Consider the following 57,428-nt stretch of genomic DNA (forward strand, 5'->3'; position numbering starts at 1 on the left):
GATCATCGCGATCACCCTCGGCGGTGCCTGCGCCACTGGCGAAGCCGCCGATTTTCCCGCGAACCGGAGCGTGTCCGACGTGCGCCTGGACCGTATCCGTGGCGGGTTCGATCTCGGTGACAACTTGCGTGCGTCGTTCGCGCTACAGCGAACCGTGCTGATCAACGGCATGGAAACGATGCGCACGACCATCACCGTTCCCGACATCGCGAACATCACCCGGGAACAGGCGGCTGCCCTGCAGGATGCGTTGCGAACCACCGTCGTCACCAACGGGGCCGGGGGCATGGCGGGCACGGTGCCGGCATCCTCGGTGCAGGGCACGAGCGCTTCCACGCCGGCGTCCGACGGTGCGACGACGACCCTGGCGACCGTCTCGGCCGCGCTGCCGAATTCAGCGCTGCCAGGCCTCATCGTGCAGAACTCGCTCGACAACCAGGCCATCACGGCCACCACCACCATCGACGCGTCGGTCAACAGTGCGCGGATGCTCGAAAACGTCCGCATGGCGGAGTCGGTCCAAGACGCGGTGATCCAGTTCCGGGGGAATTGACGCATGTATCGCAATGGCAGGGTGATGCAGGCTAAGACGTGCGCGGGTGCCCTGGCATTCGCGGTGCTTCCGATGTGGATCGGCGCCTGTCTCGCGCAGGAGGCCACCATCGATCCGGTCTTGCGCGAGAAGATAGACGCGCAAGGCAGGCGCATCGATGCGATGCGTAGCCGCATGGCGGAACAGCTCGCCGAACTCGAGCAGATGAAGCGCGAGCTGGCCGTGCAGGAAATGAACTACAACGACCTGCGCAAGGCGGTCGGCCTCAACGCGCTGGAAGAGGCGCGCGGCGGTTCCGCCGCGCTTGCCGACCCGCGCGCGCAGGCCACGCCGGGGCAGGAGGTCCCGGGCGCGCCACCGCCCGGCGCGCCTCCGGCGGGAAGTTCCGGGCAGGTGGTCGCCACGCAGCCCGTGGGACGCCGGCCGGAAACGGATGAACGTCCGCCCGAGGTCGCCCCGATCTTCGACCAGCCCGGCGTGCTCACGCCCAAGGGCAAGCTGATCGTCGAACCTTCCTATCAGTACGGTTATTCGTCGAGTGACCGCGTGGCCCTGGTCGGCTACACGGTGATTCCCGCGATCCTGATCGGCCTGGTCGACGTGCGCCAGGTGAAGACCACCACGCAGACAGGCGCGGTGGCGTTCCGCTACGGCCTCACCAATCGCATGGAGGTCGAAGTACGCATTCCATACGTCGACATACACACAGACACGATCAGCCGCGAGATCTTCACCGGTACGGCACAGGATCGCCTCTTCACCACGAGCGGCAAGGGCCTCGGCGACATCGAGGCCACGTTGCGTTACCAGATCAACGACGGTGGTGCGGACAAGCCGTATTACGTCGGCTGGTTCCGCGCCAAGTCGCGAACGGGCCGCGATCCCTTCGAAGTCACCAGCGACTGCGTGACGCGCTGCGTGGAGAACTTCACCGGCACGGGGCTGCCATTGCGCAACCCGACGGGGTCGGGCTTCTACTCGGCACAGCTGGGCGTTACCTGGCTGTACCCATCCGATCCGGTGGTGTTCTTCGGCAACCTCAGTTACCTGCATAATTTCGAGCGGAAGAACGTCAGCCGTAACGTACTTCTTGCCGGCAAGCAGTTCCTCGGCGACGTGAAGGCAGGCGACATCGCCGACATCAGCATCGGCATGGGCTTGTCCTTGAACGAGAAGGCGTCGATCAGCATCGGCTACGACCAGGCGTTCGTCGGCCGCACCACGCAGAACGACCATGCTTTGCCCGGCTCCGCGCGGGTGACCCTCGGCTCGCTGCTGGTCGGTGGCTCCTACCGCTTCAACGACAAGGAAACGTTGAACGTGACGCTCGGCGTGGGCGTGACCGGCGATACACCGGATACGACGATCACGGTGCGCGTCCCCATTACGTTGTAGGTTCACATCCGTTTCACCCACTCCACCTGAACGCGTTTCGAACACGCGCGGGTTCCCGTGCACGCGATGCACACATCATGGATCGTTAAGATTTCGCGGGGGTTAGAACACACAAACTTTGCAGGGAGTTCTACATGCACGCACGTCCACATCGTTACGCCAAGGCCACCGCGGGCCTCGCCATCGCTTCGCTAGCCGTCCTGGGAGCCGCAGCGCATGCGCAGGACAGCAACAAGAAATCCCAGTCGCCGGCGCTGGACAACGTCAGCGTGTGGGTGGGCGGCTACTACACCAGCAACGACACGACGATCGGTGCGAACACGGGCATCTTCAACACCAGCGGTGACGTGAACCTCGAGGACGACCTCGACTTCAAGAAGCACAAGACCGTGCCTCGTGTCCGCCTGGACTTCCTGATCGGCGAGCACCAGGGTTTCGCCTTCGACTACTACGAGGTCGACCGCTCGCACTCCAAGACGCTGTCCGAGCAGATCAACTTCCTCGGTAATCCCATCGCCGCGAGCGCGCGCGTGAAGGGCGATCTCAAGTTCACCTTCGGCAGCGCAGCGTACAAATGGTGGTTCGGTACGGGCGACGATGTATTCGGCGTGGGCCTGGGCGCGGCGTACTACAAGGTCAAGGCGAGCATCTATGGCACGGCCACGGTGGCCGGCCAGACCTTCCAGGACGGATCGGCCACCGACACCAATGCATGGGCGCCCAACTTGCAGCTTGGCTGGCGGCATGCGTTCAACGACCAGTGGCGCATGTATTTCAACGCGTCCGGGGTGAAGAAGAACGGCGGCTCGCTCAATGGCCACATATGGGATGCGGCGCTCGGCGTGGAGTGGTTCCCGTGGCAGAACGTCGGCTTTGGCGCGGAGTACGCGTACACGAAGATCAAGCTGCACCAGGACAAGCGCAATTACGACCTCGATCTCGACATGAAGCTCAACGGGCCTGCCGCGTACGTCCGTTTCCGCTTCTGACCGTCCGGATGGCGAACCGGCTCCGTGCCGGCCGCCTCGCCGGGGGGAATCCCAAGGCCGCCGCGAGGCGGCCTGTCTTCTGGTGGGAGCCGACCTGTCGGCGATCCCGCGGCAGCGGGCCGGAGGGAGGCAAGCACCCATCGCCGACAGCGTCGGCTCCCACCAGGGCGCTTCTTGCCCCGTGGCGATTTTTCAGTACTTGCTCAGGCGAGCGCCCTGCGCTGGGCGCGGCGCGCCCAAAGCCAACCGCCGCCGCAGATACCGGCTACCAGGATCACGTCGAGCAGCCACGGGGCCCAGGCGCGGGCGTCGAACCACGGTGCCACCAGGTGGTCGTGGGCGATCATGCGGGCGGCTGTCCAGGCGATGGCGCCCGCGCCGATGTAGACGACGATCGGAAAGCGCTCGATCAGCTTCAGGATCAGCGTGGAGCCCCAGACCACCAGCGGCACGCTGATGGCCAGGCCGAGCACCACCAGGCCCATGTGGCCCTTGGCGGCGCCGGCGATCGCCAGCACGTTGTCCAGGCCCATCAGGGCATCGGCGACGACGATGGTGCGTATGGCCGCCCAGAAGCTGGAAGCGGCGGTGATGTTCGGATCGTGCTCCTCGTGCTTGAGCAGTTTCCAGGCGATGGGCAACAGCAGTATGCCGCCCGCCAGCATCAGGCCCGGGAGCTTCAGCAGCCAGATCACCGCGAAGGTAAGGACGATGCGCAAGGCGATGGCGCCGAACGTGCCCCAGAACACGGCTTTCTTTTGCAGGTGGCGGGGAAGGTTGCGAGCGGCCAGCGCGATCACGATCGCGTTGTCGCCGGCCAATACCAGGTCGAGCAGGATGATGGCGGCGAGGCCGGAAAAGAATTCAGGAGTAAGGAAATCCATGCGGTGAGACCCTTCGCGCGCTGTGTGGACCAATGCGGCAGCGACGGGTACGCGCGCCCGTCGTCACCGCAAAAGTCTCGTTCCCGGCGCGAAGCCGCCGCGATGACCGGGGCGCGTGGGGCGCCCGTACTGACGATCGTCGCGCACGGGAGCCATGATGCTCCCGCGGAACTACTCCCCTTTGGGTTGTAATAGGCCGCATTGTGGCTGTTGGGATGCAGCGCGGCAAGACATGCATGGGGGCTCACCGGTTAAAATCGCCGGCTACCCCAACCTTTCGCGAGTGAAGTCCATGAGCGCACACGATATCCGTTCCGCCACGCGTCCCGATCCGGACCAGCCGCTGGTGGACATCGCCAACTACGTGGCCGACTACAAGGTCGACTCGCAGGAGGCCTACGACACCGCGCGCTACATGCTTCTGGACTCGCTGGCCTGTTCGGCGCTGGCGATGAAGTTCCCGGACTGCGTCAAGCACCTGGGGCCGGTCGTTCCGGGCGCCGTCCTGCCCGGCGGCACGCGTGTGCCGTTCACCTCGCACGAACTGGACCCGGTCCAGGCGGCCTTCGCCATCGGTACCCAGATCCGCTACCTGGATTTCAACGACACCTGGCTGGCGGCGGAATGGGGCCATCCGTCGGACAACCTCGGCGCGATCCTGGCCGTCGCCGACTACCTTTCGCGCAAGGCGGTGAAGGAGGGTGGCAAGCCGCTCACCGTGCGCGACGTGCTCGGCTATGCGATCAAGGCCCATGAAATCCAGGGTTGCTATGCGCTCAAGAACAGCTTCAACCGCGTCGGCCAGGACCACGTGATCCTGGTCCGCCTTGCCTCCACGGCAGTCGCCACGGCGATGCTGGGTGGCGACAAGGAGCAGATCACCACGGCCGTCTCGCACAGCTGGATCGACAACGGCGCCTTGCGCACCTACCGCCACGCGCCCAACACCGGCCCGCGCAAGAGCTGGGCCGCCGGCGACGCCTGCCGCCGCGCCGTCACCCATGCCATCAACGCCGTCTACCGGAACGTGGTGGGCTATCCCTCGGCGCTCACGGCGAAGACCTGGGGCTTCTACGATGTGGCCTTCAAGGGTAATGCCTTCGAGTTCGAGCGCCCCTTCGGCAGCTACGTGATGGAGAACGTGCTGTTCAAGATCAGCTTTCCAGCCGAGTTCCATGCGCAGACCGCCGTGGAATGCGCCATGGCCCTGCACACCCAGGTGGCCGGCCGTCTCGACGAGGTCGAGAAGGTGGTCATCGAGACCCAGGAGGCTGGCTGCCGGATCATCGACAAGACCGGGCCGCTGGCCAACTACGCCGACCGCGACCATTGCATCCAGTACATGGTGGCCGTACCGCTCATTTTCGGCCGTCTCACCGCCGACGATTACAACGATTCCGTAGCCGCCGATCCGCGTATCGATGCCCTGCGCGACAAAATGACCGTGGTGGAAAATCCGCAATTCACCAGGGATTACTTCGACCCCGAAAAGCGTTACATCGGCAATTCGGTCCAGGTGTTCTTCAAGGATGGCTCGCATACCGAAAAAGTCTCCATCGATTTCCCGATCGGGCACCGCAAGCGGCGGGCCGAGGGCATCCCCGTTCTGCTGAAGAAGTTCGAGGCAGCCCTGCGGGCCGAGCTTCCCGCGGAGCGCGTCGAGAAGGTCCTGGCGGTCACCCATTCGGCCGAAACACTCGACTCCATGCCCATTCACGAGTTCATGACACTCTTCACGGCTTGATAATGGCCGTGACTCAAGTATGAACGGCGGTTTTTGGCAGGTGCTCAATTGTTTGATTTTTGCTAAACTGCCGCCGCCCGTTGAAGGGGTATCAAAGCGAGGGACGGCCGAAGTCCCCGGATTCGACAAGAGTTCTACGCGCGATTTCCGTCTGGGGTGGAGCGCGGACGCGAATACCAATAATGAGGAGACACCGATGAAACGTAAGGGCTTGTTTTTGCTGATCGGCTTGGCCCTGGGCGGCGTGGGTGCCGTTCACGCGCAGGAATCCGCCGACACGGCGGGTAACGGCTATGACGGCCGCTGGTACATCGCCCCGACGGTTGGCGGTTACTACAACGACACCGATCGCAACACCAACAGCCGCCAGGTTTACTACGGCCTGGGCTTCGGCAAGTTCATCTCGAACAACGCGTCGATCGACATCTTCGCCGATCGCACCAAACGCGATAACGATGGCGTTGGCCATTGGTCGAACAACAGCTACGGCGTTGCCGCCCGCTTCTACGCTGGTGCGTGGGACAGCTGGCGTCCGTACCTGCTGGCCGGCGTGATGGGCTCGTACCACCACAACCCGTCGGACAACGGCTGGTCCCCGGCCGCCGAACTTGGTGTCGGCGTGTCCAAGACCATCACCGACAGCTCCGACTTCCGCGTGGAAGCCGGCTATCGCTACGACTGGGACGACAAGACCACCGACAGCGAGAACGGCTACGGTGACTGGTTCCTCGGCTTCTCGATCGTCTCGCGCTTCGGCGAGCCGCCGGCTGCCCCGGCTCCCGCCGCTGCTCCGGCTCCGGCCGCTCCGGATTGCTCGACCCTCGACAGCGATGGCGACGGTGTGAACGATTGCGACGACAAGTGCCCGGCCACTCCGGCTGGCACGATCGTCGGTCCGGATGGTTGCCCGCAGAAGGTCGTCATCGACCTGCGCGGCGTCAACTTCAAGTTCGATCGTCCGAAGAAGGGCGAGACGAACATCGGGCCGACCCTGCAGGAGCCGACCAGCGAATCGCTGGGCGTCCTCGACCAGGCTGTCGACACCCTGCAGCGTTACCCGCAGGTCAAGGTCACGGTTGCCGGTTACACGGATAGCGTCGGTAAGGATGCGTACAACCAGGGCCTGTCCGAGCGTCGCGCGAAGATCGTGTTCGACTACCTGACCTCGCACGGCATCGGTGCGGATCGTCTGGAAGGCCCGATCGGCCACGGCGAGAACAACCCGATCGACACGAACGACACGGCCGAAGGCCGCGCTCGCAACCGTCGCACGGAACTGCAGGTTCAGCAGTAATCCTTGCAAGATCGGTAGTAGCTGTAAAAAAAGGAGCCCGGCGAAAGCCGGGCTCTTTTTTTGTGCGCCTGGTGGGAGCCGACCCTGTCGGCGATGGGTGCTTGCCACAACCTGGCCCGTTGCCGCGGGATCGCCGACAAGGTCGGCTCCCACAACGGGGTTTTCGATTCGCCCTCCGTGGCTCAGCGAAAACGGCCGGCCGTCCAGGCCGGCCCCCTGACGGGCCTTGTCGCCCGGCGCTCCTCGGTTCCACACGTCGCGCCGAGGGTGGCACCCGGCAGCTCCCCCGCCACGCACACGACGAACGCGAGGGCGAAGCCGAGCCCGCGCCGCCCCATTTGTTGCGTTGCGGTGTACGCTGTGCCGACAGCTGGACGCCTGGCCGTATGGACGTCCGTTCGATGTCATTCCTAGGGGTTCACATGAAGTTGCTTGCCGGTTTGTTCCTGGCCGCCTCGTTGCTCGCATCGGCGGGTTGCGCCACGTCCATGGGGCCGAATGCGGGCGGCGCCACGCTCAGTGGCGATGCGGCACATCCGGGAAGCGCGCAGGGATGGGTGCGTACCGAGCTATATTTCGGCCTCGGGCCGGCAGGCGGCCACGACGGCGTGGACGAAGCAGCCTGGCGCGCCTTTCTCGACAACGAGGTGACGCCGCGCTTTCCGAGTGGATTGACCGTCATCGACGCCTACGGACAGTGGCAGGGTGCGAACCAGTCGCGGCCGGAACGCCTGCGGTCGAAGCTCGTCGTCCTCCTCTACGCCGATGCCCCCGCGCAACGCGCCGCCGTGGATGCGATCCGCGCCGCCTGGAAAGCGAAGACCGGCGACCAATCGGTGCTGCGCGTGACCCAGCCCGCGGACGTGTCGTTCTGATGGCCGCGCCCATGGCTTCGCGGCGCCGCTTCGGCGCTGGCGACCTCAACGGTGTCCTCGGCCTGGTCGTCGACAACCTCTCCTTGTTGGCATTCATGGCCACGGCGCTTATCGGCATCTTCGGCATGCCGGCGGACCTCGTCTTCCGCCGGATGTTTCCGGGCACGGCGCTGGGCGTGCTGCTCGGCAACCTGGCCTACACGTGGATGGCGCATCGTCTGGCCGCGCGCACGGGCCGGCAGGATGTCACCGCCATGCCGCTAGGTATCGACGCGCCCACCACGATCGGCATGGCCCTGCTCGTGCTGGGCCCGGCGTTCGTCGGCTATCGGCAGGCGGGCATGGATGCCATGGCGGCGGGTGAGGCCACCTGGCGCCTGGGCATGGCCTCGCTGGTCGTGATGGGCGTGCTCAAGTTCGTGCTCTCGTTCTTCGGTGCCTGGGTCCAGCGCACGGTGCCAAGGGCCGGCTTGCTCGGATCGATCGCCGGTATCGCCCTGGTGCTGATGGGCTTCCTGCCGTTGGTGGAGATCCTGCGCGTGCCGGTGGTGGGTTTCGCCGGCCTGGGCATCGTGCTCTATGCCCTGGTCGCGAAACGGCGGTTGCCGTTCGGCATGCCCGGTGTGCTGGGCGCATTCCTGGTTGGCGTGATCCTTTACTACGGGCTTGGCCCGGCAGGGTTGCTCGGAACCGGCTACCACGCGCCGGCCGGGTGGCAATGGCGCCTGGGCTTCCCGTGGCCGAGCCTGGGCTTCGTGCAGGGCCTGCCGGCGACGCTTCCGTACCTGCCGTTGATCCTGCCGTTCGGTCTCTTGATGGTGGTCGGTGGCATCAATGTCACCGAAAGCGCCCGCGCGGCGGGGGAAGACTATCCGACGCGCGACATCCTGCTGGTCGAGGCGTTGGCCACGCTGGTGGCGGGTATCTGCGGCGGCGTGGCGCAAACCACGCCCTACATCGGCCAGCCGGCGTACAAGGCGATGGGCGCACGCACGGGATACACCCTGGTCACAGGCTTGGTCATCGGGTTGGGCGGGGTATTCGGATACCTCTCCAATCTCGTCGAGTTGCTGCCGGTGGCCGTGCTGGCGCCGATCCTCGTCTTCGTCTCCATCGGCATCACCACGCAGGCTTTCGAAGCGACGCCGTTGCGTTATGCCGGCGCCGTGGTCTTCAGCTTCTTTCCGGCGATCGCACGGATGGTCGCGATCAAGCTCGGCGATCCTTCGATCGTCGATCCGGCGCATTTCGCTGCCTTGTATGCCGACGGCACCCACGGGGTGTCGGCCATGGCGGTGATCGTGATCCTCGGCAATGGCTTCATCATCACCTCGATGATCTGGGCCAGCTTCGTGGTGGCGATGATCGACGGCCATGTGCGCAAGGCGGCGGGCATCGTGGCGCTGGGTGGCCTGTTTACCGCATGCGGATTGATCCATTCGGTGCAGCCGATCGGGTCGGTCTACCTGCCCTGGGCGCTGGATGTGGCCTCGCAATCCCTCGTATGGCAGTTCGTCGCGGCCTACGCGGCGCTCGCGGCGGTGCTGCTTTTGCTCTCGCTGGACCGCTGGAACGTGCGGCGCGCCTGACACCGTCCGCCCCGCCGCTTGAATTGCGGCGCCGGCGCAGCCACCCTTGGGTCTTGTCCCAAGGAATCGCCCCATGCCGCTCTCCGACCTCACGTCGCTCCCCGGCGTCACCGCCACACCCGATGCGGCGACCCGTGGCTATGTCTTCAACCATACGATGATCCGTGTGCGCGACCTCGACGTGTCGCTGGATTTCTACACGCGCGTGCTGGGGTTCACGCCCGTGTACAAGAGCGTGTTCGCGGAGGCGGCCTTCACCATCGTCTATCTCGTGCTGGTCGGCGACCAGGGGGTGATCCCCGATGACGACGATGCGCGAAAGGAGTGGGTGCTGCGGCAGCCGGGCGTGCTCGAGCTGACGCACAACCATGGCACGGAAAACGACCCGTCCTTCGCGTACCACAATGGAAACAGCGAGCCGCGCGGATTCGGCCACCTCTGTGTGAGCGTGCCCGACGTCGAAGCCGCGTGCGCGCGCTTCGAGGCGCTCGGCGTCACCTTCCAGAAGCGGCTGAGCGACGGGCGCATGCGCCATATCGCCTTCATCCGCGATCCCGACCAGTACTGGATCGAGATTCTCCAACCCACGCCGTTCGCCGCCTGACGCCGCGCCGATGCCGAGCAACCTGCCTCCGGTGACCCGGAACCTGCTGATCGCGAACGTGCTGGTGTTCGCCCTGCAGTACCTCTTGCAAGACCAGGACACCCTGGCGCTGACGCGCTGGTTCGCCTTGTGGCCGTTCGGTCACGACATCGCCGTCGATCTCGGCGCGGGGGGCGTGGCGGGCATCGGTTTCCGTCCATGGCAGCTCATCACCTATGGCTTCATGCATGGCAATGTGATGCACATCGTGTTGAACATGTACGCCTTGTACATGTTCGGCGGCCTGATCGAGCGGGTGATGGGCACGCGGCGCTTCACGATCTATTACTTCGTATGCCTGGTTGCCGCCGCGGTGGCACAACTGGCGGTGGTGTACCTGTTCGAGCCCGACCGCATGTACCCGACGGTAGGTGCGTCCGGTGCCGTGTTCGGCTTGCTCGGCGCTTTCGCGATGCTGTTCCCGCGCGAGAAGCTGATGTTGATCCCGATCCCGATCGGCATCCCGGCCTGGCTCTTCGTCACCCTTTATGGCGTCGCCGAACTGGTCTTCGGCGTCACCGGCACGTTGTCCGGTGTCGCCCACTTCGCCCACCTGGGTGGCCTCGCCGCCGGGCTCGTGCTGCTCTGGGCGTGGGGCGTCAGGCCGCCGCCACGCCAGCGGTTCTAGGTTCAGCGCAAGGCGAGGAAATCCGGGCTGACGACGAAGCGTACCGCGTCCAGGCGCAACCTCGCTTCGGGTATGGCGGCGAGCAGGGCGTCGCGTTCGGCGGCGATGGCGTCGACCTCTTCGTCCTTGATCGACGGGTTCACGGCATGCAGTGCGACCAGGCGGGCGTGTTCCGCATCCAGTTCGTGCCGTGAGGCCTCGAGCGCCTCGGCCTTGAGCACTTCCGCACGCGCCTCCGCCAGGTCCTGCGCGCGCTCGAGCATCGGCGGGACGAGTTTGGACAGGAACTTGCGATAGCGCGGCACTTCGATGTTCCGGTCCGAGGCGCGTCGCAGCGCGACGTCGCTCGGACGGAATGGCGCGCGTTCACTCAACTTGGTGTCCACGGTGAGCATGAGCGGTGTCGCCGGCAGGAAGCGCCCGGCGTCGAGCGTGCGCTCGGCGACGATCTCCAGCACGAACACCGTTTGCAGCAACGCGGTTCGCACGGGCAGCGCATCGTCGACAAGGAAGGCGGCGTTGCCGTCCTCGCCGGAAACGAGCAGGTCGACCGCCGCCAGCACCATCGGGTGATCGAGGCGCAGCAGGGGCAATTCCTCGCGTGCCAGCGCCAGTTCTCGTGAGAAGGTCACAGAGACCGGACCCTCGGCGAAGCCTGGAAGACCGTCGGTGGAAAGGTATTGCGGATCGAGCAGCACGATGTCGGGCGCCAGTTCCTCGGCGTGTACGCCGTAGGTTTCGAACAGGCGCTGGATGAACGCGTCGCGCGCCGGGTCCTTGTCTTCGGCGGCGAAGCTCGTCGAGAGATCATCGGCGTGCGGGTCGCGGCTGGCGGCGAGTTCGAGCAGGTGGTCGCGCCCGGCGTGGATCAAGGCGGACAGTTCTTCGTGCGCACCGCGCGTCTCGGCGATCAGCGCATCCAGTTCCTGATCGCGGTCGTCGTCTTCGCGGGCGTGTTCGTCGGCGAGCGTCGCCAGCAGGTGGCCGAAACGGCGGAGCAGTTCGCGACCGTCGGCGGGGCTGCTGCGGAACGCGTCGAGGCCTTCGTCGTACCAGCGCGCGAGCACATGCTGCGCGCTCTGTTCCACCAAGGGGACGTGGATGACGATGTCGTGCTTCTGGCCGATGCGGTCGAGGCGGCCGATGCGTTGCTCGAGCAGGTCCGGATCCAGCGGCAGGTCCCACATGACCAGGCGATGAGCGAACTGGAAATTGCGCCCTTCCGAACCGATCTCCGAGCAGAGCAGCAGGCGGGCGCCATCGGGCTGGGCGAAGAAGGCGGCATTGCGGTCGCGCTGGACGATACCCAGGCCCTCGTGGAACCGGGCCACGCCGACGCCACTCCGGGTGCGCAACGCGTCCTCGATCGCCATCACCTTGGCCTGACTGCGGCAGATGAGCAGGAACTTGTCGGCCGGATGCGACTCGAGCAAGCCGATCAGTGCCGCAAGGCGCGGGTCGTCGGCGTAGTCGAATTCCAGCGCCGCGGGCGGTTGCTGGATATCCGAGCGGAATTCCGCCAGCAGGGCATCGCGACGCCCCGCGTCGAGCGTATCCGGATCGATGACCAGCAGCTCGGGCGTGCGTCGGGGGAAGCCGCCAATGCCGGCTCGCCGGTTGCGGAACATCGCACGACCGGTGCCATGGCGGTCGATCAGGGCGGCGAGAAGCTCGCCGGTTGCGTCGGCGCGGTCGAGCAGGGCAAGCAGTTCGCGGTCGCCCTTGAATCGGCCGGCGAGCAACGCGCGCTGTTCGTCGTTCAACGGGTTGCCTTCCGCGAGCGCACTGGCCGCATCGGACAAGGGACCATAACCCGCCGACTCGGCGAGGTAGGCCTCGAGGTTGGCGTAGCGCTGCGGATCGAGCAGGCGCAAACGGGCGAAATGACCGGCGCGGCCCAGCTGTTCCGGCGTGGCGGTGAGCAGGATCACTCCCGGCGTCGCCGAGGCCAGTTCTTCCACCAGGCGATAGCGCGGGCTGGCGCCTTCCGGCGTCCATTCGAGGTGGTGCGCCTCGTCGACCACGATGAGGTCCCATCCCGCTTCCACGAGTTGGGCGGCACGGCGCGGGGACGATTCCAGGAAGGCGAAATCGGAAATGACCAACTGTTCGTCTTCGAACGGATTGCGACCGTCGCTGGCCTGCTCGATGGCTTCGCAGCGTTCTTCGTCGAAGATGGAGAACGACAGGTTGAATCGGCGCAGCAGCTCCACGAACCACTGGTAGACCAGGGTTTCCGGCAACAGGACGAGCACGCGCCCGGCGCGTCCGGCGGCGAGTTGCCGGGCCAGGATCATGCCGGCCTCGATCGTCTTGCCCAGGCCTACCTCATCGGCTAGCAGGACGCGGGGCGGACGTCGCGCGGAGGCGATGCCGGCCACGCGCAACTGATGCGGAACCAGGCCGATACGGGCGGACTCCAGGCCCCATGCGGCGGAACGGCGCGCATCGGCGCGCCTGCGCAAGGCCTCCAGACGCAGGTCGAAGCGGTCGTTGGGATCGGTGCGGCCGCCGATCAGGCGGTCATCGGCCTGGGACAATGCTTGTTCGTCGTCGAGCTGGCCTTCCTCCAGTTCGCGGCCTTCGCCACGATAGACGAACAGGCCCTCGCGTTCCTCGATGCGCTCCACGAGGAAGGCGATGCCCTTGCCGGATACGCGTTGACCGGCCCGGAACTCCGCGCGGATCAGGGGAGCGCTGTCCGCCGCATAAGGACGCAGGACGCCCGACTTGGCGAAGAGCACCTGCACGCTGCGTCCTTCGACGCGGAGAATGGTGCCGAGTCCGAGCTCAGGCTCGGCGGTGGATATCCAGCGTTGACCGGGTTGGAACATGCGTTTGGGAAGCCGAGACATCGAGGGGGCGCCAATTATCCGCCCGCGAGGCTCCCGTGCCTACCGTGTCGTGAAACCGGGGCTCAGGTCTCCGCCCAGCGCCGCAACAGGTTGTGGTAAACGCCCGTCAATTGCAGGATCGCCGCCTGGTCGGCACCGCTGGCTGAAAGCGTGCGGATGGCCGTGTCCATCTCCAGCAGGAGGCGCCGTGCCCCATCGTCGCGCACCATGCTCTGCACCCAGAAGAACGAGGCGATGCGTGCGCCGCGGGTCACCGGGGTGACCCGATGCAGGCTGGAGGATGGGTAGACGATGGCATCGCCGGCCGGAAGCTTCACCTCGTGCTCGCCGTAGGTGTCGCTGACGATCAACTCACCGCCGTCGTATTCCTCCGGCTCGCTGAGGAAGAGCGTGCAGGAGATATCGCTGCGGACATGCGTGTCGCCGAGACCGGTCGACATGACGGCGCCATCGATATGGAAGCCGTATTCGCCGCCACCTTCGTAGCGGTTGAAACGCGGCGACAGCGTGCGCAGCGGCAGCGCGGCGGCATGGTAGAGCGGATGGCGATTCAGTGCGGCCACCACCCTGTCGCCCAGCTCGCGCCGTAACGGCGACGCGTCGGGCAGTTGCAGGTTGCGCTTGACCTTCGCACCTTGGGGACCGACGGTCTGCCGCCCGTCGGTCCACTCGGCGCTCCCCAGTGCCGCACGTATCCCGGCGACCTGTTCCTTGTCCAGGACGTCGGGGATGTGCATCAGCATGGTGGCTTTCCTCCGGTCGATCAGAAACGCACGTTGGCGGTCAGCATGGCCGATCGCGGCGTACCCGGAGTGTAGCGGTAGCCGCTCTTGTTGATGGCGGCGACGTATTCCTTGTCGAACAGGTTGTAGATGTTGAGCTGGATGTCCAGGTGCCGATTCACCGGGTAGCTCGCCATCGCGTCGAACACCCAATAGGCCTTGGTGTACGCCGGCGTGCCGATCGCGCCATCGGTGCCGCGCTGCAATTCGCCGGAATAACGCGCGCCGCCGCCGATGGTGAGGTCGAAGGGCAGGTGGTACGTGGTCCAGGCGGTGAATGCCTTCTTCGGCGTATATGCCAGGTCGTCGGAACCGTTGGCCGTGACGCCCGTACCCTTTTCCACCGTGGCATCCATCGTGGTGAAGCCGGCGCTGACCGCCCAGTTTTCGCTGAGCTTGCCCAGGGCCGAGATTTCGATGCCCTGTACGCGCTTCTTGCCGACCTGGTAGTAGAGGAGGTCGGTCGGGTCCTGGGTCAACTCGTTGGTGACCGTCGTGCGGTACAGCGCGGCGGTAAGGAGCAGCTTCTCGCCGAGCAGGTCCCATTTCGTGCCGATCTCGGCGGTACGTGCCTTCTGCGGATCGAAGTTCGGGTTGTCCGCGCTATTGGCGGAGGACGACAGGGTGAGCGTGTTGCCGCCCGGCGGCTCCTGCGACTGCGCGAAGTTGACGTAGATGCTGCCGTTCGCCGCCGGCTTGTACAGCACGCCGATCTTGTAGTTGACCAGGTTGTCGCTGATGCTCGTATCGACGCCGGGAACGATGCTTCCGGCGGGAAGGCGTCCGCACGCGGGGCCGTTGCGGGCGCCGCAGACCACGAGGCTATTGAAGTCGGTCTTGTAATGGTCGAGGCGGATGCCGGCATTCACCTGCCAATGCTCGCCGAACTTCAGCGTGTCGAAGAAATAGGCCGCGGCGGTGTTGGTCTTGCCTTCGCTCCTGGCGCCCGTCTCGCCATAACGCAGGCCGCCGACGTCGGAGTACGGACGATAAAGATTGGCGGCCGGCCAGGTGCTGCCACCGAGGGCGCCCAGGCCGATCGTACGCGCCTGCTCCTGCGTCAACTCGATGCCGGTGCTGATGTTCTGCGTGACCGCCCCGGACTCGATCGTCGCCGTGAGGTTGGTCTGGTTGGTGGCGATGCGGTTGGACTGGTGCTTGAACGTCGGCGTGCTGCGCGCGATGGTCCACGTCGAGGGATCGGCGGGATCGGGCGTGCGCAGGTTCGCGGCGGAGCCCATGAAGGACGTGAGCAGGTAATCCTGCGTGGTGCGGCCCCAGCGCGCGGTGTTGTGCAGCGCCAGGTTCTCGTTGAAGTCGTGCTCGACGATGACCGTGAACATGTCCTGGGTGACATGGTCGTGGTCCTGGCTGGTGCCGTAGAAGTTGTCGGGATCGACCTTGCCGGCGTCGTTGAGGAAGGAGCGGGCATCGGGGCTGCTATAGCCGGGAAGGCCGATGGTGGGCACGCCGCCATCGGGCACGTTGTTCTGCTTGATGTGCAGGTAATTCAGGTACACCCGGGTCGGCGTGCCCAGGCCGAAGGCCAGCGAGGGCGCGACGCCCCAGCGGTTGGTCTCGACCTGGTCGCGGCCGTAGACGCCGCTGTCCTGGCCCATCACGTTGAGGCGGAACGCGGCGTCGTTGCCCATCGACTGGTTCCAGTCGGCGGTGGCGCGGCGGCGCTGACCGCTGCCGACCTGCACCGACCCGGAAACACCGTTGCCCAGCAGCGGCTGCTTGGTCACCAGGTTCACGGCGCCGGTGGGCGCGGTGCGGCCGTATTCGGTGCCGTCCGGACCCTTGGTCACTTCCACCTGCTCGATGTTGAACACGTCGCGTGAGACGGTGCCGATATCGCGCACGCCGTCGACGAAGATGCTGCCGGATGTATCGAAGCCGCGCATGTAGATCGAATCGCCGGTGTTGGTCGAGCCGTTCTCGCCGACGAAGAAGGTGCCCACGCCCGGACTGTTGCGCAGCGCTTCGGTAAGCGTGGTGGCGCCTTGCTGCTGGATGAGTTCCTTGCCGATGACCTGGATGGTCTGCGTGGTGTCGAGCAGGGATTGGGTGAATTTCGGCGAGGAGACCTTGTCGACGCGGTAGTCGCTTCCGCGGTCGGCATCCACCTGCATGCCGGGCAGGGCCTGCGCATCGTTGACCTTGGCCTGTTGGGGCGGCGCCGCGATATCGGCAGGTACGTCGCTTGCGGCGGCGCCGTGGGCGAGGCTGAGCAGGACGGCGGCACCGACGGTACGCACCGCGGGAGCGGCGTGCTTTCGGCTCTTGATGAAGGCCATGGAGATTCCCTTGCGTGTCTGAAGACGAATGAGGAACGGCCTTCGTTCGCGCACGCGCCAACGTCGCGCGGCCTTTCTTTCAGGACGCACCGGGCTGGGTTCTTGTCGTTCCCTGGAACGAGACGCACGCGGGTACGGGACCCGTCTGGATGCATATCGTAAGTTTAATGAGAACGATTTGCAATTGTATTGATGACTCCCGCCAAAGAAAAGGCGCCGCACTTTCGTGCGGCGCCTCTGGACCATCAGCGATGGTGTGTCGCTGTTACCAGATCTTCACTTGCTTGTCGGCCGCACGGACCATCTTCGCGTCGGGCTTGCACTGGAACGCCGAGGCGAAGGCTTCCATGTTCGACGGTGCGCCGATGGCGCGCAGCGAAGCGGGAGCATGCGGGTCGACGTTCAGGTAGAGCATCGCCTGCTTCTCGCGGACGTTGCTGCGCCACACACGCGCCCAGTTGAGGAAGAAGCGCTGGTCCTGCGTGTAGCCGTCGATCTTCTCCTGGGCTTCCTGCGGATTCTTCTTCAGGGCTTCCTGGAGCGCGTCGTACGCCACGTTCAGGCCACCCAGGTCGGCGATGTTCTCGCCCAGGGTGAGCTTGCCGTTGACGTGCAGGTCCGGGTGGTCCTTGATCGGTGCGTACTCGTTGAACTGGGCCACCAGCTTGCCGGTCCGCTCGTCGAACTTCGCACGGTCTTCCTTGGTCCACCAGTTCTTGTTGTTGCCTTCACCGTCGAACTGGCTGCCCTCGTCGTCGAAGCCGTGGCTGGCCTCGTGGCCGATCACCGCGCCGATGCCGCCGTAGTTGATCGCGTCGTCGCCATGGGCGTCGAAGAACGGCGGCTGCAGGATGGCGGCCGGGAAGTTGATCGTGTTGTCGGTCGGGTTGTAGTACGCGTTGACCGTCTGCGGGGTCATGCCCCACTCGAGGCGGTCGGTCGGCTGGCCGATCTTGGCGATATCGTAGTGGTAGTTGAACTTGCTCGCGGCCTCCACGTTGCCGTAGTAGTTCTCACCGTTGACGTCGAGGCCCGACCAGTCGCGCCACTTGTCCGGATAGCCGATCTTGGGCAGGAAGGTGTTCCACTTCTGGATCGCCTTCTGCTTGGTCTCGTCGCTCATCCAGTCGAGCTTCTCGATGCGTGCCTTGAGCGCGTTGCGCACGTTGTCGACCAGCTCGTTCGCACGCTGCTTGGCTTCCGGCTGGAACACCTTGGCCACGTAGAGCTGGCCCAGTGCCTCGCCCATCGACGAGTTGACCGTGCCCAGCACGCGCTTCCAGCGCGGCTTCTGCTGCGGCTGGCCGGAGAGGGTCTTGCCGTAGAAATCGAACTTGTTGTCCTGGAACGCCTTGGACAGGTACGGCGATGCGCTGTCGATGGCGTGGAAGCGCAGGTAGGCCTGCCAGGTCGACACCGGCGTGGTGGCCAGCATCTTGTCGAACTCCTTGAAGAACTTCGGCTGCGACAGCGAGAAGCCCTTGTCGACATGGACACCCTGGGCGGCGAAGAACTTCTGCCAGTCGAAGTGCGGCGTGGCCTTGTCGGCTTCGGCGACCGTGACGAAGTGGTACTGGTTCTCCGGGGCGCGCAGTTCCACCGGCGCGAGCGACGCGGCGGCGAGCTGGGTCTCGAACTTCATGACCTCGTCGGCTTGCTTCTTCGCCTGGTCTTCCGGCACGCCGGCGAGGGTCAGGGTCTTGGCGATGTACGCGACGTAGGCCTTGCGGTTCTCTGCCTGCTTCGGGTCGGTGTAGTAGTCCTTGGTGGGCAGGCCGAGACCATCCTGCTGGGCATAGCCGATCTGGATCTTCGCGTTCTGGAAGTCGGCGCCCGAGCCGAAGCCGAACACGTAGCCATTGCCGTCGTTGAAGCTGGTGTCGAGGAAATCGACGATGTCCTGCGAGGTCTTGAGGGCGTCGATCTTGGCCAGTTCAGGCTTCAGCGGTTCGACGCCGGCTTTCTCGATGGCGTCTTCATTCATGCCCGAGCGGTAGAGCAGGCCGATCTTCTGTTCGATCGATCCGGCCTTGGCGCTGGTCGCACCCTTGTCCATGGCATCGACGATGTCGTGCTGCGTGTTGAGGCTGTTCTCGGCCAGCTGGTCGAAGGCGCCCCAGCGGGTGCGGTCTTCGGGAATCGGATTGGCCGCGACCCACTTGGCGTTGACGAAGCCGTTGAAGTCGCTGCACGCGTCGATGCCGGTGTCCAGGTCGGCGATATTGAACGTCGGACCGGCAGGCTTGGCCGCCGCGGCCGTGCCGGAGGCGGCAGGGGCCGCGCTGCTGGGCGAGGCGGGCTGGTTGCCACCGGGCACCGCCGTGTCGGCATCGTTGTGCTTGCTGCACGCCGTGCCGGCGAGCGCGACGGCCAGCGCCAACGCCAGTGGCTTCAGATACTGCTTGGTCATGGATTTCCCTCTTTCATGGTGTCGATGACGGTGCCCCCGGCGCCGTTGCTCCCCAGCATATCCGCTGCGACCCCCATGCAGGGCCGACTGTGACGAAAGTCATGGTTCCTCGTATTTCGCAATAACTCGCGGCGAATGTCCCCGGATTGTCATACCGGCTTCCTACGCTGCGGCGACCGCATGGCAGGGGATGCGGCCCACGGCAATCGGTCGATCCACCTCCGAGGAGCATCTGTCATGCGCAAGTTACTGGCCGCGGGCATAGCCTGCGTGCTCACCCTTTCCGCTGCGTCGATCGTCGCGGCACGGCAGGCCGTCAACGCGCCCGCCGAGGCCGCGTCCAGCGCCCTTGGCTTCGGTCATGGCGGTCACGGCAACAAGGATCCGCGTACCGCCACGCCGATCAAGCACCTGGTGGTGATCTTCCAGGAGAACGTCTCCTTCGATCACTACTTCGGTACCTATCCCTTCGCAGCCAATCCCAGCGGCGAACCGGCCTTCTACGCGCGGCCCTTCACGCCGCCGGTGAACGGCCTCACGCATGCCCTGCTTACCGCCAACCCAAATGCCGGAAACACCGGCAACGGCGACGCCGCGATCAACCCATTCCGCCTCGCCCGCACGCAAGCCGCCACCGCCGACCAGGATCACGGCTACACCTCCGAACAACGCGCCTTCGACGGCGGCAAGATGGACCTCTTCCCGCTGTACACGGGTCGCGGCGAAGCCCTGCCGGGCGGCGATGCCACGCAGGAAGGCAAGGGCCAGGTGATGGGCTACTACGACGGCAACACCGTGACCGCGCTGTGGAACTACGCGCAGAACTTCGCCATGAGCGACAACAGCTATGGCACGGGCTTCGGTCCGTCCACGCCGGGAGCGCTCAACCTGATCGCCGGCCAGACCGCCGGCGTCGTCGCCACGCTCAACGGCACCGGTGCCGAGACCGACGACGGCAACGGCGGACTCACGATGATCGGTGACCCTGATCCGCTCGGCGACGTCTGCTCCTCGCCGACGGCCAACCAGGCGACCATGGGCGGCCGTAACATCGGCGACCTGCTCAACGAGCGCAACATCACCTGGGGCTGGTTCCAGGGCGGTTTCGACCTCACCCGCACCAATCCCGACGGCAGCACCGGCTGCACGCGCCGCACGTTGTCGATGGTGACCAAGTCCAGCTCCAACGATTACAGCCCGCACCATGCGCCGTTCCAGTACTACCCCTCGACGGCCAACCTGACGCACGAGCGTCCTTCCTCCATCGCGGCCATCGGCAAGACCGACCAGGCCAACCACCAGTACGACATCGAGGACTTCTACGACGCCCTCGACGCGGGCAACCTGCCGGCGGTGAGCTTCCTCAAGGCGCCCGCCTACCAGGATGGTCACGCGGGTTACTCCAATCCGATCGACGAGCAGGCCTTCCTCGTCCACGTGATGAATGCCCTTCAGCAAAGCGGCGACTGGCGCGATACGGCGGTCGTCATTGCGTACGACGATTCGGACGGCTGGTACGACCACCAGCCGCCGCCGCGCATGAACGGCTCGAAGGGCAGCACCGACGCGCTCGATGGCGCGGGCGTGTGCAATGGCCGCGGCACCTTGCCCGGTCTCGATGGCAAGACGCCGGCGCAGGGCCGTTGCGGCTTCGGCCCGCGCCTGCCGCTGGTCGTGGTCTCCCCATGGGCACGCGAGAACATGGTCGACCATTCGGTGACCGACCAGAGCTCGATCACCCGTTTCATCGAGGACAACTGGCTCGATAGCCAGCGCATCGGTGGCGGCTCGACCGACGCGCAGGCCGGCCGTCTCGACAGCATGTTCGACTTCTTCCTGCCGCACCTGTTCGAACGCAAGCTGATCCTCGACGAATCGACCGGTCAGCCGAAGCATCCGGGTGGCTGGCCTTTCTGGCCGTTCGGGAACGGTGGGCATGGTTGATCGCCGTCGTTTCCTGACGACGGCGGGATGGATGGCCGCGGCGGGGTGGATCCCGTCGCGGCTGTTCGCGCACGACATGCACGCGATGCAGGCCGCGGCGGGGCAGGTGGGCAACAGCCTGTGCATGCACGCCATGGGCGATGCCACCCGCATGCCGGGCCTGGTCGATCCCTCCCGGCTCGCACCCTTTGTCGACGTATTGCCGATCCCTCCCGTGTTGCGTCCGACCCCCGGCAAGCCGCTGCGGGTGCGCATGGCCGAGACCACGCAGGCGCTGCATCGCGACCTGCCGCCGACGACGTTGTGGACCTATGGAGGGCACTATCCCGGGCCCACCATCGAAGCACGCGGTGGGCAGGCTTTCGACGTGGTGTGGGAGAACGCGCTACCCGCGCGTCACTTCCTCCCGGTGGATCATGCCATCTGCGGCGCGGAGGCGGACAAGCCCGAAGTACGCGCCATCGTGCATCTTCATGGCGCGAAGGTACCGCGCAAGGACGATGGCTATCCGGAAGACTGGTACGTGCCCGGGAAGTCGCGCCGGCACCATTACCCCAACGCGCAGGACGCGGCCACGCTCTGGTATCACGACCATGCGATGGGCATCAACCGGCTCAACATGTATGCCGGATTGATGGGCTTGTACCTGTTGCGCGACGAGCACGAGCTCTCGCTGGGATTGCCATCGGGTGAACAGGAGTTGCCGCTGGTGATCGCGGATCGCCTGCTGCGCACCGACGGCCGTCTCTACTACCCCGATTCCGGCGATGCGAAGGCCCCGTGGGTGCCTGAAGTATTCGGCAACCTTACGCTGGTCAACGGCGCCATCCTGCCTCGCGCGGATGTGCAACCGCGCCGTTATCGCCTGCGCGTGCTGAATGCGGCGAACGGGCGCTTCTATCACCTCCGCTTCCGCGATGGACGTCCGTTCCAGGTCATCGGTTCCGACCAGGGCCTGCTCGCCGCGCCGGCGACCATGACATCGGTCTTCATGGCACCCGGGGAGCGCCTGGATGTGGTCGTGGATTTCTCGGCGCTGCGCGGTGGCGCGGTGGAACTGATGAACGATGCCCTGCCGCTGATGCGCTTCACCGTGGGACAAGGGCAGGTGCGTGACGACAGCCGCGTTCCCGACGTACTCCGCGATTTGCCACGCGTGACCGGAGCGTCCGCGTCGAAATCCCGCGAACTCACGCTGGACGAATACAGCGATTGCGTGGCCACCCCGATGCTGATGTTGCTCAACGGCAAGCGGTGGCACGACCCGGTGACGGAGTCGGTGAAGCTGGGTGCGACGGAGTCGTGGAACCTGGTGAACCTCACCGAGGACACCCATCCGATCCACCTGCACATGGTGCGCTTCCAGATCCTCGATCGCCGGCCCTTCGACGTGGACGAATATGTGGCGAAGAAGACCATACGCTACGTGGGCCCGGCGCAGGAGCCACCCCTGCACGAGCGCGGGTGGAAGGACGTGGCGCAGGTCTATCCGGGCATGATCACCCGCATCGTCGCTACCTTCGATGGATACGCCGGCCGTTACGCGTGGCATTGCCATCTCGCCGAGCACGAGGCCAACGAGATGATGCGGCCCTTCGAGGTGGTCGCCTGACCGAGGCTGTTCGCGGAGGTGCTAGGTTCCCGCCTTCGCCGGAGCGGTGGCATCCAGCGTCTTCAACGTCGTGTCATCGAGGCGCAGCACGGGATACGCCCCAACCTTCTGCGCGGTGTACCAGGGGCTGCGCTCGAAGAAGAAGGCGAGGCGCGCGCGCGGGCTCGCCGCGAAGGCCGGGTCGCTCTCGAGCCTGGCTTCGAAGGCCGTCTTCAGTGACGGGTCTTCCGCGATCATCTTTCGCGCCAGCGCTTCCACGACACGTGGCTCGCCGTATTCCTTCGGTTCGAAGATCGCATTGAGGTAACCCCAGCGCAGCATGGAATCGGGTGCGCGGGCGTCGAGCAGGTTGAGCGAGAGCACCGCGTCGGCATTGTCGGAGCGGACGATGACGGTGCCTGCGGGCAGTTCGATCTCTTCCTTCACGGTGGAGATAGCGGCATCGCGGAGCATGTGATGGCCCTCGAACGGCTTGTCCGCCCACGTCGGCTGCGAGAGTTGGTCGGCGTCGACGCTCACGCGGATGGCCGTTGCGGTGCGGGTGTAGGGGATGCCATGGGCGTCCAGGCGTTCGATCACGTTGGTCCACTGGGCGGGAATCGCCCATGCGGCGGGTAGCGGCGCGGCCACGTCGGGCAGGAGGTCGTTCCAGCTCTGGATGGCGTAGTTCTTCGTCGTCGCCGGGTCGTATCGCACCCAGAGATCGCCGGAGATATCGCTCCTGGTCTGCGTGAAGGCATAGCCCTTCAGCGTGAACGGCTTCGGGGTCGGATCTTCCTTGAAGGTCACCGGCAGCGTCGCGCCGGGTTTCGCCGAAAGCGATGCCGCCCAGCTGTCGGCTTCCCTCGAAGCCTTGAGTAAGGCGGCGGGATCCTTGTTTACCTGATCGAGCACGCTGCGCACGACATCGTAAACGGCGCGGACACGCACCTCGTAGGACTTCAACATGTGCGTCTCGATCAACAACCCGGCGCGATTGCGGATCGCGGCATAGCCGGTGGAGAAGCGCGGACCGGAGCCGAAATTCCCGATGCCCTTGGTGATGTCGCGGCCATCGCGGAATTCGAGGTATGGCGCGGCGAGGTGGCCGAGCCGTTCGTAGGCGGGGATGGCGCCTTCTTGGTAGGCGGCCTTCTGCCACGCGGCGACCGACGGCGGGAGCTTGTGCGGGTCCTCGGCGTACCAGGTGAGGTCGTACTGGTAGTCGGCACCGTCGGTGGTGTGGATATCGATCAGCAGGTCGGGCCGCCAGGTATTCCACAAGGCAAGCCAGGCGCGCGTTTCGGGGGCGTCGGCCTTGACGTAGTCGCGGTTGAGGTTGAGGTATTGCGACTGGCCGCGGAAGCCCATCTCGGCGGGGCCGTTCTGGTTGATGCGGAAGTAAGGCCCGGAATTCTCGTGGCCGTCCACGCTGTACACGGGGATGTAGACCAGCACCGAGTGGTCGAGCAGGTGAGGCAGGCGGTTCATCCTGGCGAAGTCGCGCAGCAGCATCAGGCCGGCGTCCTTGCCCTCGATCTCACCGGGGTGGATGCCCGCCTGGAGCAGCACGATGGGCTTGCCCGCCGCGCGCGCCCGCTCCGGCGTGAGGTCGCCATCCCTGGCCGCGATCACCACCGTCATCGGCCGGCCTTCAGGCGTCGTGCCGAAGGTCTCGATCCGGATGGTGTCCGGGGCGGCCCGGGCTAGCCGGCGCAGGAAGGCCTGGGTCTCCGCGTAGGACGGCGTGGTGCGGAACGCTGAGGCTTCGGCGGGCGTGGTCCAGGTGTCTTTCGCGTGGATCGTCATCGGGGTCACCGCGATCAGGGCGAGGAGGAGGCGTGCGGGCATCGCGAGCATGGAACCGTCCGGCGGGGGAATTCCCCATTGTGTGGTCTTTTCGCTTCCTCACGGAAGGTCTGCCCTGGGGGCGGCTCCCACCACGGGTCTCGGCTCCCGCCAAGGGTCTTGTCGACGTTTCCAGCGGCGATGCCTAAGGAGCCGCTAAGCTCGGCGAAAGGATAATCGGCACCTATCGGACACTGGGGCTTCGCCTTGCACATCATCCTTGTCGAAGACGACGTCCAGCTTGGCGAAGCGATCCGCCGGGCCCTGGAGCGGCTGGCTTACTCGGTCAGCTGGTTCCGTGACGGCAACGAGGCGCTGCGGGCCTTGCAGGACCATGACGCCGACCTGGTCCTGCTCGACCTGGGCCTGCCCGGCAAGGACGGCATGGACGTGCTGACCGAGGCGCGCCGCCTGCGGGTGAAGACGCCGGTCATCGTGATGTCCGCCCGGGACGCGCTGGATTCTCGCATCCGCGTGCTCGACGCCGGGGCCGACGACTACCTGATCAAGCCGTTCCACCTGGACGAGCTGGCCGCGCGCATCCGCTCGTTGGCGCGCCGCGTGCGTGGCGAGGCGGTTAACCGCCTCGAGGCCGGCGCGCTCAGTCTCGACCTGGGCACCTTCGACGTGACCTGGCATGGCGAGCGCGTGGATCTCACCCGGCGTGAGTTCGCCCTGCTGCAAGCCTTGATGGAGCGAGCTGGGCGGATCGTCCGCCGCGAATCGCTGGAGAACTCGCTCTACGGACCGGACAACGTGATGAGCACCAGCGCACTCGAAGTGCTGGTGCATTCGTTGCGCCGCAAATTGAGCCATGGCGCGATCCAGACGGTGCGCGGTTTCGGCTACATGGTGCCGCGGGAGCCGCAATGACCCTGGCCAGCCTGCGTTCGCGCCTGCTGGTGTTGATCGTGCTCGTGCTGGCGGCGGTCTTGTTGCCGTTGGGTATCCTCAGCGCGAAGCGCACGCTCGAAGAAGTGAACGAATTGTCGGACGGCCGGCTTGCCCAGGCCGCGCGCACGCTGGAAGTCCTGGTCGGCCGCATCGGCGTCGAGCAGTTGCGTGAATACCGTTCGGCCCGCCTGCTCGTGCCCAGCGTGTCCAACCACCCGCAGGAACTGACCGTGCAGGGGCGCACCTTCGAGTCGGAGGTGGGTTTCCAGGTGTTCGACCGGGACGGCACATTGCTGCTCGCCACGGAAAACCTGGCGGTCGTGCCGAACACCCATGCATCCGATGGCGCATTCGAGGACGTGCACAAGGGCAAATACAAATGGCGCATGTTCACCCTGATCATGGAACAGGACGGGGTGATCATCCGGGCGGGTGAGCGCTACGACAGCCGGAATGAGATAACGCGTGCGCTGTGGCTCGAACATGGCCTGCCGACCCTTCTCGGCCTGCCCTTGCTGGCACTCCTGGTCGGCTGGGCGATCCGCCGCGGCCTGGGGCCGCTGGAGTCACTGGCCGGAGCGCTGACCCGTCGCGAGCCGGGCAGCCGCGAACCGATCCACCTGCCGGACGCGCCCCTCGAACTGAGGCCCGTGCTGACGGCGTTGAACGATCAGATCGAACGGCTGGAAGGGGCGTTGGAGCGCGAACGGCAGTTCAGCGCGGACGTGGCCCATGAGCTGCGCACCCCCTTGGCCTCGACCATGATCAACCTCGAAGACGCGATGGCCTCGGCGCAACCGGACGAGGCACAGGCTGCGCTGGAAGCGGCTCGCGAATGCCTGGTCTCCCTGGCACGGCGCACCGAGCAATTGCTGGCGCTGGCCCGGCTCGAAGCCGGTGCGGCCTCGGGGCCGCGAAGCCGCGTGGATCTCAGGGAAATCGCGCTGGAAGTGGTCGAGGAAATGTCGCCCGTGATCGGCACCGGTGGCGTGGAGTTGAGCATCGAGTTGCCCGTTCACCTCTTCGTGAACGGATATGGCGTCGCCCTCGGCGCGATGATCCGTAACCTGCTGGAAAACGCCTTTCGCCACGTACCACACGGAGGCCATGTCGAATTGTCGATTCGGCATGTCGAACGAAGTGCCGTCATCGAGGTGGCCGACGATGGTCCCGGCATTCCGGCGGAACGCCGCGCCGCCATGTTCACCCGGTTCCAGCGCGGCGTGGACACGCAGGGAGAGGGCTATGGCCTGGGATTGTCGATCGTGAAACGGGCCGTCGAGCTGCACGGGGCGGTTATCGAACTCCTGGACCGTGAAGGCGGGTCGGGGCTAAGGGCGGTGGTGACCCTGCCTCTGGCCTGAATCGCGAGCGCGTTTCATTCAAGCGCGACGGACGCGATCGGAGCATCCTTGGAGGGCCCAATCACGCGGAGTCAGTCACGATGAAAAACCCCGAAGCGACCAAAAAGCTGCGCAAAGCCGCCTTGAACACGCGTACCGGCCTGGGTGCCGACGCGACGCGCGACATCTCGGGCGCGTTGAATGCGTTGCTCGCCGACACGTTCGCGTTGTACCTGAAGACGAAGAACTTCCACTGGCACATGTCCGGTCCGCGCTTCCGCGACCTCCACCTGCTGCTCGACGAGCAAGCGTCGCAGATCTTCGCCACTACCGACGACATCGCCGAGCGCGTGCGCAAGATCGGCGGAACCACGATCCGTTCGATCGGGCACATCGCGCGCCTGCAACGCATTTCCGACAATGACGCCGACTTCGTCACGCCGCAGGACATGCTCGCGGAGCTGCGCGACGACAATCTCCGCATGGCCGCCTCCCTGCGAGAGACGCATGGCGTGTGCGACGAGTACTCCGACGTCGCGACGGCGAGCCTGATCGAGAACTGGATCGACGAGACCGAGCGTCGCGTGTGGTTCCTGTTCGAGACGGCACGCGAAACCGACTGACGAAGAAAGGGCCGTTGTGGGAGCCGATTTTGTGGGAGCCGACTCTGTCGGCGATCCCGCGGTAGCGGGCAAGGGTGCGGCAAGCATCCATCGCCGCTGAAGCGGCTCCCACCATGTTCTCTCGTCTACTTCTTCGGCGAGGCGATCGCTCCGATGAGGTCCTTGCCTTCGCCACGCACCAGGTGCGGATATTTCAGGCCGCCGTGGTAGTCGACGCCGACAGTGCGGTAGTCGTCTATATCCTTGATCAGGAACTGGATGGGCGCGGTGCCCGATTTGGCTTCGGCCACGGCGTCCTTCAGTACCTGTGCCGAGTAATCCTTGCCGTTCACCGCGACCAGCGTGACACCGGGAACGATGCCCGCCTTCGCGGCGACACCATCCCACTGCGAATCCGTCACCACGCCCTTGTCCGACACCTGGATGCCCAGTGAATAGGCGAGGTTGACCGTCTTGCGGAGTTTCTCCGCCGTCTTCGCGAATGCCGTGGGCTTGTCGTCGTACACCAGCTTCCAGCCGCCTCCCTCGATGCCATGCTCGGGCAGTGTGTCGCCCGTGTAGTCCAGGCGTTGGCGCAGGAAGCTCGCCCAATCGTAGGGCTGGATACCGTTGAGGGTGGCGACCACGTCGTCGAAGGTATAGGTCTTGGGAACGTAGCTGCCGTTGTCCATGCCGTAGAAGGCGCGGGCGAACTCGTCCAGCGTGTGTTTTCCACCGGAGAGGTCGCGGATCTTCGTATCGACGTCGAGCCAGAGCATCTGGCCTTCCGGGTAATAGTCGGAGCCGCGGCGCAGGTTGCCCCAGCCCTGGCTGCCACCGCGCGACGACAAGGGAATACCGTCCGCCGTGTCCTGCAAGGAGCGCCACGAGCGGCCTGTGCGTGCCGACATGTCGGCGGCGATCGCGGCCAGCGAATCGCGCCACTGGTCGGTGGTCCAGATACCCGAGCGTGCGGTGAGCACGCCGGCCCAATAGTCGGTGAGCCCTTCGTAGACCCAGAGCAGGTCGTCCTGCATCGGTTCGGTGAAGGTCGGTGTCCACAGGTCGGCGGGGCGGCGGAACTTGCCGTTCCACGAATGGATGTACTCGTGTGGCAGGAGGGTGCCCGCCGCCACGTTCACGTCGGGATCGGTGAGGAAGTTCGCGTAGAGGCGATCGTCGCTGGACTGGTGATGTTCCAGGCCGAAATGATTCGTGTGATCCGAGGTCACCAACAGGAAATCGTAGTGCGCGTAATGGTGCGCGCCGAAGAGCTTGTTCGCCTGCACCACGAGGGCACGCTGCTTCGCGATCTGTTCTTCGGTGGCCTTGACGCCGGCGGCCGTATCGCCGGTGATATTGAGGTGGACCTGGGTGGCCTGGCCAGGCGCGAGGTCGATGCGGGTGAAGTGCTTGCCCGTCATCAGCGGCGAGTCCACGAGGTTCTCGAAACTCACCGGCTTGAAACTCACCTCATCACCGGATTGAGACGCGGTTTCCAGCGCCGAGGCGAACTTCCATCCCTGGGGAAGTTTCACGCTGGGCTCGACCGTGATTCGGCTGGTGTAGTGCCCGGCGGGATAGAAGGCCACTTCGTTGAACGAGAGTGGTACGTAGTTCGGCGTGGCGGGAGCGAGGTATTCGAAGGCGAGTTCGAGCTTGTCCACGCCGGCGGGTACATCCACATGGAAGGCGTACATCTCCTTCAGGTCGCGGCGCCAGGGGATGCGCTTGCCGTTCGCCGTGATGATGAAGCCCGCCACGTTGGAGAGCGGGCCGGAGGGTCCATGCACGCCGGGGATCCACTTCGGGTAGTAGAGGATGGCGTGGCCCGCGCTGACCGGGATGGTCTCGCGTACGTGGTAGAGGTGCCTCGACGCGTCGGAGAGATCGACATGCAGCGTCAGGTTGCCGGGGTAGGGCTGGTCGGCTGCCACGGGTAGGTCCGCTGCGATGGCCTGGGACATGGAAAAGGCCATCGCGGAAGCGACGGCGGCGGCGAGGGTGGCGCGGCGGAGCGATTGGCGCATGGCTCGGATCCCCTGGCGGATGTATCGACCGATGGTCGGGGCCGGAGGACAGGGCGACCTGTGCCATAGGTCATGGCCGGGGAGTATCAGGGCATCACCAGGACCGGGGCACTGCTGTCCAGGATCACCTTGCGGGCAATCGCCCTGGACGCCCACGCGTCCTGCTGATGGCCTTGCAGCACGATGAGATCGCACCGGTGCCGCGCCGCCTGGTCGAGGATGGCCATGTCGTGGCGGCTGTCCACGACGATCGTGGTGGAAGCGGCGATGCCGTGACGCTGGGCGGCCGCGGCGGCTTCGTCGAGCGCCTCGCCCGCGCGTGCGGCCCAGCGGTCGCGGCATGTACCGCCCAAGGCGTCCGCCGCCCGCTCCACCGCCGGCAGAGGGGACATCACGTAGAGCACCCTGACCTGGCTGCCCAGCGCGACGGCCAGCGCCATGCACTGATCCGTCGCCCGCTCCGCCCCATCCGCGCTGTCGATCACCAGAAGAATGGTCTTGATCATTTTTTCCTCCACCGGCTGCCGTAACCCATGAAGGCGAGCGTGCACCGCCGCATCCCGCGCCAGCTTGATATGCGTCAAGCCTCGGTGTCCCGATCGGCGATAGAACGGCTATTACGCCAACCTAGACGAGGTCGCCATGTCTTCTCCCCCCGTTCTCAAACCCGTTCACAACCAGACCGGCCATGACGAACCGGTCTATCGCGACATCGCCGTCGTCCTGACGCAAACACCCGGCGAGGACACATCGCTGAATGTCGCTGCTTCGCTGGCGCGTCGTTTTGGCGGAGAGCTCGAGGTTCTGCAGGTGCTGGCCATGCCCGCTCCGGTGACGGACGCATGGGCGCTCATGCCCGACCCCGACCTCATGGAGCGTTATGCCCGGATACGGGAAGCGGCGGCGAAACGGACTATCGACCTGGACAGCCGGATGAAGTCGCTCGGCGTCACGGGCCGCGTGCATGTGCTGGAAGCCTTGTTCGACACCCCGCCGGATGTCGCCGCGGCCGGCGCGCGCCGTACCGACCTGGCGGTGATATCGAGGCCTGACAATGCCCCCGCCGATGCCGCGCTGGTTCATCGTTATTTCGCTGGACTATTGCTCGAATCCGGGCGGCCGGTGCTGGTCGTGCCAGCCACGTGTGATGTCTCGCTTCCGCCCCGGCACGCGGTGGTGGCGTGGTCGGAAACGCGGGAGTGCGCGCGAGCGGTGCATGACGCCCTGCCGTTGCTCGAAGCGGCCGAGGCCGTCGACATCGTCATGGTCGACCCGGTACCGACAGGGTTCGAGGGCGCCGACGCATTCGGAGCGAGCCTGGCGGCCCACCTGTCACGCCACGGCGTGGCGACGCGGATCGTCACCGACAAGTCGCGCGGGCGGCCCGTGAGCCGGATCATCCTCGACCGCGCCAGCAGGGCACGCGCGCAGCTGATCGTCGCCGGCGGTTATGGCCATAGCCGCATGCGTGAGTGGGCACTCGGCGGCACCACGCGGGAACTGTTCCTCGAGTCGGCCATTCCCGTCCTGTTCGCACATTGACGAGCCACGGATGACCGGGGGCACATGGCCGGGTCGTTCTCGACCGCGCCGCTTGATAACGGTCAAGTCGTGCCGCCGGCAGCTCGTCTATACCTATACCGAAGCTTCACACATCCCGCCATGCCGGAGTCCGTCATGTCCAGCAAGACAGCTACACCTTCAGCCAGTCATCCTGGCTTTCCGCCGATCGAGGGCGATCACTGGATCGAGTCGCTCGGAGACGGCACGCGTGTTCTGATCCGCCCCCTGCGGCCTGACGACAAGGAGCGCGAGCAGGCATTCATCCGGCGCCTTTCCCCGGAGTCCCGCCGTTGGCGGTTCCTGGGAGAGATGCGCGAAGCCTCGCCAGCCTTGCTCGCTGGCCTGATGGACGTCGACTACGTGAACACGATGGCCTTCGTGGCACTGGCGCACGACAACGGTGAACTGCGAGAAGTCGGCATCAGCCGCTATAGCGCAACCGATGACCGCGCCCGCTGCGAATGCGCGGTCACGGTCGCCGACGACTGGCGTCATCGAGGCCTGGCAGTCACGCTCATGCGTCACCTCATCGAGGTTGCCCGGCGGAATGGGTTCAAGACCATGTTCTCGCTCGACCTGGCCGAGAACGACGAGATGCGCCAACTCGCCCATTTCCTCGGTTTTACGAGGGCGCCCGATCCTTCCGATCAAACCCTTGTCGTGCACACGCTCAAGCTTTGAGGGTGCCGTGTCGATGCATGCCGGTAGCACCCAGAGCGCCTCCATCATTGCAGTGCGTCCAGCCTCGCTGGCATCGGTGCGCGCCAAGATGTATGGACGGCCACTTACCGAAGAGCAGATCGGGGGTATCGTGAGCGACCTGGCCGCCGGCCATTACACCGACGTGGAAACGGCCGCATTTCTGGTGGCCACCGCGCATCGCAACCTGTCGATGCGCGAAGTCGTTGCGCTGACCCGGGCATTGGCGGCCACCGGCAGAACCCTGAGCTGGCCGGGACGCCATCCCGTCGACAAGCACTGCGTCGGCGGGCTGCCGGGTAATCGCACGACCCCGATCATCGTCGCGATTGCGGCGTCCCTCGGTGTCACCATGCCCAAGACCTCGTCGCGTGCGATCACGTCAGCGGCGGGAACGGCGGACGTCATGGCGACCATGGCGCCGGTGGACCTGGACGAGGCGAAGGTGCGGCAGGTTGTCGAACGCACGAATGGCTGTGTCATATGGGGCGGAGCCATCGGCATGGCCCCAGCGGATGACAGGCTGGTGCGCATCGAGCGTCAACTCGATATCAACATGCCGGTGCATATCGTCGCGTCGGTCCTGGCGAAAAAAATGGCTTCCGGCGCGTCAAGCGTGCTGGTGGACATCCCGGTCGGGCCAAGCGCGAAGTTGCGTACGCGTGAAGATGCCGAAGTGATGGCGGAGATGTTCTATTGCGTGGCCAACGAACTGGGCATGGCGATTCGCGCGGTATTCACCGATGGAACGCAGCCGATCGGCAGGGGCATCGGTCCCGCGCTCGAGGCGCGCGACGTACTGGCGGTGCTCCGCCGTGCGCCCGATGCACCGGTGGCACTGCGCGAGCGGGCCATTCGCCTGGCGGCATCTGTACTTGTCTTGTCAGATCCCGGAATGACCGAGCTCGGCGCGCGCCGGCTCGCTGCCGAGGCCTTGGCCAGCGGTCGCGCGGGTGCGAGGTTCGAAGCGATCTGCGAAGCCCAGGGCGGCATGCGCGAGCCCCCCGTCGCTCGTCATACACGCACCCTTCTGGCGAAGGAGAACGGGACGGTGACGGCGATGAAATGCCGTGAACTGGCGCGGTTGGCAAAGCTTGCCGGCGCTCCCGATATACCCGAAGCGGGTGTGTTCCTGCTGGTGGGTGTTGGGGATCGTGTGCATCGGGGGCAGCCGCTGCTCGAGGTGCACGCCACGAGCGAGGCGATGCTCGACCATGCAGTGGCGTACGCATCGTCCAGGGACGACCTGCTTTCCATCGATTGTCGCCAGGATGCCGCCGCATGATCGTTTATTCATGTCACGGCGCCGCGCGGGAAGTGACGGGTTCCTGTCATGTCGTGGAATGCGGCGATAGCAGGATACTCGTCGATTGCGGGCTTTTTCAGGGCGGGCATGGCGCATTCGACGCCAACACGCGCGGATTCGCTTTCGACCCGCGCTCGATCGATGTCGTGCTCCTCACCCATGCCCACCTGGATCACTGTGGCAGGCTGCCCAAGCTCGTGCGCGACGGATTTGCCGGTTCTGTCGTGTCCACGGCAGCGACGCGCGATCTCGCCCGCGTGGTGCTCCTGGATGCCGCGTCCCTCCAGGAAGACGAGGCCAGGCGCGCGCGGTCGCGGGGCGATCGCGATGCCATGCCGATCTCGAGCCTGGATGATGCGTTTCGTGCCCTCGACGCGTTCGACCGGGTCGCTGCATACGATGAGGCATTCGAAGCCGCTCCCGGCATTCGCGCCACTTTCCTCGATGCCGGGCATATTCTCGGATCGGCCTTCCTGCTGCTGGAACTGGACGACGGCACGAACCGCCGGCGCATGTTGTTCTCCGGTGACCTGGGGCACCATGGGTCCGGGATGCTACGGGACCCCTTACCGGCGCCTCCCGCCGACTTCGTCGTCATGGAGACCACGTACGGCAATCGTCCACACCGGTCGTTCGAAGCTACCCGGAAGGAATTCCTCGACGCGGTGGGGGACACGCTCAAGGCACGTGGCAATGTCATCATCCCGACCTTCGCGCTGGAACGCGCCCAGGAAGTGCTCTATTGCCTGCATGGTGGCTTGCGCGAAGGGAAGATCGCTCCGGGAACCCAGGTCTTTCTCGATTCGCCGATGGCGATATCCGCAACCGCGATCTTTCGCCGCCACCCCGAATGCTTCAGCGAAGGGTTCCGGGAAGCCTTGCGGCATGAGGACCCCTTCGCGATGCCCCACGTGCACTTTACCCATAGCGTGGAGGAGTCGATGGCCATCAATGCGATCGAAGGAGGGGCCATCATCCTCGCCGGTTCGGGAATGTGCACCGGTGGACGTGTCCGCCATCACCTGAGGCATAACCTGGGTCGCTCCCGTGCCGGGGTGGTCCTGGTCGGTTACGCGGCCGAAGGCACCTTGGCCAGGGACATCGTGGATGGCAAGAAGGTCGTGCGCATCGGCAGGCACGAGGTTCCCGTGAGGGCACGGGTCTGGACCATCAATGGGTTTTCCGCCCACGCGGGTCAACCCGAGCTGCTAGCCTGGCTGGGCGAGGAACCTCGCCGGCAGGTATTCCTGGTGCATGGCGAGCCGGACGGTGGGATGGCGGCCATGCGCGATATCCTGCAGGCACGGGGCGTTTCCGTGGCGTGTCCCGCGTTCGGAGTGCCATGCCGCCTGGCGTAGCCGTCAATGGCAAAGCAGCGTGGCGATCGTTCCGTGGGTCAGCACGTGGCGCGTCGCTCCGCCGAGCAGGTGCTCGCGCAACGGCGTGTGTCCATAGGCACCCATCACGAGAAGTTCGGCCTTGAACCGGCGTGCCCGGTCGAGGATAGCCGCTCCGGCGGAGGACGGCGTCGCATGCAACCGCTTGTGAGTGATCTCGACACCGTGACGAGCCAGGAAAGCCATCGGATCGAATCTCGGCACGCCATCAGTGACGGCGTGAGGTTCGGTGCCGTCCAGGACACATACCCGTTGTGCCGCCACCACCAGCGGCAGTGCCGCACGGATGGCCCGCGTCGATGGCGCACTGCCATCCCATGTGAGCATCACGTTGTCGAAGACACCACATGGTGCGCAAATCTCCGGAAGCACGAGGCAGGGCAGGCCGGTTCCGAGCAGCAGGTGGTTCAGGCCGTCGAGCGGATTCGCATCCAGATCGGCGGGGCGCTGGACGACGACCAGATCGTGCCAGGTACTGAGCGATGCGAGTCGTCCGGCGGCATCGTTCTCGATGACAGCCCACTGTGGATCGTGGACCCCCGCGGTCCGGGCGAGATGCATGAACTGGTCGCCATCGCCCCCGGACGCGAGGTCGTCGCGGCGCCGCGCAGCGGGCGGCTGGTCGAGGAGAGCCATGACAGTCGGCTCGCTGGGAACCGCATGCCCCAGGAAAGCCGCTGACATGGAGCATCCGGTCACCGACCCGTTGGTACGCGCCGCAAGGCGGCTGCTTACGTAAGAGGCGGCGTCGCGGGGTGAACCGACGATAGCCAGCACATCGCCCACGGCGCGAAGGGAGGTTTGCATCATGGGCGTGGAGCGGTCTGGGTTGGAAGCGGTCGTCACCATGGGAACCCTCGTGTTTGCGCACCGATGATGCGTTATAGCGCGACTGCGCGTTCTGCCGGTTGATGCAGGTCAAGCCTCCGGAAGCGCCCGGAAGGAGTGGCTAGCCCGCAGCATGCGACGCATGGCATACGAGCACGGGAAGATGTGTCGTCAGCAGGATCTTCTGTGTCTCGCTGCCGAGAAGGAGCCGTTGGAGCCCACGCCGGCCATGTGAACCCACCACGATGAGATCGCATCCCCTTTCCTTGGCGACACCCTCGATCACATGATGAACGGGCTCGCCGATCTCGCACACCGTGGTGCAAGGTATGCCTGCCTCCTTGGCAACCTGCTCCACCTCGAGCAGATAACGCGCGGCAAGCGTGCGCGCGTTATCCAGATACACCGCCTCGCTCGTCGGCAGCATCATTTCGCCATAGGTGGTGGCGCGGAAGGGTTCGATCACGTGCACGGCGGTAAGCGTCGCGCCACAGGTCTTCGCAAGATCCACGGCCATGCGCGTTGCGAGCGCGGCCACGGCCGAGCCATCGGTGGCGATGAGAAGGTGCTTGAACATGATGATTTCTCCATTTCACGAGGGTGGTCGGGTCGCTTTCAGCGGACCACGAGCACGGGAATTTTCGAATGCGACAGTACTTTCAGGACCACGGATCCCAGGAATACGCTGCCCACGGCACCCCGCCCGTGCGAGCCCATCGCCACGAGGTCGAAGCGCCCCTTCGCCGCCAGCCTCACGATCTCTTCGGCCGCATCGCCGACAAGCATCCGTTCGTCGTGGATGTGCCCGGCGCTGGCAAGCAGGCGGCGCACGGGCCGCATCGCCATCGTCCCGTTGTGTGCATGGAACTGGGTCACGGCGACGGGATCGAGATAGCCGCTGATGTGCGCGTTCAGCGGCGCGTCCACATGGACCAGGGTGATGTCCGGAGGCGTGCTGGCCTCCGACCAGCGGCGTAGCAGGAAACGCGCGGCACGCGTGCTGTGCGCACTGCCGTCGACAGGTATCAGGATCTTCATGATTCGCTCTCCTCACGATAAGGGTGTGGCGCCGGCTTCCGATCCTGTCCCGTGCGGGCAGGGGCGTATCGGTGGATCAGGTAATTCACGAACCGCAGCCAAAGCAGAGCCCCGGCAGCACATGAAACAGGCACGGCGAGGGTGAGCAGGGAGGGGCCCGCAAATCCGAGGATGTGCCGTAACGGGGGGATGAGTGCCACGCCGGCGGCGACAGACAGCGCGACGAAGACCAGCACCGACGCCAGGGGTGTCCGCTTCGCCGGCGCCGCCGTGTCGGCCCCACCGGCCAGGACGAGCACGACGGTCGTTGCCAGCAGACCCAGGAACGCGGCCAGCCGCGCCGAGGGGGCCGGTACGCCGGCGGAAAGCATCAATCCGTAGGCTGCGACCAGCAATGCACCCATGCCCGCTCCTTCGAGCAGGCCGGTGCCGACATTGCGGCTGGCGAAGGGCGATTCGTCCGATCGCCGGGGCGGGCGGCGCATGATGTCCCTCGCGGCCGGCGTCGCCTCGAAGACGATGGAACAGGCCGGATCGATGATCATCTCGACCAGGGCGATCTGAACTGGCAGCAGCAGTGGGGACCATTGCATGACCGCGGGCACGATCGCGAGCATCACGATGGGAACGTGGGCGGCGGAGATGAAGCGCATCGAACGATGCACGTTATCGTAGACGCGGCGACCGAGCCGGATGGCGCTCACCAACGCGGCGAAACGGTCGCTCAGCAGGACGAGGTCGGCGGCTTCCCTCGCCACGTCACTGCCGCGGCGTCCCATGGCGACACCCACGTCCGCCGCTCTCAGGGCCGGTGCGTCGTTGACACCATCGCCGGTCATGCCCACGACATGCCCTGCCTGCCGGAACGCCGCGACGAGGCGCAGTTTCTGCGATGGCTGCACGCGCGCGCAAACCTCGGTCTCGCGCAGGCGGATGGCCAGTGTTTCATCGTCGAGACGGTCGATCTCCGCTCCTGTAAGCAGGTGATCGCTGCGCAGGCCGGCTTGTACGGCGATCGCCGCGGCCGTGGCCGGGTGGTCGCCTGTCAACATCACCACCCGGATACCCGCCCCCCGGCATTCGGCCATCGCGGCCGGGACGTCGCAACGGAGCGGATCGGCCAACGCCACCAGGCCGACGTAACGATGACGGATCGACTGCACCGCTTCCGGCGCGACATCGCCCTGCACAGCCGCCTGCGCCACGGCAAGGACGCGAAGGCCGCGCGCCGCCATCGCCGCCGCCTCGGCCAGGGTACGGCTGAGCGTCTCCTGGTCCAGCCCGCATAGATCGACGATGGCTTCGGGCGCGCCTTTGGTCGCCATGGTCCATGTACCCGCAGCCGTGCCCGCGAACACCCGCGAAACGAAGGGCCTTCCCGGGGCCACCGGGTATTCGTGCCATGCGACGGGTTCGTCCCCCACGGCACGATCGTGCAGGTGGGTGCGCGTGAAGGTGAGGATGGCCCGGTCGGTCGGGTCGAGGGAACCACGCGGGCATGCATCCGCGGCGACGCTCATCAGGGATCGCATCGCCTCCCCGAGGGGCTCGGTGGCCATGCGGACTCCTCCGGATACGTCGGCGAGCGCGGTGACGGCCATCTCGTTGCGGGTGAGCGTACCGGTCTTGTCTACCGCGAGGAGGGAGATCGTTCCCATGGTTTCGACGGCAGCGAGCCGGCGCGTGAGCACCTCGTGCCTGGCGATGCGCCGGGCACCGAGTGCGTAAAACACGGCAAGCACCACCGGTACTTCCTCCGGGAGGATGGCCATCGCCAGGGCAATGGCTGCCAGCGCGGCATCGAGGGGGGCCATTCCGGCCCATGACCAGCTGACCAGCCACAGGAGCATGGCCAAGGCGATGGCGATCGTCGCGAAGATCCTGACGATGCGTCCCGCCGCCTTCTGCAAGGCGGACGGCAACGAGCTGGCCTCCGCGATCGATTTGCCGATGGATCCCAACGCGGTGCGTTCGCCCGTCGCGGTGACGCGGATCCGCGCATGCCCCCCCACCACAAGCGTGCCTGCATGCACCAGGATCTCCGCACCGCCGGATATGCGTTCGACGGGGACCGATTCACCGGTGAGAAGCGACTCGTCCACGAGGACCGTACCGTCGATCAAGTCGCCGTCCGCCGCGACCCGGTCGCCTTCACGCAGCATGAGGGTATCGCCCATCACGACCTCGGTGGCGGGGATGCGCCTTTCCTTGCCTGAGCGGAGTACGTGGGCGAGGGGTGCCGCCAGTTCGCGGAGTGCCGCCAGCGCTCCTTGCGCCCGGACCTCCTGCGTCACCGTGATGGCGATGACGATCAGGACGGATGCTCCCAGGAATGCCGCTTCACCGCCGTCGCCGAGTATGGCGTAGATGGCGGTGGCGACGATCAACATGAGGAACATCGGTTCCGTCACGATGTCGCGAAGCAATCGGACCCAGTGGTGCCGGCGTCCGGTCGACCATGTGTTGGCCCCATCGCGTTCCAGGCGCCGGCGCGCCTCGTCCTCTTCCAGGCCGCCGATCTCGCACGGCGGATCGCCGGATCGCCCTGGGAGTGGCGGCATCGTCGTCATGCCAGCGACTAGGAGATCCATGAGGAGATCCATCGTGAGGGGAACATCCGCGGCAGGTGTCGGATACATGGTGGTGCCGGACGCGGAGCGCGCCTTGACCTGCGTCAATCCAGCGACGGGTAGGCGGCCGTATAACGAAGGCCAATCACATCGCCAAGAGGTCGCCATGTCCGTTTCAATCCATGCCAGCGCCACCGGCTCGTCACGGGTGGCCTCACACATGCCGTACGCGGATATCGCCGTGGCCATGACCGGCGCGCCCGGCGACGCCGCCGCCCTGGATGCCGCCGCGACGCTGGCCCGTGCCTACGGCAGTCGTCTCGATGTGTTGCAGTTGCTGGTGATGCCCGCGCCCATCATCGATGCATGGGGCCTGATACCGGATGCCGGCTTCGGCGAGGTGTACGCGGACATGCGCGAGGCGGGACGAAAGAGCGTCGAGATGTTGCGGTCGCGACTCGCCGAACTTGCCGTGCCCGGTGACGCTCGCTTGCTGGAAGCGCTGTGCGTGGAGCCATCCAGCCTTGCGGCCATGGCCGTACGGCGCAATGACCTCGTCGTGATGGCAACGCCATACCGGGAGCCGCTCGACACATCGGTCGTGCATGCCTATTTCGCCGGCGTGTTGCTCGAATCCGGGCGGCCGGTGCTATTGGTGCCCTCTGGCAAGGCGTATCCGTTGCCGCCGCGACGCGTCCTGGTGGCGTGGTCGGATACGCCGGAGGCGGCGCGTGCCCTGCACGACGCCATGCCTTTCCTGCGCACCGCCGACAGCGTCGAGATCGTTACGGCATCTTCCACCGAGGCAGGTGGCGATGACGATACCGGCAACGCATCGTTGGTCGAGCATCTCGCCCACCACGGCGTGAAGGTGGTCAGCGCCACGATCAACCCCGGGCGCCGTTCTACCGGCATGGCGCTGATCGACCATGCAACGCGCATCCATGCCGACCTCATCGTGGCAGGCGGCTATGGGCATGGGCGCTTCCGCGAGTGGGCGTTGGGCGGTACGACCCGGGACCTGTTCCTGGAAACGGCGGTGCCCGTGTTGTTCTCTCACTGAGGGCGCGCGATGGCCACGCCCGTATCCGTCTCATCTCCCGCCCCCCTGGTCTCTGCCGTCGATGGTTTTGGTGGCGTCGTTGCCTTGTTGACGATGGAGCCGCATGACGGCTCCGTCATAGAGGCCACCGTGGCCATGGCCGGGGAGGGATGGCCGTGGCGGGCATGGCTCCCGCTCGCCATGCCAGCGAGGGTGGAATGTCCCTGGGGTGTGCCGCCGGCGCAAGCCTTGGCCCTCGATCACCTCGCCCGGCGGCAGGATGCATTGGCGCATCTGGCCATGATGCGGCGCACCGCCGCGAGGCTGGGCCAGACGTTGTCCTGCGCGGCGGTGGAATTCCCGGAACGCGCCCTCGCCAAGAGCATCGTCGCGCGCGTCCGCGCCGCAGGGCTGGTCGTGCTTGGTGCGCCTCCCGAACGGGCCATGGTGGCCGGCCCTCGGTGGTTTGACCAAGTCGTGTCCATGTCAGGCAGGCCGGTGCTCGTCGTACCGCGCTGCGCCCGGATAGCTGGGCCACCGCGACGGATACTGATCGCGTGGCACGACCGGCCGGAGGCGTGCCGGGCGCTCCACGATGCGCTTCCCTGGCTACGTGCGGCCGCCGCCGTACGCATCGTGATCGCGGTGGGTTACGGTGCGTCACGGGCGCAGAGACAGGCCGTAGCCGGTACGGAGCGGCTGCGTGCCCATCTCGCCCACCATGGAGTTTCCACGGAGGTCGCCTGCGTCGATTCACAGATGCGCCCGCCGGAGGACATCCTCCTCGAGGAGGCTTACAGCATGGCTGCCGACCTGATCGTCGCCGGCGCGTCCGGCAGGCATCGCACGCTTGCGTTCGCATTCGGCGGAACGACCCTGAGCCTCATACGTCGCAGCCGGCTTCCCTTGCTGCTGGCTTCGTGATCGGGGGCGGGGGGAGCACCAGCAGGTCGCAGTCCTGCGTCGCCATGGCCTCTGCTATCACACTGTCGGCATCGCTTCCGAATCCGTAACGGCAGGTGCAGCCAATTCGCAGCGAGGCGGCGATCCTTCGTGCGCGGGCGAACAGGCGTTCACCCGCCGCGATGGCGTCGCGGGACGAACCCTGCGACGCCGGCCCACCCGAGGGTGACACGTCGACGACGAACAGGATCGTGACCGGAATGCCGGTGCACCAGGCCAGGCGCAGTCCCGCGCATACGGCGCGGAACGACCGCGGGTGGCTTCCGGTGGCAACGAGAAGGTGATGAAACACGACGGCTTCCGCAGTGAGGGCGACATCATCTGACGTGAATTCAGGGCCCGGCGTGTTGATGGGCGTCAAGCGCGGCGTCCGCTGGTGGAGCGGCCGGGCCATGGTGCGGGCTGCTGTTACATACCGTTACACGTGGATACGCGCCTGACACCGGGGAATGAGTGAGCGCGGCTAGGCTGCGAAGCGTGGCATGGCTCCACCACCTGGGAGGAAAGGACATGATCGCGAACGTCAGCCAGAGTACGTCGACCCATCCGTCATGGACGAGCCAGGCGGTGCAGCCACCCTCGTTGAGCGCCATCGACCTGGAGGCGCTGCGGCGGGAGTTGCCGGTGACACGCCGCAAGCATGCGGCGGGCCAGTACCTGTACAGATCGGGTCAGCCGTTCCGCGCCATCCATCTGGTCCACGTCGGTTCCTACAAGATATGCGACACGTCGACCGACGGCCGCGAAAAGGTGACCGCCTTCAAGATGCGTGGTGAACTGGCGGGCGTGGAGTCGATCGGTCTCGATGCCTATGCGTGCGATGTGATCGCGTTGGAGGACAGCGAAGCCTGGGATCTGCCGTACCCGGCGGTCATGAAGGCCGCGGTACGCATCCCCGAACTCCAGGAGCAGATCCACACGGCGCTGGCGGCGGAAATCCGTTGCGACCGTACATGGATGTTGCTGCTGGGCACGCTGGCGGCCGAACCGCGGGTGGCCGCTTTCCTGATCGACATCGCCGCGCGCCACGCCCGGCTGGGCTACAGCGCGAAGCACTTCATCCTGCGCATGAGCCGGCTGGACATGGCCAGTTTCCTTGCGCTCAAGCACGAAACCGTCAGCCGCGCGCTAAGCCATCTTGCCGATCTGCGCTTTATCGAGGTGCAACGTCGCGAAGTACGCGTCCTGGACGTCGATGGGCTGCGTGCGATGGCCTGCTGCGCCCAGGCCGCGTGATCAGCCGCCATCGATCACGTGACGCAGCGACGTCGCGAGCTGCTCCCGGCGATAGGGCTTGCGCAGCAGTTCGAGCTCTCCCATGCGGCGGCGGTCATCCTCGGGCGCGCCATATTCGTAACCCGAAGTCATCAGTACCTTGAGGCCCGGCCGCTCGCGCTGAAATTCGTTCACCAGATCCAGGCCCGTCACGGTACCGCCCAATACCACGTCCGTGAACACGACATCGATCTCGGGATGGTCGTCGAAGGCGGTGCGTGCCGCCTTGGCGGTGCCGGCTTCTATCACGGTATACCCGAGACGGCGGAGAAAGAACGCCGCCACCCGGCGCACTTCATCTTCGTCCTCCACCACGAGTACGGTCTCGTCACCTTCGACGATATCCGCCGCGGGGGCGACGGCGGCACGGTACTCGACCGACGGCAGATACAGTTCCACCCGCGTGCCCGATCCGGGTTCGCTATGGATGGACAGCTTGCCGCTGGATTGCTTGACGAACCCGTAGACCATGCTCAGGCCGAGTCCGCTGCCCTTGCCCCCCGTTTTCGTGGTGAAAAACGGCTCGACCGCCCGCGAGAGCACGTCCGGTAGCATGCCCACGCCTGAATCGACGACGGTGAAGACGACGTAAGGGCCTGGCAGCAGGTCGCCGCCATCCATGGTCTGCTCATGCAGTCGTGCATTGATGCTGATCTTGCCACCGCGTGGCATCGCATCGCGCGCGTTGAGCGCGAGGTTCACCAGCGCGGCTTCCAGTTCGCCCGGGTCCGCGAAAACGGCGGGCAGTCCCAAGGGGCAGTCGGCGACGACGCGGATGCGTTCGCCAAGGGTCCGGGCAAGCATCTCGCTGAGGTCGGCCAGCAGCAGTTCGGTGCGTACCTGTTGCGGATTCAGTCGCTGACGCCGTGAAAAGCTCAACAGCTTGCGGGTGAGCGTCGAGCCACGCTCCACGGCGCGCGACGCACTGGCGATGGTTTCGCGGGCGGAGGAATCGGCCTCGAGGTCCCACTCGAGCAATTGCAGGTTGCCCGAGACGATGGTCAGCAGGTTGTTGAAGTCATGGGCGATGCCGCCGGTCAATTGGCCGAGGGCGTCCAGCCGTTGCGCATGGGCCAGTTGTTCTTCGCTGCGGCCGCGCTGGATCGACGCGGACAGCACATTGGCCACGGACTGGAGGAAATGCTGACGATCCCGGTCGAACGTCTCGGTTTGGGGAATCACGACGGCGAGATATCCGGCCGGGGCCTCGCGGTCGGGTAACAGGGCCAATACCGCATCGAGAGCTGGACGGGTCGCTGCGTTCGCGCCCAGCGGGGTCCGGGTCACCAGTCCACCATCCAGGTCGTCGCGGGGCGGGGGATCGCCGGCTTGCGACCCGCGCAGGCCGGTCAACAGGATTCGCATGGGATCGTCGACGCCGACGGCGGCGGCTATCCGGAGGCCGCCACCATGCGGGTCGACCAGCAGCACGGCGACGGTCGGTACGGACAACGTTTCGGCGATGAGGGCGGGAATCTCCGTCATGGCCGCGTCGTGGGTTGCCGCCAGCAGGATGCGCCGGCTGATATCGGCGACGCGGGTGTCATAGCGAGCCCGTGCAAGGGCCTGCCGGGCTCGCTGCGTTTCGGAGATGTCTCGGATGGATGCCGCGAACAAGGGTTTTCCGCCGACCTGCGCCGGACTCAAACCGATCTCCACGGGAAAGACCGTGCCGTCCGCCCGCACACCCGTGAGTTCGTAACCCGCGCCCATGGGGCGTACGCGGGGGTTGTCCATGTACTGCGTACGGTGCGCCACATGGACCTCGCGCAGCGTCGCGGGAAGAAGATCCTCGATGGGCCGTCCGTGGAGTGCGTGGGTCGGGTAACCGAACAGCCGATCGGCCTGGGGGTTTGTCAGCATGATCGTACCGAGCCGGTCGACGACGATCATGGCGTCCGGTGCCATGTCGAAAAGGACGCGGAACAGCCCGCTGTCATCGAACGAGGCGCTGGGCCGTGTCATGGCCGGGTGACCGATGGGGTAAAGACGTAACCGGCACCTCGCACGGACTTGATCAGCGCGGGGCGTGACGGATCGGGCTCGATCTTCCGACGGAGACGGCCCACCTGGACGTCGATGGCACGATCGAAGGGGCCGGCATCGCGACCATAGAGGCGCGTCATCAACTGGTCGCGGGATAGCACCCGATGGGCATTCTCGGCCAGGATGCACAGCAGCGTGAATTCGCCGGTGGTCAGTTCGACGGGACTGCCGTCAGGCGAGCACAGGGTGCGTGACCGCGTGTCCAGGGTGAATCCCCCGAAGGCATAGTCCGTGCTGACGCATGGTGTCTCGGATGCGGCGGTGGCGGATTGGCGTGTCCTGCGCAACACGCTGCGCACCCGCGCGAGCAGTTCACGGAGGTCGAACGGTTTCGTCACATAGTCGTCCGCACCGAGTTCGAGCCCAACGATGCGGTCGACCGAATCGCCACGGCCCGTCACGATCACGACCGGTCCTTTCCAGGTTTCCCGAAGATAGCGCGTGATGGAAAAGCCATCTTCCCCTGGGAGGCCCAGGTCGAGCATGACCAGGTCGATGCGTGCTTCGGTGAGGCGCCGGCGCATCTGCTCGCCATCGGCCGCGGTGACCACCTCGAACCCCTGGCCGCCGAAATAGCGGGCGAGCATGGTTGCGACTTCCGTCTCGTCGTCGACGATCAGTAGCCGGTGCTCGGGCCGCTCGTTCGAAGCCATCGCGGCGGTATCCTCTTCGATGAGACGGTACGCGGGAGAACCCCCGGAGTTCGTCGATGTCGCCGATCCATTAGAAGCGATGGGGATGCCGTTCGCAAGGCGGCGCCCCAGATGATGCAGGTCAACCTGCCCGATGACCGCCAGGCGCATGCTGGCGATCACGACGACGAGGACGAGGCGGTCGATGGCTGCGATGACAACCGATGGCGACGGCGCGGCGACATCGGGTCGCCAGGGCAAGCGGGCCATGGTGCTGGAAGCGGTGGGAACCCCCCTGCGGCTGGCGTGGCTCGACCCTTCCGCACCGGGTCCGGGGGACATCGAAGTACGCGTGGAGGCGTGTGGCGTTTGCCGTACCGACCTTCACGTGGTGGATGGCGAGTTGCCCGAAGTGCGGCCGCCCGTGATACCCGGGCACGAGGTCGTCGGCAGGGTCGTGGCGCTGGGTGCGGGGGTCGACGCTTTCCATATCGGTGACCGGGTCGGCATTCCGTGGCTGGGCGGCACCTGCCAGGTTTGCGAATTCTGTCGCGAGGGCAGGGAGAACCTGTGCGACGCGCCGGAATTCACGGGATACACACGTCCGGGTGGTTTCGCCAGCCACGTCGTGGCCCACGCGGCCTACTGCATACCGTTGCCGACGGATCGGGACGCGGTGGCCCTGGCGCCGTTGCTATGCGCGGGCCTGATCGGTTGGCGATCCTTGCGCCGTGCGGGCAGTGGGCGATGCCTCGGGTTATACGGTTTCGGTGCGGCCGCTCATCTCGTTGCCCAGATGGCGCTTGCGGAAGGACGCACGGTTTATGCCTTCACCCGCGAGGGAGACGTGGCCGCACAGGATTTCGCACGATCCCTCGGCGTGTCATGGGCGGGCTCGTCGCTCGGCGGCGCTCCCACTCCGCTGGATGCGGCGATCATCTTCGCGCCCGACGGCGACTTGGTGGTTCGTGCCCTGCGGCAGGTGAAAAAAGGCGGCAGGGTGGTGTGCGCAGGCATCCACATGTCCGATATCCCCGCGTTTCCCTATCGCTGGCTTTGGGAAGAACGCGAGATCGTCTCCGTCGCCAACCTCACTCGTGACGACGCGACGTCGTTCTTCGGATCCCCCCTTAGCGCCGACTTGCGGGCCACCACCCGTACCTACAAGCTCGAAGAAGCGAACCATGCATTGGACGACCTGCGTTCCGGACGTCTCAGTGGAGCGGCTGTCCTCGTGCCTTGAATCGCCGCTATCGTTTGAAACGGGGGTCTTGCGCGGAGGGTGGTGGCCGATAGCATGGGCGCCATGAACGCACCCACCTTGCGGCGCATCCTCAACGCCTGGCCACCTTTCCTGTTCACCGGAATCCGGGTGGTGCGGATGGACGATTACCGGTACGCGAAGGTGCGCCTGAAACTCACCTGGTACAACCGCAACTACGTGCGCACGCAGTTCGGCGGCAACCTTTTTTCCATGACCGACCCGTTCTGGATGATCATGGTGCTCAAGAGCCTCGGCAACGACTACATCGTATGGGACCAGGCAGGAGAGATCCGTTTCGTCGCGCCAGGTCGCGAGGATGTCTATGCGGAGTTCCGCGTCGAGGAATCCTTGCTCGACGAGCTGCGCGCCGCCACGGCGAACGGTGAAAAATGCCTTCGCTGGTTCGAGACCGATGTCCGCACGGCATCGGGCGAGCTCGTGGCCACGGTGCGCAAGCAACTCTACGTGCGGCGCAAGCGCCGCTGATCAGAACAGCAGCGACGCCATCTTGCGGCGATACGCGCCCACCAGCTCCGGATCGTCGATCGTCGCGAACGCCGCTAGCAGGCGCTTCTTCGCCTGTCCTTCATTCCAGTCGCGCTGGCGCTTGAGCACATCGATGAACTGGTCGAGGCCCGCCGGTGCGTCGCCTTCGATCAGCAGGCGCACACCAAGCAGGTCGCGTGCCTCCCAGTCGGAATCGTTAGCCTGCACGCGGGCCTGGAGCTCTGACAGCGACGGGGCGCCGGCCAGTGCGCGGGCCAGTTCCAGCTGGCTGCGCAGGCGTACCGCGCGGGCGTCGGTCGCGAGGTTGGCGGGCAGGGCGTCGAGTTCGGCCTGGGCCGGCTCGACCTGGCCGGCGCGCATCAGCGCCAGGGCGAGGTCGAGCTTCAGTTCGGCGCGATCCGGTTCGGCGGCGATGGCCTGCTGGAGGCGGTTGATGGCCTCCTCGGCGGTTTCAGCCGGTGCCGGCGCGATGTCTTCGTCGTTGGCCGTATCCGCCGGTTGCACGCCGTGACGGGTGAGGAACTCTCGGATCTGGCCCTCCGGCAGTGCGCCGGCGAAGCCATCGACCACCTGGCCACCGCTGATCAGGACCACGGTGGGGATGCTGCGGACGCCGAACATGGCGGCCAGCTGCTGTTCGGCATCCACGTCGATCTTGGCCAGGCGGAAGGCGCCGTTGTACTCGGCGGCCAGCTTTTCCAGGATCGGGCCGAGCGACTTGCAGGGGCCGCACCATTCGGCCCAGAGATCGACCAGGACGGGGGTTTCGAGCGACGCCTTGATGACGTCGTTCTCGAAACCGGCCGTGGTCGCGTCGAAGACATGTTCATTGCGGGTCTGGGCGCTGCTCACGGAAGGCTCCTGGGACAAGGTGTCGATGCCCGGTAAGTCGGGGAAGGGGGGGAGCATATCAAGCCCCCGGGGCCTTTTAGGACTACTCCTATCCGTCCCCTCATGCGCCGTTTACGCGGATTTGCGATCATACGGCGCGGGCCGGTGCGGCCTCGAACCGCCGGGAAGGCATGCATAACGCCCAGGAACTGATCGTCTGCGAACACTGTGACTCCGTCTACCGGAGGCGTACGCTCGCGCGTGGCGAAGTCGCCGATTGCGTCGTTTGCGGCGCCGTGCTGGAACGGCACCAGTGGCTCGGCGTGGACGCGCAGTTCGCCCTGATCGTCGCTGCGTTCATCGTCTTCGTCATCGCCAACGTCTCGCCCATCGTCACCCTCGGCCTGTCCGGGATGACCGCGGCCACCACCCTGTGGGGCGCGGTCATCGCCATGTGGAACGATGGTGCCCAGGTCGTGGCCTTCCTCAGCGCGATGACCCTGTTCTTCTTTCCACTCAGCCAGATCCTGATCTTCGGCTGGGTGCTCTGGTTCGCCCGCGACGGACGCCGGGCACCCGGTTTCGCCCAGGCCATGTCGGCCCTGGTCAGGGTCAAGCCATGGAGCATGATCGAGGTGTTCATGCTGGGCACGCTCGTCGCGGTGGTGAAGGCGCACACCTATTTCGACGTGGTACCGGGGCCGGGCATCTGGGCGTTCGGCTTCCTTACGTTGCTGGTCACGTTGTTTTCCAGCCACGATCCGCGCCAGCTCTGGGATATCACGCGGGAGGCGAGGGCATGAATGCGCCGCCGCGGGCCAGCGAGCTGGGCATGATGTCCTGCCATGTGTGCCGGCTGGTCACGGCATACGTGGACGATCCGCACGCGCACTGCCCACGCTGCGGCAATGCGCTTCACGTGCGCAAGCGCGGCAGTATCGGCCGCGCCTGGGCCTTGCTCGCGGCGGCGGCGATCTTCTACATCCCGGCGAACCTGTTCCCGATCATGCGCACGCAGAGCCTTTCGTCGAAAGACGACAACACGATCCTCAGCGGGATCGTGGAACTGTGGCGCGCGGGCTCGCCCGGTCTCGCGGTCATCGTCTTCACGGCGAGCATCGTCGTGCCGATGCTGAAATTCATCATCATGGGTTACCTGCTGGTTTCCGTGCAGCGTTCCAGCGGGTTCGTGGCGAAGCAGCGGACGCGGTTGTACCGCTTCGTGGAACTGGTCGGCTATTGGTCGATGCTCGACGTATTCGTCGTGGCGATCCTGTCGGCCCTGGTCCATTTCAAGATCCTCAGCCGCGTCGAGCCCTTGCCCGGCGTGGTCTATTTCGGCGTGGTCGTCGTACTGACGATGCTATCGGCCATGAGCTTCGATCCCCGCCTGATCTGGGACAACAGGAAATCGCAATGAGCGACACCAACGTAGGAAACACACCTCCGCCGGAGGATCTGCCGCAACCGGTCGTACGCCGGTCGAAGCTGGGCTTCTCGCTGATCTGGCTGGTGCCGATCGTGGCCGCGCTCGTCGGCATCTCGCTGCTGGTCAACCACTACACGTCCGCGGGACCCCGGATCACCGTGACCTTCCTCACCGCCGAAGGCATCGAGGCGGGCAAGACCCAGGTCAAGTACAAGAACGTGGTGATCGGCAAGGTCACCACGATGCGCCTCTCGCGCGACCGCACGCACATCACGGTCATGCTCGACCTGGACAAGGATGCCAAAGCCTTCGCCACCAAGGGCACCCGTTACTGGGTGGTGCGCCCGCGCATCGGTGCCAGCGGCGTATCCGGTATCGATACCTTGCTCTCGGGCGCCTTCATCGGCGCGGACGCCGGCGATTCGGACGAGGAACAAAGCGACTTCACGGGCCTGGAAATACCGCCGGCGGTGACCCACGGCGCGCCCGGCCGGCGCTTCGTGCTGCATTCCTCGGACCTGGGTTCGCTGGATATCGGTTCGCCGGTGTACTACCGGCGCATCCAGGTCGGCCGGATCGTCTCGTACGAGTTGGACAAGGATGGCAAGGGGGTCTCGTTGCAGCTCTTCATCGACGGGCCCAACGATCGCTTCGTGGGAAAGGACACGCGCTTCTGGAACGCCAGCGGCGTCGACGTATCGCTCGGTGCCGACGGCCTGAAGATGAACACGCAGTCGCTGGCCACGGTGATCGCCGGCGGCGTCGCCTTCCAGGATCCGCCGGGGCCGCACGACGAAGCCCCCGCGCCGGAAATGGCGGAATACACCCTCTTCAACGACCAGACCACGGCACTGGCACCACCGGACGGCAAGCCTCGTTACATCCGCATGCGTTTCGAACACTCGCTGCGTGGGCTGACCGTCGACGCGCCCGTCGAGTTGCTCGGTGTCAAAGTCGGCCGCGTGGTCTCGGTGAACCTCGATTACGATCCGAAGACGCAGACCTTCCCGGTCATCGTGGGCGCGCTGGTCTACCCGCAGCGCCTGGGCCAGGCCAACGAGAAGCTGGCCAAGGCGGTCGGTGGCGACGAGGACAGCCTGTTCCCCCGGATCATGGGCGGACTGGTCGCGCACGGGCTGCGCGCGCAGGCGCGCGCCGGCAACCTGCTCACCGGCCAGCTCTACATCGCTCTGGATTTCGACCCGAAGGCGCCCAAGGTGGCTTTCGACGAAAAGGCCAAACCGGTGGAGGTGCCGACGACCCCGGGCGATTTCGACCACTTGCAGGAACAGCTTTCCAGCATCGTCGACAAGGTCGAGAAGATTCCGTTCGATTCGATCGGCAAGAACCTCGATGGCAGCCTGAAGGAGCTCCAGGGCACCCTGAAGCAGGTCAACGGCGATCTCCTGCCCGAAGCGAAGAAGACCTTGCAAGGCGTGAACAGGACGGTGGGCACGGCCAACGACGCCTTGTCCGAGAATTCGCCCTTGCAGCAGAACATCGCCAACACGCTGGAGGAACTGCAGCGCACCGTGCGTTCGGTCCGTGCTTTCACCGATTACCTGGGGCGGCATCCGGAAGCGCTGCTGCGCGGCCGCGGCGCCGACGCGCCGCCGCAGATACGTACCCCGTCGTCCCCGAAGCAGGGCAAGGAAGAACAGCCATGATGCATACCCTCCGCCTCGCCGGCAGCGCCATCCTGCTCGGGACGCTGGCCGCCTGCGCCTCGGCGCCGACCCACTTCCATACCCTGGTTCCACCCTCGGTGCCGGGGGCGGCGGCATCCGCGGCCTTCGTCATCGATGTGCAGCCGGTGAGCGTGCCGCCCCAGGTCGACCAGCCTGCGCTGGTATTGCGACAGGGCTCCAGTGGCATCGCCGTTCTCGACGGCGAACGTTGGGCCTCGCCGCTGGGCGACGAGATCCGCGGCGCGCTATCGGCCGACCTGACGGCGCGGCTGGGGACCCACGACGTCCATGGGCTGCCAAGGGCGAAGGACAGCAAGGTCGTCGGCGTGCGGCTCGACGTCCGCCGGTTCGATTCGGAAGTCGGCGGCAAAGCCACGCTGGAAGCCTCCTGGTCGGTGCGTGGCGTCGAGGGCGTCGCCGCGAACTGCGCGTCGCGCGTCGCCGAGCCTGCCGGCTCGACGTACGACAGCCTGGTCGAGGCCCACCAGCGAGCCCTTGGCAAGGTGGCCGACCAGGTCGCCGCGGCCGTACGCGCCGTGGCCGCCGGCCAGAACCCTCCCTGCCAGTAGCCGGGGGAGCCCGATGTGTCTGTGAGAACCCGGCAGGCTCCCACAAGTGCTTCATCCGGGTACCGGAGCGGCTCCCACACGTGCTCTGCTTCGACCCGGAGTGGCCTCAACACTTGGCCCGAACGGCCCCGTGGGATAGTCTCCCGCGATTGACCGCCGCGTTTTCCCCTGCGGCCAACCGAGCATTCCATTGGTACCGAACACCATGCAGGACACCCACGATCAGGGCACGCGCGAGCAGGGCGGCTACGCCCCGGACGTCGTCGAGACGGCCGCCCAGCGCTTCTGGAACGAAACCCGCGCCTTCGAAGTCAGCGAAGACACGGCCAGGCCGAAGTATTACTGCCTGTCGATGCTGCCGTACCCCTCGGGTGCCCTGCACATGGGCCACGTGCGCAACTACACCATCGGCGATGTGATCAGCCGCTTCCAGCGCCAGCAGGGCAAGAACGTGCTCCAGCCGATGGGCTGGGACGCCTTTGGCCTCCCCGCCGAGAATGCCGCGATCAAGAACAACACGGCGCCGGCGAAGTGGACCTACAAGAACATCGAACACATGCGCGAGCAGTTCAAGCGCATGGGTTTCGCCTACGACTGGACACGCGAAGTCACCACCTGCAAGCCGGAGTACTACCGCTGGGAGCAGCAGATGTTCACCCGGCTGATGAAAAAAGGCCTGGTGTACCGCAAGAACAGCGTCGTGAACTGGGATCCGGTCGACCAGACCGTGCTGGCCAACGAGCAGGTCATCGACGGCCGGGGCTGGCGTTCCGGCGCGGTGGTCGAGAAGCGCGAGATCCCGCAGTGGTTCCTGAAGATCACCGCCTACGCGCAGGAACTGCTCGATGGCCTCGACGCGCTGCCGGGCTGGCCCGAAGCGGTCAAGACCATGCAACGCAACTGGCTGGGCCGCTCCGAAGGCCTGGAGATCACCTTCGACGTCGACGGCCAGGACGAGCCGCTCACGGTATTCACCACCCGGCCGGACACGCTCATGGGCGTGTCCTACGTGGCGGTGGCGGCCGAGCATCCGATCGCGACGCGCGCGGCCGAGGGTAATCCAGGCTTGGCCGAGTTCATCGAAAGCTGCAAGGCCGGCGGCGTGTCCGAGGCCGAACTGGAAACCCAGGAGAAGCGCGGTTACTACACCGGCGTCGACGCCACGCATCCGCTCACCGGTGAAAAGGTGCCGGTATGGGTCGCCAACTTCGTGCTGATGGGCTACGGCACCGGCGCCGTCATGGCGGTGCCCGGCCACGACCAACGCGACTGGGAGTTCGCCCAGAAGTATTCCCTGCCGATCAGGATGGTGGTGGTCGATCGTGGCGTCGTCGACGCCGTCGCGGAACTGAAGCGCGATCTCGCCGCCGATGGCACCGACACGGTGCAGAACGCACTGGATGGCGGTTCCTCGGACGCTTACCAGTCGTCGGCCGCGGTCGAGACGATCAAGACCTTCGAGAACGACATCCAGACCGCCGGTGCGTACACCGATTACGGCACCCTGATCAACTCGGGCGAGTTCGACGGCCTGGAATTCAAGGCGGCATTCGACGCCATCGCCGCGAAGCTCGAGGGGGCCGGGCGCGGCGAGCGCCGGGTCAACTGGCGTATCCGCGATTGGGGCGTCAGCCGCCAGCGCTACTGGGGCTGCCCGATCCCGGTGATCCATTGCCCGGCGTGCGGTGCCGTGCCGGTACCCGAAGACCAGTTGCCGGTGGTGCTGCCGGAGGACGTGGCTTTCTCGGGCGTGCAGTCGCCGATCAAGGCCGATCCGGAATGGCGCAAGACCACGTGCCCGACCTGCGGTGGCGCCGCCGAGCGTGAGACCGACACCTTCGATACCTTCATGGAATCGAGCTGGTACTACGCGCGATACACGAGCCCCGGCGCGAACGGGCAGGTGGACGAGCGCGCCAATTACTGGACGCCGGTCGACCAGTACATCGGCGGCATCGAGCACGCGATCCTGCACCTGTTGTATTTCCGCTTCTACCACAAGCTCATGCGCGACGAAGGGCTGGTGGACAGCGACGAGCCGGCGACGAACCTGCTCTGCCAAGGCATGGTGATCGCCGAGACGTACTTCCGTAAGGAAGCCGACGGGTCCAGCACCTGGTTCAATCCCGCCGATGTCGACGTGCAGCGCGACGAGCGCGCACGCATCGTCGGCGCGGTACTGCGTACCGATGGCAAGCCGGTGGAAATCGGCGGCGTCGAAAAGATGTCCAAGTCGAAGAACAACGGCGTGGACCCGCAGTCGATGGTCGAGAAGTACGGCGCCGACACCGTGCGCTTGTTCTCGATGTTCGCCGCCCCGCCAGACCAGTCGCTGGAGTGGAACGAGGCCGGCGTGGAAGGCATGGCGCGGTTCCTGCGCCGCCTCTGGCGCGACATCAACACGCATGCCTCGTCCGTCGCTTCGGGCGAGGGCGGAGCGGGCGAGGCCGCGCGCAAGACGCTGCGCCGCCAGCTGCACGAGACGATCCAGAAGGTGAGCGACGACATCGGCCGCCGCCAGTCCTTCAATACCGCCATCGCCGCCTTGATGGAGCTGCTGAACGCGCTGGGCAGGTTCGACGACGCCAGCGCCCAGGGCAAGGCGTTGCGCCAGGAGGCCTTCACGGCCATCGTCCAGTTGATCAACCCGTTCACCCCGCATGTCTCGCACGCGCTGTGGCAGGTGCTCGGCCATGGCGAGACCCTGGTCGAGGACGCCGGATGGCCGCAAGTGGACCCGGCGGCGCTGGTGCGCGACTCGCTGACCTACGCGGTGCAGGTGAACGGCAAACTTCGCGCTACCATCGAGGTGCCGGCATCGGCCTCGAAGGACGAGGCGGAGGCCATGGCGCGGGCCGAACCCAACGTGGCCCGCATGCTCGAAGGCCAGACCGTGCGCAAGGTGATCGTCGTGCCCGGCAAGATCGTCAACATCGTCGCAGGATAACCATGAGCCCGAACCTCCTTCGTTCGCTTCGCATCGCCACGTTGGTCTCCATCGCGGCCCTGGTCAGTGCCTGCGGCTTCCACCTGCGCCAGAGCGCGGCGTTGCCGCCGGGGATGAAGAAGATCCATCTCACGGTATCCGGCGGCGGCAAGCTGGAACGCGAGCTCACCCGGGCGCTGGAAAATTCCGACGTGACGATCGTGGACAAGCCGTCGGTCGACGCGGCCGAGCTGGCGGTCACCTCGAACACCTTCCGCACCGATTCGCTGACTGTCAGCGGTACCGCGCGCGTCACGGAATACGCGGTGCGCTACCACGTCGATTTCAACGCGAAGGCGGGCGACGGCACGGTGATCATCCCCTCGCAGTCGGTCGACATGTCCCGCGAGTTCAGCTACGACGCGACCAACACCATCGGTACCGCAAGCCAGACCGAAGAGCTGCAGCGCAGCCTCATCGGCGACATGGTCCAGGCGATCCTGTTCCGCTTGCAGGCGGCTGGCGCGCATCCGGCCATGGCGGCGCCCGCGCAGGCGCCCGCCACCTCGAACTGAGCCGGCGGCGTGCCCTTCAATCCGAGCCAGTGGCAGAAGCATCTCGCCGGCGACCGCATGGCGCCGGCCTATCTGCTGGTGGGCGAGGAACTGCTCGTGCTGGAAGCGGCCGATGCCGTGCGCGCCATGGCGCGCCGGCTCGGTTACGCCGAGCGCGAGGTGCTGGAGGCGGATAGCCGCTTCGACTGGGACGACCTCGCCCGTGCCTCCGCGGGCTTGTCGCTGTTCGCGACCCGGCGCCTCCTCGACCTGCGCCTGGCCGGTGGACGCGCCGGGAAGGATGGCGGGGCGGCGATCTCCGAATTCGTGGTCAATCCACCGCCGGACACGACCTTGTTGATCACCGCCACCGAGTGGAGCAACAAGCACGAGGCCGTGTGGACCAAGACGGTCGACCAGGGTGGCATCCAGGTGGTGTTCAACGCCCCGCGGCCGCATGAATGGACACAGTGGATTGGCGCGCGGCTCGCCTCGCGTGGCGTCAAGGCCACCCCCGACGCCGTGGCGATGCTCGCCGAGCGCGTCGAGGGCAACCTGCTCGCCGCCGCGCAGGAGGTCGACAAGCTTGTCGTCCTCGCAGGCGACCAGCGACTCGACGCCGCGACATTGGAAAGCCTGGTCGCGGACAGCGCCCGCTACGATGCCTTCAAGCTGACCGACGCCGCCTTCGCGGGCGAAGGAGGACGTGCCTTGCGCATCCTCTCCGGCCTGCGCGCGGAAGGCGACGAACTCATCGCGCTCATGGGTTGGCTGGTCAACCAGTTGCAACTCGCCATGCGCCTGGCCAACGCGCGTGATTTCGGCGCGCAGGCAAAGGCCGAGCGTCTCTGGCCCGCGCGTGAGCAACTGTTCCGCAAGGCGCTGCGCCGTGCGCCGCGTGAGCACTGGATGGCTTGCCTCGCCCGGGCCGCGCGCATCGATCGCATGGCCAAGGGTCGCGAGCAAGGCGATCCCTGGCTGGAAGCCGAAAGGCTCGTCGCCGCCATCGCCGAGCCGCGCGCGGCTACCGTTTTCGCATGAGCCGGCCGCGCCCGCTCGCCATACTCGGCGGCACTTTCGACCCGGTCCACCACGGCCACTTGCGTGCCGCCTGGGAGGCGGCCGAAGCGCTCGACGCCGAGGTGCGCCTGGTGCCCGCGCGCACGCCGCCGCACCGGCCGCCCCCCGTCGCCGATGCCAGTGGCCGTGTCGCCTTGCTGCGCGCGGCGCTCGCGGGACAGGATCGCCTTGCCATCGATACCCGCGAACTGGACCGCGACGGGCCCTCCTATACGGTCGACACGCTGGCGTCCCTTCGCGCCGATATCGGGCCGGACCGGTCGCTGGTGCTCCTGGTGGGCGCCGACGCGTTCGCCGGACTGGCGTCCTGGCACCTCTGGCGGGACCTGTTCGCCTTTGCCCACGTGGGCGTGCTGACGCGACCCGGGACCCTCCATCCGCCGTCGGGCGACCTCGCCGCTTTCATCGCCGGGCGCCGGGTGGAGCGCTTGCACGGGCCGTCCGGGCAGGTGATCGACATAGCGATCACGCCGCTCGACATCGCCGCCACGGCGATTCGCGAGTCCTTCGCGGCGGGTGGCGAACCACGCTTCCTGATGCCCACGGCCTGCTTCGCGGACGAGGCCCTGCTGGCGCCGTATCGAGCCCTCGGGCGCTAATCGCCGACAGGGTCGGCTCCCACCAGGCAGGCAGCGGCGCTCTGGTGGGAGCCGACCCTGTCGGCGATGCTTTTTACCTGCCCAGGCATTTGACGCACCCCAGACCCCCCGGGGTTATACTCGCCCCAACCCCGGCATTCCGCCGTACGAGGTTTCCGTATCTTGAGTTCGACCGCATCCCGCAAGGCCAAGTCCGCCGCCACCAACGAACACCTGCGTCTGCGCGTGGTTGCCGCCCTCGAAGACCTCAAGGCCAAGGACGTCCGTGAAATCGATGTCCGTGGAAAGACCTCCATCGCCGACATCCTGTTCATCGCATCGGGCACCTCCGCCCGTCACGTCAAGTCGATCGCCGACGAAGTCATCAAGTTCGCCAAGGAGGCGGGTGTGATGCCGCTCGGCGTCGAAGGACAGACCGAAGCCGAATGGGTGCTCGTCGACCTGGGCGACATCATCGTCCACGTGATGATGCCTCGCATCCGCGAGTTCTACGGCCTGGAGCGTCTCTGGACCGTCGGCGACGACGGCGCCGAAGCCGCGAACGCCTGAGCCCGCCGTGCGGGCTCGCCTCATCGCGGTCGGCGAGCGCATGCCGGCCTGGGTGGCCGAAGGCTTCGCCGAATACCGGAAGCGGCTGTCCCACGACTTTCCCCTCGAACTGGTCGAGATCAAGCCCGGTGCGCGCGGCAAGGGCCGCGACGACGCGCGGGCGACGCTCGACGAGGGCGTCGCCATCCTGGCGACGCTGCCACGCGACATCCACGTCGTCGCCCTCGATGGGCGCGGCAAGGCATGGTCCAGCGAAGACCTCGCCCGGCAGCTCGAGCAATGGCGCATGGGCGGACGCGACGTCGCCTTCCTTATCGGTGGCCCTGACGGCCACGCACCCGAGGTACTGGCGCGGGCGGACCAGACCTGGTCGTTGGGGCCGTTGACGTTGCCGCACATGCTGGTCCGCCTCGTGCTGGCCGAGCAGCTCTACCGCGCCACGACCCTCGTGGCCGGCCATCCCTATCACCGCGCCTGAAGGAATCTCCGTGCTGTACCTGGCCTCGCAATCGCCCCGTCGCCGCGAACTCCTGGGCCAGATCGGCGAAGACCACCGGATACTCGAGGTGAACGTGGAGGAGATCCGCGCGCCCGGCGAGCCAGCGGACGCCTATGTCTCACGCGTGGCGCTGGACAAGGCGCGGGCGGGATTCGCGCGCGTGATGGACGAACCGGGCGCGCGGGTGCTGGGCGCCGACACCGAGGTGGTACTCGGCGGCGAAGTCTTCGGCAAACCTCGTGACGCCGCGGACGCCGTGGCCATGCTTGGCCGCCTTGCGGGACGCGAGCATCGGGTGCTCTCGACCGTATGGCTGGTGGAGGCCGGCGGCGAGCGGCAGGCGGTATCGGTATCGACGGTGCGCTTCGCGCCCCTCTCCGG

At 66.1% G+C, this 57,428-nt stretch carries 50 protein-coding genes (2 of these 50 only partly in view); 34 read left to right on the forward strand and 16 right to left on the reverse strand.

The features are described 5' to 3' along the window. The 3 genes from J2T07_RS11190 to J2T07_RS11200 form a co-directional block, all read left to right on the forward strand. Nucleotides 1-553, forward strand: the 3' portion of a protein-coding gene (locus J2T07_RS11190) for a hypothetical protein (protein WP_306849981.1). It extends 17 nt beyond the left edge of the window; only the last 553 of its 570 coding nucleotides appear in the window; its start codon lies beyond the left edge, outside the window; the stop codon is at nt 551-553. Nucleotides 554-556: 3 nt separating this feature from the next. After that, entirely contained in the window at nt 557-1,948 is a 1,392-nt protein-coding gene (locus J2T07_RS11195) for an acetate kinase (RefSeq protein WP_306849983.1), read from the forward strand. Nucleotides 1,949-2,082: 134 nt separating this feature from the next. Further along, complete coding sequence (locus J2T07_RS11200) at nt 2,083-2,937, forward strand: hypothetical protein (RefSeq protein WP_306849984.1); 855 nt, start codon at nt 2,083-2,085, stop codon at nt 2,935-2,937. Nucleotides 2,938-3,140: 203 nt separating this feature from the next. Here J2T07_RS11200 and J2T07_RS11205 read toward each other — a convergent pair whose 3' ends face one another. Beyond that, nucleotides 3,141-3,821, reverse strand: a complete 681-nt coding sequence (locus tag J2T07_RS11205) for a TerC family protein (protein ID WP_306849986.1) — start codon at nt 3,819-3,821, stop codon at nt 3,141-3,143. Between the two features lie 292 nt (nt 3,822-4,113). Between J2T07_RS11205 and J2T07_RS11210 the strand changes: the two genes are divergently transcribed. The 6 genes from J2T07_RS11210 to J2T07_RS11235 all read left to right on the forward strand — a co-directional run bounded on the left by J2T07_RS11210 (nt 4,114) and on the right by J2T07_RS11235 (nt 10,594). After that, nucleotides 4,114-5,565 carry a bifunctional 2-methylcitrate dehydratase/aconitate hydratase gene (locus tag J2T07_RS11210; protein ID WP_306849988.1) on the forward strand — a complete coding sequence of 484 codons (1,452 nt, stop codon included), beginning with the start codon at nt 4,114-4,116 and terminating at the stop codon, nt 5,563-5,565. A 196-nt stretch (nt 5,566-5,761) separates the two neighbouring features. Next, nucleotides 5,762-6,859, forward strand: coding sequence for an OmpA family protein (locus J2T07_RS11215; protein WP_306849990.1), 1,098 nt, complete (start codon nt 5,762-5,764; stop codon nt 6,857-6,859). A 422-nt stretch (nt 6,860-7,281) separates the two neighbouring features. Then, nucleotides 7,282-7,734 (forward strand): DUF3574 domain-containing protein, encoded by a 453-nt coding sequence (locus tag J2T07_RS11220; protein ID WP_306849992.1) that lies wholly within the window; start codon nt 7,282-7,284, stop codon nt 7,732-7,734. Continuing rightward, complete coding sequence (locus J2T07_RS11225) at nt 7,734-9,323, forward strand: hypothetical protein (protein ID WP_306849994.1); 1,590 nt, start codon at nt 7,734-7,736, stop codon at nt 9,321-9,323. Before J2T07_RS11220 ends, J2T07_RS11225 begins: the two co-directional genes overlap by 1 nt. A gap of 73 nt (nt 9,324-9,396) precedes the next feature. Beyond that, nucleotides 9,397-9,927 (forward strand): lactoylglutathione lyase, encoded by a 531-nt coding sequence (gene gloA / locus J2T07_RS11230; protein WP_306849996.1) that lies wholly within the window; start codon nt 9,397-9,399, stop codon nt 9,925-9,927. A gap of 10 nt (nt 9,928-9,937) precedes the next feature. Then, on the forward strand, nt 9,938-10,594 hold the full coding sequence (locus J2T07_RS11235; protein WP_306849998.1) for a rhomboid family intramembrane serine protease: 657 nt from the start codon (nt 9,938-9,940) through the stop codon (nt 10,592-10,594). Between the two features lie 2 nt (nt 10,595-10,596). Here J2T07_RS11235 and rapA read toward each other — a convergent pair whose 3' ends face one another. The 4 genes from rapA to J2T07_RS11255 form a co-directional block, all read right to left on the reverse strand. Next, nucleotides 10,597-13,428 (reverse strand): RNA polymerase-associated protein RapA, encoded by a 2,832-nt coding sequence (gene rapA, locus J2T07_RS11240; protein ID WP_306850000.1) that lies wholly within the window; start codon nt 13,426-13,428, stop codon nt 10,597-10,599. An 83-nt stretch (nt 13,429-13,511) separates the two neighbouring features. Continuing rightward, nucleotides 13,512-14,192, reverse strand: a complete 681-nt coding sequence (locus J2T07_RS11245; RefSeq protein WP_306850002.1) for a Fe2+-dependent dioxygenase — start codon at nt 14,190-14,192, stop codon at nt 13,512-13,514. 20 nt (nt 14,193-14,212) lie between these two features. Beyond that, on the reverse strand, nt 14,213-16,531 hold the full coding sequence (locus J2T07_RS11250) for a catecholate siderophore receptor Fiu (protein WP_306850004.1): 2,319 nt from the start codon (nt 16,529-16,531) through the stop codon (nt 14,213-14,215). Between the two features lie 265 nt (nt 16,532-16,796). Beyond that, a complete protein-coding gene (locus J2T07_RS11255; RefSeq protein WP_306850006.1) occupies nt 16,797-18,941 on the reverse strand; it encodes a M13 family metallopeptidase in 2,145 nt (714 codons plus the stop codon). Between the two features lie 237 nt (nt 18,942-19,178). On the opposite strand from J2T07_RS11255, the gene J2T07_RS11260 reads away from it, so the two are divergent. Beyond that, nucleotides 19,179-20,885, forward strand: coding sequence for a phospholipase C (locus J2T07_RS11260; RefSeq protein WP_306850009.1), 1,707 nt, complete (start codon nt 19,179-19,181; stop codon nt 20,883-20,885). Continuing rightward, nucleotides 20,878-22,497, forward strand: coding sequence for a multicopper oxidase family protein (locus tag J2T07_RS11265; RefSeq protein ID WP_306850011.1), 1,620 nt, complete (start codon nt 20,878-20,880; stop codon nt 22,495-22,497). Before J2T07_RS11260 ends, J2T07_RS11265 begins: the two co-directional genes overlap by 8 nt. Before the next feature lie 21 nt (nt 22,498-22,518). Here the strand turns inward: J2T07_RS11265 and J2T07_RS11270 are convergent, their stop codons facing one another. Next, on the reverse strand, nt 22,519-24,336 hold the full coding sequence (locus J2T07_RS11270; protein ID WP_306850014.1) for a M14 family metallopeptidase: 1,818 nt from the start codon (nt 24,334-24,336) through the stop codon (nt 22,519-22,521). A 195-nt stretch (nt 24,337-24,531) separates the two neighbouring features. On the opposite strand from J2T07_RS11270, the gene J2T07_RS11275 reads away from it, so the two are divergent. From J2T07_RS11275 to J2T07_RS11285, 3 genes are all read left to right on the forward strand, one after another. Continuing rightward, nucleotides 24,532-25,197, forward strand: coding sequence for a response regulator (locus J2T07_RS11275; protein WP_306850016.1), 666 nt, complete (start codon nt 24,532-24,534; stop codon nt 25,195-25,197). After that, entirely contained in the window at nt 25,194-26,582 is a 1,389-nt protein-coding gene (locus tag J2T07_RS11280; protein ID WP_306850018.1) for a sensor histidine kinase, read from the forward strand. Before J2T07_RS11275 ends, J2T07_RS11280 begins: the two co-directional genes overlap by 4 nt. Nucleotides 26,583-26,662: 80 nt before the next feature. Further along, nucleotides 26,663-27,184 (forward strand): Dps family protein, encoded by a 522-nt coding sequence (locus tag J2T07_RS11285; protein ID WP_306850020.1) that lies wholly within the window; start codon nt 26,663-26,665, stop codon nt 27,182-27,184. 125 nt (nt 27,185-27,309) lie between these two features. On the opposite strand, the gene J2T07_RS11290 is transcribed toward J2T07_RS11285, so the two are convergent. Both J2T07_RS11290 and J2T07_RS11295 read right to left on the reverse strand, forming a co-directional pair. Then, nucleotides 27,310-29,193 carry a M61 family metallopeptidase gene (locus J2T07_RS11290; protein ID WP_306850022.1) on the reverse strand — a complete coding sequence of 628 codons (1,884 nt, stop codon included), beginning with the start codon at nt 29,191-29,193 and terminating at the stop codon, nt 27,310-27,312. Nucleotides 29,194-29,279: 86 nt separating this feature from the next. After that, nucleotides 29,280-29,777, reverse strand: a complete 498-nt coding sequence (locus J2T07_RS11295) for a universal stress protein (protein WP_306850024.1) — start codon at nt 29,775-29,777, stop codon at nt 29,280-29,282. 58 nt (nt 29,778-29,835) lie between these two features. On the opposite strand from J2T07_RS11295, the gene J2T07_RS11300 reads away from it, so the two are divergent. From J2T07_RS11300 to J2T07_RS11315, 4 genes are all read left to right on the forward strand, one after another. Continuing rightward, nucleotides 29,836-30,735, forward strand: coding sequence for a universal stress protein (locus tag J2T07_RS11300; protein ID WP_306850026.1), 900 nt, complete (start codon nt 29,836-29,838; stop codon nt 30,733-30,735). 135 nt (nt 30,736-30,870) lie between these two features. Further along, nucleotides 30,871-31,437, forward strand: a complete 567-nt coding sequence (locus J2T07_RS11305) for a GNAT family N-acetyltransferase (RefSeq protein WP_306850028.1) — start codon at nt 30,871-30,873, stop codon at nt 31,435-31,437. Between the two features lie 13 nt (nt 31,438-31,450). After that, entirely contained in the window at nt 31,451-32,740 is a 1,290-nt protein-coding gene (locus J2T07_RS11310) for a thymidine phosphorylase (RefSeq protein WP_306850030.1), read from the forward strand. Continuing rightward, nucleotides 32,737-34,119, forward strand: a complete 1,383-nt coding sequence (locus tag J2T07_RS11315; protein ID WP_306850032.1) for an MBL fold metallo-hydrolase RNA specificity domain-containing protein — start codon at nt 32,737-32,739, stop codon at nt 34,117-34,119. Before J2T07_RS11310 ends, J2T07_RS11315 begins: the two co-directional genes overlap by 4 nt. Before the next feature lie 3 nt (nt 34,120-34,122). Here J2T07_RS11315 and J2T07_RS11320 read toward each other — a convergent pair whose 3' ends face one another. The 4 genes from J2T07_RS11320 to J2T07_RS11335 form a co-directional block, all read right to left on the reverse strand. Next, nucleotides 34,123-34,794 carry a universal stress protein gene (locus J2T07_RS11320; protein WP_306850034.1) on the reverse strand — a complete coding sequence of 224 codons (672 nt, stop codon included), beginning with the start codon at nt 34,792-34,794 and terminating at the stop codon, nt 34,123-34,125. Nucleotides 34,795-35,107: 313 nt separating this feature from the next. Beyond that, on the reverse strand, nt 35,108-35,563 hold the full coding sequence (locus tag J2T07_RS11325; RefSeq protein WP_306850036.1) for a universal stress protein: 456 nt from the start codon (nt 35,561-35,563) through the stop codon (nt 35,108-35,110). 38 nt (nt 35,564-35,601) lie between these two features. After that, the gene (locus tag J2T07_RS11330) at nt 35,602-36,024 is read right to left on the reverse strand and encodes a universal stress protein (protein WP_306850038.1); all 423 of its coding nucleotides are present in this window, start codon (nt 36,022-36,024) and stop codon (nt 35,602-35,604) included. After that, nucleotides 36,021-38,615 (reverse strand): cation-translocating P-type ATPase, encoded by a 2,595-nt coding sequence (locus J2T07_RS11335; RefSeq protein ID WP_306850040.1) that lies wholly within the window; start codon nt 38,613-38,615, stop codon nt 36,021-36,023. Before J2T07_RS11335 ends, J2T07_RS11330 begins: the two co-directional genes overlap by 4 nt. Before the next feature lie 145 nt (nt 38,616-38,760). On the opposite strand from J2T07_RS11335, the gene J2T07_RS11340 reads away from it, so the two are divergent. After that, nucleotides 38,761-39,657, forward strand: a complete 897-nt coding sequence (locus J2T07_RS11340) for a universal stress protein (RefSeq protein WP_306850042.1) — start codon at nt 38,761-38,763, stop codon at nt 39,655-39,657. Nucleotides 39,658-39,666: 9 nt separating this feature from the next. Further along, nucleotides 39,667-40,560, forward strand: a complete 894-nt coding sequence (locus J2T07_RS11345; RefSeq protein ID WP_306850043.1) for a universal stress protein — start codon at nt 39,667-39,669, stop codon at nt 40,558-40,560. Here J2T07_RS11345 and J2T07_RS11350 read toward each other — a convergent pair. Next, nucleotides 40,520-40,891, reverse strand: a complete 372-nt coding sequence (locus J2T07_RS11350) for a universal stress protein (protein WP_306850045.1) — start codon at nt 40,889-40,891, stop codon at nt 40,520-40,522. The genes J2T07_RS11345 and J2T07_RS11350 overlap by 41 nt on opposite strands. Before the next feature lie 218 nt (nt 40,892-41,109). Between J2T07_RS11350 and J2T07_RS11355 the strand changes: the two genes are divergently transcribed. Then, entirely contained in the window at nt 41,110-41,835 is a 726-nt protein-coding gene (locus J2T07_RS11355; protein ID WP_306850047.1) for a Crp/Fnr family transcriptional regulator, read from the forward strand. Here J2T07_RS11355 and J2T07_RS11360 read toward each other — a convergent pair whose 3' ends face one another. Together J2T07_RS11360 and J2T07_RS11365 are read right to left on the reverse strand one after the other, a co-directional pair. Further along, nucleotides 41,836-43,839, reverse strand: coding sequence for a PAS domain S-box protein (locus J2T07_RS11360; RefSeq protein ID WP_306850049.1), 2,004 nt, complete (start codon nt 43,837-43,839; stop codon nt 41,836-41,838). Further along, nucleotides 43,836-44,573, reverse strand: a complete 738-nt coding sequence (locus J2T07_RS11365; protein ID WP_306850051.1) for a response regulator — start codon at nt 44,571-44,573, stop codon at nt 43,836-43,838. Before J2T07_RS11365 ends, J2T07_RS11360 begins: the two co-directional genes overlap by 4 nt. Before the next feature lie 184 nt (nt 44,574-44,757). Here J2T07_RS11365 and J2T07_RS11370 point away from each other — a divergent pair, with 184 nt between their 5' ends. Next, complete coding sequence (locus J2T07_RS11370) at nt 44,758-45,795, forward strand: zinc-dependent alcohol dehydrogenase family protein (RefSeq protein WP_306850053.1); 1,038 nt, start codon at nt 44,758-44,760, stop codon at nt 45,793-45,795. Nucleotides 45,796-45,858: 63 nt separating this feature from the next. After that, nucleotides 45,859-46,302, forward strand: coding sequence for a DUF4442 domain-containing protein (locus J2T07_RS11375; protein ID WP_306850055.1), 444 nt, complete (start codon nt 45,859-45,861; stop codon nt 46,300-46,302). Here J2T07_RS11375 and trxA read toward each other — a convergent pair whose 3' ends face one another. Then, the gene (gene trxA / locus J2T07_RS11380; protein WP_306850057.1) at nt 46,303-47,175 is read right to left on the reverse strand and encodes a thioredoxin; all 873 of its coding nucleotides are present in this window, start codon (nt 47,173-47,175) and stop codon (nt 46,303-46,305) included. It abuts the gene before it with no gap. Nucleotides 47,176-47,345: 170 nt separating this feature from the next. On the opposite strand from trxA, the gene J2T07_RS11385 reads away from it, so the two are divergent. The 11 genes from J2T07_RS11385 to J2T07_RS11435 all read left to right on the forward strand — a co-directional run. Next, nucleotides 47,346-47,957, forward strand: coding sequence for a paraquat-inducible protein A (locus J2T07_RS11385; protein WP_306850059.1), 612 nt, complete (start codon nt 47,346-47,348; stop codon nt 47,955-47,957). After that, nucleotides 47,954-48,574 carry a paraquat-inducible protein A gene (locus J2T07_RS11390; RefSeq protein WP_306850061.1) on the forward strand — a complete coding sequence of 207 codons (621 nt, stop codon included), beginning with the start codon at nt 47,954-47,956 and terminating at the stop codon, nt 48,572-48,574. Before J2T07_RS11385 ends, J2T07_RS11390 begins: the two co-directional genes overlap by 4 nt. Then, the gene (locus J2T07_RS11395) at nt 48,571-50,250 is read left to right on the forward strand and encodes an intermembrane transport protein PqiB (protein ID WP_306850063.1); all 1,680 of its coding nucleotides are present in this window, start codon (nt 48,571-48,573) and stop codon (nt 50,248-50,250) included. The genes J2T07_RS11390 and J2T07_RS11395 overlap by 4 nt, the downstream gene beginning before the upstream one ends. After that, nucleotides 50,247-50,840 carry a PqiC family protein gene (locus tag J2T07_RS11400; protein WP_306850065.1) on the forward strand — a complete coding sequence of 198 codons (594 nt, stop codon included), beginning with the start codon at nt 50,247-50,249 and terminating at the stop codon, nt 50,838-50,840. The genes J2T07_RS11395 and J2T07_RS11400 overlap by 4 nt, the downstream gene beginning before the upstream one ends. Before the next feature lie 205 nt (nt 50,841-51,045). Next, nucleotides 51,046-53,787, forward strand: a complete 2,742-nt coding sequence (gene leuS, locus J2T07_RS11405) for a leucine--tRNA ligase (RefSeq protein ID WP_306850067.1) — start codon at nt 51,046-51,048, stop codon at nt 53,785-53,787. A gap of 2 nt (nt 53,788-53,789) precedes the next feature. Further along, nucleotides 53,790-54,341, forward strand: a complete 552-nt coding sequence (lptE, locus tag J2T07_RS11410) for an LPS assembly lipoprotein LptE (protein WP_306850069.1) — start codon at nt 53,790-53,792, stop codon at nt 54,339-54,341. Nucleotides 54,342-54,350: 9 nt separating this feature from the next. Beyond that, nucleotides 54,351-55,361: a DNA polymerase III subunit delta gene (gene holA, locus J2T07_RS11415; RefSeq protein WP_306850071.1), complete on the forward strand. Its 1,011-nt coding sequence runs from the start codon at nt 54,351-54,353 to the stop codon at nt 55,359-55,361. Continuing rightward, complete coding sequence (gene nadD, locus J2T07_RS11420) at nt 55,358-55,999, forward strand: nicotinate-nucleotide adenylyltransferase (RefSeq protein ID WP_306850073.1); 642 nt, start codon at nt 55,358-55,360, stop codon at nt 55,997-55,999. Before holA ends, nadD begins: the two co-directional genes overlap by 4 nt. Before the next feature lie 162 nt (nt 56,000-56,161). Continuing rightward, a complete protein-coding gene (gene rsfS / locus J2T07_RS11425; protein ID WP_306850075.1) occupies nt 56,162-56,548 on the forward strand; it encodes a ribosome silencing factor in 387 nt (128 codons plus the stop codon). 7 nt (nt 56,549-56,555) lie between these two features. Beyond that, complete coding sequence (gene rlmH / locus J2T07_RS11430; protein WP_306850077.1) at nt 56,556-57,026, forward strand: 23S rRNA (pseudouridine(1915)-N(3))-methyltransferase RlmH; 471 nt, start codon at nt 56,556-56,558, stop codon at nt 57,024-57,026. A gap of 10 nt (nt 57,027-57,036) precedes the next feature. Further along, nucleotides 57,037-57,428: the 5' portion of a Maf family protein gene (locus J2T07_RS11435; RefSeq protein ID WP_306850080.1), read on the forward strand. The gene runs 166 nt beyond the window's last position; only the first 392 of its 558 coding nucleotides appear in the window; its start codon is at nt 57,037-57,039; its stop codon lies off the right edge, out of view.

This window comes from Luteibacter jiangsuensis, assembly GCF_030812295.1.
In the GTDB taxonomy this organism is placed as follows: domain Bacteria; phylum Pseudomonadota; class Gammaproteobacteria; order Xanthomonadales; family Rhodanobacteraceae; genus Luteibacter; species Luteibacter jiangsuensis_A.

Excerpts from the sequence above, each read along its gene's own strand:
- J2T07_RS11195 (WP_306849983.1), top strand. The coding sequence starts at position 557 with ATGTATCGCAATGGCAGGGTGATGCAGGCTAAGACGTGCGCGGGTGCC.
- J2T07_RS11200 (WP_306849984.1), top strand. The coding sequence starts at position 2,083 with ATGCACGCACGTCCACATCGTTACGCCAAGGCCACCGCGGGCCTCGCC.
- J2T07_RS11205 (WP_306849986.1), bottom strand. The coding sequence starts at position 3,821 with ATGGATTTCCTTACTCCTGAATTCTTTTCCGGCCTCGCCGCCATCATC.
- J2T07_RS11210 (WP_306849988.1), top strand. The coding sequence starts at position 4,114 with ATGAGCGCACACGATATCCGTTCCGCCACGCGTCCCGATCCGGACCAG.
- J2T07_RS11215 (WP_306849990.1), top strand. The coding sequence starts at position 5,762 with ATGAAACGTAAGGGCTTGTTTTTGCTGATCGGCTTGGCCCTGGGCGGC.
- J2T07_RS11220 (WP_306849992.1), top strand. The coding sequence starts at position 7,282 with ATGAAGTTGCTTGCCGGTTTGTTCCTGGCCGCCTCGTTGCTCGCATCG.
- J2T07_RS11225 (WP_306849994.1), top strand. The coding sequence starts at position 7,734 with ATGGCCGCGCCCATGGCTTCGCGGCGCCGCTTCGGCGCTGGCGACCTC.
- gloA (WP_306849996.1), top strand. The coding sequence starts at position 9,397 with ATGCCGCTCTCCGACCTCACGTCGCTCCCCGGCGTCACCGCCACACCC.
- J2T07_RS11235 (WP_306849998.1), top strand. The coding sequence starts at position 9,938 with ATGCCGAGCAACCTGCCTCCGGTGACCCGGAACCTGCTGATCGCGAAC.
- rapA (WP_306850000.1), bottom strand. The coding sequence starts at position 13,428 with ATGTTCCAACCCGGTCAACGCTGGATATCCACCGCCGAGCCTGAGCTC.
- J2T07_RS11245 (WP_306850002.1), bottom strand. The coding sequence starts at position 14,192 with ATGCTGATGCACATCCCCGACGTCCTGGACAAGGAACAGGTCGCCGGG.
- J2T07_RS11250 (WP_306850004.1), bottom strand. The coding sequence starts at position 16,531 with ATGGCCTTCATCAAGAGCCGAAAGCACGCCGCTCCCGCGGTGCGTACC.
- J2T07_RS11255 (WP_306850006.1), bottom strand. The coding sequence starts at position 18,941 with ATGACCAAGCAGTATCTGAAGCCACTGGCGTTGGCGCTGGCCGTCGCG.
- J2T07_RS11260 (WP_306850009.1), top strand. The coding sequence starts at position 19,179 with ATGCGCAAGTTACTGGCCGCGGGCATAGCCTGCGTGCTCACCCTTTCC.
- J2T07_RS11265 (WP_306850011.1), top strand. The coding sequence starts at position 20,878 with ATGGTTGATCGCCGTCGTTTCCTGACGACGGCGGGATGGATGGCCGCG.
- J2T07_RS11270 (WP_306850014.1), bottom strand. The coding sequence starts at position 24,336 with ATGCTCGCGATGCCCGCACGCCTCCTCCTCGCCCTGATCGCGGTGACC.
- J2T07_RS11280 (WP_306850018.1), top strand. The coding sequence starts at position 25,194 with ATGACCCTGGCCAGCCTGCGTTCGCGCCTGCTGGTGTTGATCGTGCTC.
- J2T07_RS11285 (WP_306850020.1), top strand. The coding sequence starts at position 26,663 with ATGAAAAACCCCGAAGCGACCAAAAAGCTGCGCAAAGCCGCCTTGAAC.
- J2T07_RS11290 (WP_306850022.1), bottom strand. The coding sequence starts at position 29,193 with ATGCGCCAATCGCTCCGCCGCGCCACCCTCGCCGCCGCCGTCGCTTCC.
- J2T07_RS11300 (WP_306850026.1), top strand. The coding sequence starts at position 29,836 with ATGTCTTCTCCCCCCGTTCTCAAACCCGTTCACAACCAGACCGGCCAT.
- J2T07_RS11305 (WP_306850028.1), top strand. The coding sequence starts at position 30,871 with ATGTCCAGCAAGACAGCTACACCTTCAGCCAGTCATCCTGGCTTTCCG.
- J2T07_RS11310 (WP_306850030.1), top strand. The coding sequence starts at position 31,451 with ATGCATGCCGGTAGCACCCAGAGCGCCTCCATCATTGCAGTGCGTCCA.
- J2T07_RS11315 (WP_306850032.1), top strand. The coding sequence starts at position 32,737 with ATGATCGTTTATTCATGTCACGGCGCCGCGCGGGAAGTGACGGGTTCC.
- J2T07_RS11320 (WP_306850034.1), bottom strand. The coding sequence starts at position 34,794 with ATGGCTCTCCTCGACCAGCCGCCCGCTGCGCGGCGCCGCGACGACCTC.
- J2T07_RS11325 (WP_306850036.1), bottom strand. The coding sequence starts at position 35,563 with ATGTTCAAGCACCTTCTCATCGCCACCGATGGCTCGGCCGTGGCCGCG.
- J2T07_RS11330 (WP_306850038.1), bottom strand. The coding sequence starts at position 36,024 with ATGAAGATCCTGATACCTGTCGACGGCAGTGCGCACAGCACGCGTGCC.
- J2T07_RS11335 (WP_306850040.1), bottom strand. The coding sequence starts at position 38,615 with ATGGATCTCCTAGTCGCTGGCATGACGACGATGCCGCCACTCCCAGGG.
- J2T07_RS11340 (WP_306850042.1), top strand. The coding sequence starts at position 38,761 with ATGTCCGTTTCAATCCATGCCAGCGCCACCGGCTCGTCACGGGTGGCC.
- J2T07_RS11345 (WP_306850043.1), top strand. The coding sequence starts at position 39,667 with ATGGCCACGCCCGTATCCGTCTCATCTCCCGCCCCCCTGGTCTCTGCC.
- J2T07_RS11355 (WP_306850047.1), top strand. The coding sequence starts at position 41,110 with ATGATCGCGAACGTCAGCCAGAGTACGTCGACCCATCCGTCATGGACG.
- J2T07_RS11360 (WP_306850049.1), bottom strand. The coding sequence starts at position 43,839 with ATGACACGGCCCAGCGCCTCGTTCGATGACAGCGGGCTGTTCCGCGTC.
- J2T07_RS11365 (WP_306850051.1), bottom strand. The coding sequence starts at position 44,573 with ATGGCTTCGAACGAGCGGCCCGAGCACCGGCTACTGATCGTCGACGAC.
- J2T07_RS11370 (WP_306850053.1), top strand. The coding sequence starts at position 44,758 with ATGGCTGCGATGACAACCGATGGCGACGGCGCGGCGACATCGGGTCGC.
- J2T07_RS11375 (WP_306850055.1), top strand. The coding sequence starts at position 45,859 with ATGAACGCACCCACCTTGCGGCGCATCCTCAACGCCTGGCCACCTTTC.
- J2T07_RS11385 (WP_306850059.1), top strand. The coding sequence starts at position 47,346 with ATGCATAACGCCCAGGAACTGATCGTCTGCGAACACTGTGACTCCGTC.
- J2T07_RS11390 (WP_306850061.1), top strand. The coding sequence starts at position 47,954 with ATGAATGCGCCGCCGCGGGCCAGCGAGCTGGGCATGATGTCCTGCCAT.
- J2T07_RS11395 (WP_306850063.1), top strand. The coding sequence starts at position 48,571 with ATGAGCGACACCAACGTAGGAAACACACCTCCGCCGGAGGATCTGCCG.
- J2T07_RS11400 (WP_306850065.1), top strand. The coding sequence starts at position 50,247 with ATGATGCATACCCTCCGCCTCGCCGGCAGCGCCATCCTGCTCGGGACG.
- leuS (WP_306850067.1), top strand. The coding sequence starts at position 51,046 with ATGCAGGACACCCACGATCAGGGCACGCGCGAGCAGGGCGGCTACGCC.
- lptE (WP_306850069.1), top strand. The coding sequence starts at position 53,790 with ATGAGCCCGAACCTCCTTCGTTCGCTTCGCATCGCCACGTTGGTCTCC.
- nadD (WP_306850073.1), top strand. The coding sequence starts at position 55,358 with ATGAGCCGGCCGCGCCCGCTCGCCATACTCGGCGGCACTTTCGACCCG.